Origin of the sequence: Sporomusa acidovorans (assembly GCF_900101845.1) — a bacterium.
GTDB classification, from domain to species: domain Bacteria; phylum Bacillota; class Negativicutes; order Sporomusales; family Sporomusaceae; genus Sporomusa; species Sporomusa acidovorans.
Genome location: NZ_FNAM01000024.1, coordinates 1 through 57,671, shown reverse-complemented (window position 1 = coordinate 57,671; position 57,671 = coordinate 1). Strand labels below are relative to the sequence as shown.

General features: G+C 42.9%; 44 protein-coding genes and 1 pseudogene (1 of these 45 running past the window's edge). 33 read left to right on the top strand and 12 right to left on the bottom strand.

Annotated elements, in window-relative coordinates; translation table 11 throughout:
- Both BLR65_RS16525 and BLR65_RS16520 read right to left on the bottom strand, forming a co-directional pair.
- On the bottom strand, window positions 1-102 hold the 5' portion of the coding sequence (locus BLR65_RS16525) for an STAS domain-containing protein (RefSeq protein ID WP_093795290.1). 225 nt of this gene lie to the left of the window's left edge; only the first 102 of its 327 coding nucleotides appear in the window; the start codon lies at window positions 100-102; the stop codon falls past the left edge of the window.
- Between the two features lie 23 nt (window positions 103-125).
- Entirely contained in the window at window positions 126-1,928 is a 1,803-nt protein-coding gene (locus BLR65_RS16520) for a methyl-accepting chemotaxis protein (RefSeq protein WP_093795289.1), read from the bottom strand.
- Between the two features lie 216 nt (window positions 1,929-2,144).
- Between BLR65_RS16520 and BLR65_RS16515 the strand changes: the two genes are divergently transcribed.
- The gene (locus BLR65_RS16515) at window positions 2,145-3,362 is read left to right on the top strand and encodes a divergent polysaccharide deacetylase family protein (protein WP_093795288.1); all 1,218 of its coding nucleotides are present in this window, start codon (window positions 2,145-2,147) and stop codon (window positions 3,360-3,362) included.
- A 56-nt stretch (window positions 3,363-3,418) separates the two neighbouring features.
- Here BLR65_RS16515 and BLR65_RS16510 read toward each other — a convergent pair whose 3' ends face one another.
- From BLR65_RS16510 to BLR65_RS16490, 5 genes are all read right to left on the bottom strand, one after another.
- The gene (locus tag BLR65_RS16510; protein WP_093795287.1) at window positions 3,419-3,847 is read right to left on the bottom strand and encodes a hypothetical protein; all 429 of its coding nucleotides are present in this window, start codon (window positions 3,845-3,847) and stop codon (window positions 3,419-3,421) included.
- Between the two features lie 103 nt (window positions 3,848-3,950).
- Window positions 3,951-4,733 carry a tRNA 2-thiocytidine biosynthesis TtcA family protein gene (locus BLR65_RS16505; RefSeq protein WP_093795286.1) on the bottom strand — a complete coding sequence of 261 codons (783 nt, stop codon included), beginning with the start codon at window positions 4,731-4,733 and terminating at the stop codon, window positions 3,951-3,953.
- Window positions 4,734-4,816: 83 nt separating this feature from the next.
- A complete protein-coding gene (locus BLR65_RS16500; RefSeq protein WP_093795285.1) occupies window positions 4,817-5,611 on the bottom strand; it encodes a TIGR03915 family putative DNA repair protein in 795 nt (264 codons plus the stop codon).
- On the bottom strand, window positions 5,590-6,915 hold the full coding sequence (locus BLR65_RS16495; RefSeq protein ID WP_093795284.1) for a putative DNA modification/repair radical SAM protein: 1,326 nt from the start codon (window positions 6,913-6,915) through the stop codon (window positions 5,590-5,592). The genes BLR65_RS16500 and BLR65_RS16495 overlap by 22 nt, the downstream gene beginning before the upstream one ends.
- A gap of 130 nt (window positions 6,916-7,045) precedes the next feature.
- Window positions 7,046-7,945: a LysR family transcriptional regulator gene (locus BLR65_RS16490; RefSeq protein WP_093795283.1), complete on the bottom strand. Its 900-nt coding sequence runs from the start codon at window positions 7,943-7,945 to the stop codon at window positions 7,046-7,048.
- A 153-nt stretch (window positions 7,946-8,098) separates the two neighbouring features.
- Between BLR65_RS16490 and yedE the strand changes: the two genes are divergently transcribed.
- The 11 genes from yedE to rlmD all read left to right on the top strand — a co-directional run bounded on the left by yedE (window position 8,099) and on the right by rlmD (window position 22,407).
- Window positions 8,099-9,169 carry a YedE family putative selenium transporter gene (gene yedE / locus BLR65_RS16485; protein WP_093795282.1) on the top strand — a complete coding sequence of 357 codons (1,071 nt, stop codon included), beginning with the start codon at window positions 8,099-8,101 and terminating at the stop codon, window positions 9,167-9,169.
- A gap of 6 nt (window positions 9,170-9,175) precedes the next feature.
- Window positions 9,176-9,382 (top strand): sulfurtransferase TusA family protein, encoded by a 207-nt coding sequence (locus BLR65_RS16480; RefSeq protein ID WP_093795281.1) that lies wholly within the window; start codon window positions 9,176-9,178, stop codon window positions 9,380-9,382.
- An 83-nt stretch (window positions 9,383-9,465) separates the two neighbouring features.
- Window positions 9,466-9,699, top strand: a complete 234-nt coding sequence (locus BLR65_RS16475) for a putative Se/S carrier protein (protein ID WP_093795280.1) — start codon at window positions 9,466-9,468, stop codon at window positions 9,697-9,699.
- Window positions 9,700-9,820: 121 nt separating this feature from the next.
- On the top strand, window positions 9,821-12,043 hold the full coding sequence (gene pcrA, locus BLR65_RS16470) for a DNA helicase PcrA (RefSeq protein ID WP_093795279.1): 2,223 nt from the start codon (window positions 9,821-9,823) through the stop codon (window positions 12,041-12,043).
- A 56-nt stretch (window positions 12,044-12,099) separates the two neighbouring features.
- On the top strand, window positions 12,100-14,316 hold the full coding sequence (ligA, locus tag BLR65_RS16465) for an NAD-dependent DNA ligase LigA (protein WP_093795278.1): 2,217 nt from the start codon (window positions 12,100-12,102) through the stop codon (window positions 14,314-14,316).
- A 55-nt stretch (window positions 14,317-14,371) separates the two neighbouring features.
- Window positions 14,372-14,662 carry an Asp-tRNA(Asn)/Glu-tRNA(Gln) amidotransferase subunit GatC gene (gene gatC, locus BLR65_RS16460; protein WP_093795277.1) on the top strand — a complete coding sequence of 97 codons (291 nt, stop codon included), beginning with the start codon at window positions 14,372-14,374 and terminating at the stop codon, window positions 14,660-14,662.
- Window positions 14,663-14,682: 20 nt separating this feature from the next.
- A complete protein-coding gene (gene gatA, locus BLR65_RS16455) occupies window positions 14,683-16,143 on the top strand; it encodes an Asp-tRNA(Asn)/Glu-tRNA(Gln) amidotransferase subunit GatA (protein WP_093795276.1) in 1,461 nt (486 codons plus the stop codon).
- Between the two features lie 4 nt (window positions 16,144-16,147).
- A complete protein-coding gene (gene gatB, locus BLR65_RS16450) occupies window positions 16,148-17,584 on the top strand; it encodes an Asp-tRNA(Asn)/Glu-tRNA(Gln) amidotransferase subunit GatB (protein WP_093795275.1) in 1,437 nt (478 codons plus the stop codon).
- Window positions 17,585-17,702: 118 nt separating this feature from the next.
- Window positions 17,703-18,377: a CPBP family intramembrane glutamic endopeptidase gene (locus BLR65_RS16445; RefSeq protein WP_093795274.1), complete on the top strand. Its 675-nt coding sequence runs from the start codon at window positions 17,703-17,705 to the stop codon at window positions 18,375-18,377.
- Between the two features lie 92 nt (window positions 18,378-18,469).
- On the top strand, window positions 18,470-20,890 hold the full coding sequence (locus BLR65_RS16440; protein ID WP_093795273.1) for a Lon protease family protein: 2,421 nt from the start codon (window positions 18,470-18,472) through the stop codon (window positions 20,888-20,890).
- A 128-nt stretch (window positions 20,891-21,018) separates the two neighbouring features.
- On the top strand, window positions 21,019-22,407 hold the full coding sequence (gene rlmD, locus BLR65_RS16435) for a 23S rRNA (uracil(1939)-C(5))-methyltransferase RlmD (protein ID WP_093795272.1): 1,389 nt from the start codon (window positions 21,019-21,021) through the stop codon (window positions 22,405-22,407).
- 409 nt (window positions 22,408-22,816) lie between these two features.
- On the opposite strand, the gene BLR65_RS16430 is transcribed toward rlmD, so the two are convergent.
- Together BLR65_RS16430 and BLR65_RS16425 are read right to left on the bottom strand one after the other, a co-directional pair.
- A complete protein-coding gene (locus BLR65_RS16430; protein WP_093795271.1) occupies window positions 22,817-26,455 on the bottom strand; it encodes an AAA family ATPase in 3,639 nt (1,212 codons plus the stop codon).
- Entirely contained in the window at window positions 26,455-28,251 is a 1,797-nt protein-coding gene (locus BLR65_RS16425) for a hypothetical protein (RefSeq protein ID WP_093795270.1), read from the bottom strand. The genes BLR65_RS16430 and BLR65_RS16425 overlap by 1 nt, the downstream gene beginning before the upstream one ends.
- A 372-nt stretch (window positions 28,252-28,623) precedes the next feature.
- Between BLR65_RS16425 and BLR65_RS29880 the strand changes: the two genes are divergently transcribed.
- From BLR65_RS29880 to BLR65_RS16385, 8 genes are all read left to right on the top strand, one after another.
- Window positions 28,624-28,833 (top strand): hypothetical protein, encoded by a 210-nt coding sequence (locus BLR65_RS29880; RefSeq protein ID WP_176772756.1) that lies wholly within the window; start codon window positions 28,624-28,626, stop codon window positions 28,831-28,833.
- Window positions 28,834-29,850: 1,017 nt separating this feature from the next.
- Window positions 29,851-30,861, top strand: a complete 1,011-nt coding sequence (locus tag BLR65_RS16420; RefSeq protein WP_211285280.1) for a PDDEXK nuclease domain-containing protein — start codon at window positions 29,851-29,853, stop codon at window positions 30,859-30,861.
- Window positions 30,862-31,616: 755 nt separating this feature from the next.
- Entirely contained in the window at window positions 31,617-31,829 is a 213-nt protein-coding gene (locus BLR65_RS16410) for a DUF1737 domain-containing protein (RefSeq protein ID WP_093795268.1), read from the top strand.
- Window positions 31,813-32,073 (top strand): hypothetical protein, encoded by a 261-nt coding sequence (locus BLR65_RS16405; RefSeq protein ID WP_176772757.1) that lies wholly within the window; start codon window positions 31,813-31,815, stop codon window positions 32,071-32,073. The genes BLR65_RS16410 and BLR65_RS16405 overlap by 17 nt, the downstream gene beginning before the upstream one ends.
- Before the next feature lie 35 nt (window positions 32,074-32,108).
- Window positions 32,109-32,600, top strand: coding sequence for a hypothetical protein (locus BLR65_RS16400; RefSeq protein WP_245692846.1), 492 nt, complete (start codon window positions 32,109-32,111; stop codon window positions 32,598-32,600).
- A gap of 15 nt (window positions 32,601-32,615) precedes the next feature.
- A complete protein-coding gene (locus BLR65_RS16395) occupies window positions 32,616-33,293 on the top strand; it encodes a DUF4241 domain-containing protein (protein WP_093795266.1) in 678 nt (225 codons plus the stop codon).
- A gap of 41 nt (window positions 33,294-33,334) precedes the next feature.
- A complete protein-coding gene (locus tag BLR65_RS16390) occupies window positions 33,335-33,733 on the top strand; it encodes a hypothetical protein (protein WP_093795265.1) in 399 nt (132 codons plus the stop codon).
- 219 nt (window positions 33,734-33,952) lie between these two features.
- Window positions 33,953-34,210: an anion permease gene (locus BLR65_RS16385; RefSeq protein WP_245692845.1), complete on the top strand. Its 258-nt coding sequence runs from the start codon at window positions 33,953-33,955 to the stop codon at window positions 34,208-34,210.
- 494 nt (window positions 34,211-34,704) lie between these two features.
- Here the strand turns inward: BLR65_RS16385 and BLR65_RS16380 are convergent, their stop codons facing one another.
- The 3 genes and pseudogenes from BLR65_RS16380 to BLR65_RS16370 all read right to left on the bottom strand — a co-directional run bounded on the left by BLR65_RS16380 (window position 34,705) and on the right by BLR65_RS16370 (window position 37,045).
- The gene (locus BLR65_RS16380) at window positions 34,705-36,090 is read right to left on the bottom strand and encodes a C69 family dipeptidase (RefSeq protein WP_169717061.1); all 1,386 of its coding nucleotides are present in this window, start codon (window positions 36,088-36,090) and stop codon (window positions 34,705-34,707) included.
- Between the two features lie 367 nt (window positions 36,091-36,457).
- Window positions 36,458-36,724, bottom strand: a pseudogene (locus BLR65_RS16375) (IS630 family transposase); the annotation flags it as partial.
- 147 nt (window positions 36,725-36,871) lie between these two features.
- Entirely contained in the window at window positions 36,872-37,045 is a 174-nt protein-coding gene (locus tag BLR65_RS16370; RefSeq protein ID WP_093795262.1) for a helix-turn-helix domain-containing protein, read from the bottom strand.
- A 342-nt stretch (window positions 37,046-37,387) separates the two neighbouring features.
- On the opposite strand from BLR65_RS16370, the gene BLR65_RS16365 reads away from it, so the two are divergent.
- The 13 genes from BLR65_RS16365 to BLR65_RS31630 all read left to right on the top strand — a co-directional run bounded on the left by BLR65_RS16365 (window position 37,388) and on the right by BLR65_RS31630 (window position 57,499).
- Window positions 37,388-37,822: a hypothetical protein gene (locus BLR65_RS16365; protein WP_093795261.1), complete on the top strand. Its 435-nt coding sequence runs from the start codon at window positions 37,388-37,390 to the stop codon at window positions 37,820-37,822.
- A gap of 6 nt (window positions 37,823-37,828) precedes the next feature.
- On the top strand, window positions 37,829-38,221 hold the full coding sequence (locus BLR65_RS16360; protein ID WP_093795260.1) for a hypothetical protein: 393 nt from the start codon (window positions 37,829-37,831) through the stop codon (window positions 38,219-38,221).
- A gap of 720 nt (window positions 38,222-38,941) precedes the next feature.
- Window positions 38,942-39,289: a helix-turn-helix transcriptional regulator gene (locus BLR65_RS16355; protein ID WP_093795259.1), complete on the top strand. Its 348-nt coding sequence runs from the start codon at window positions 38,942-38,944 to the stop codon at window positions 39,287-39,289.
- Entirely contained in the window at window positions 39,282-40,154 is an 873-nt protein-coding gene (locus BLR65_RS16350; protein ID WP_093795258.1) for an ImmA/IrrE family metallo-endopeptidase, read from the top strand. Before BLR65_RS16355 ends, BLR65_RS16350 begins: the two co-directional genes overlap by 8 nt.
- 5 nt (window positions 40,155-40,159) lie before the next feature.
- Window positions 40,160-40,879 (top strand): hypothetical protein, encoded by a 720-nt coding sequence (locus BLR65_RS16345; RefSeq protein WP_093795257.1) that lies wholly within the window; start codon window positions 40,160-40,162, stop codon window positions 40,877-40,879.
- Window positions 40,880-40,985: 106 nt separating this feature from the next.
- Complete coding sequence (locus BLR65_RS16340; protein ID WP_093795256.1) at window positions 40,986-41,735, top strand: hypothetical protein; 750 nt, start codon at window positions 40,986-40,988, stop codon at window positions 41,733-41,735.
- Window positions 41,736-42,579: 844 nt separating this feature from the next.
- Complete coding sequence (locus BLR65_RS16335; protein WP_093795255.1) at window positions 42,580-45,765, top strand: DNA-directed RNA polymerase subunit alpha C-terminal domain-containing protein; 3,186 nt, start codon at window positions 42,580-42,582, stop codon at window positions 45,763-45,765.
- A 270-nt stretch (window positions 45,766-46,035) separates the two neighbouring features.
- The gene (locus BLR65_RS16330; RefSeq protein WP_093795254.1) at window positions 46,036-48,357 is read left to right on the top strand and encodes a phosphoadenosine phosphosulfate reductase domain-containing protein; all 2,322 of its coding nucleotides are present in this window, start codon (window positions 46,036-46,038) and stop codon (window positions 48,355-48,357) included.
- A 12-nt stretch (window positions 48,358-48,369) separates the two neighbouring features.
- Complete coding sequence (locus BLR65_RS16325; RefSeq protein ID WP_093795253.1) at window positions 48,370-52,551, top strand: hypothetical protein; 4,182 nt, start codon at window positions 48,370-48,372, stop codon at window positions 52,549-52,551.
- A gap of 13 nt (window positions 52,552-52,564) precedes the next feature.
- A complete protein-coding gene (gene pglZ / locus BLR65_RS16320; protein WP_093795252.1) occupies window positions 52,565-54,841 on the top strand; it encodes a BREX-4 system phosphatase PglZ in 2,277 nt (758 codons plus the stop codon).
- Between the two features lie 11 nt (window positions 54,842-54,852).
- Window positions 54,853-56,316: a BREX system Lon protease-like protein BrxL gene (brxL, locus tag BLR65_RS16315; protein ID WP_211285281.1), complete on the top strand. Its 1,464-nt coding sequence runs from the start codon at window positions 54,853-54,855 to the stop codon at window positions 56,314-56,316.
- Window positions 56,303-56,500: a hypothetical protein gene (locus tag BLR65_RS16310; RefSeq protein ID WP_093795250.1), complete on the top strand. Its 198-nt coding sequence runs from the start codon at window positions 56,303-56,305 to the stop codon at window positions 56,498-56,500. Before brxL ends, BLR65_RS16310 begins: the two co-directional genes overlap by 14 nt.
- 924 nt (window positions 56,501-57,424) lie before the next feature.
- Window positions 57,425-57,499 carry a putative holin-like toxin gene (locus BLR65_RS31630; protein WP_342741396.1) on the top strand — a complete coding sequence of 25 codons (75 nt, stop codon included), beginning with the start codon at window positions 57,425-57,427 and terminating at the stop codon, window positions 57,497-57,499.
- The last annotated feature ends 172 nt before the right edge of the window (window positions 57,500-57,671 follow it).

Genomic DNA, 57,671 nt, shown 5'->3' with positions numbered 1-57,671 from the left:
TAGCAAAGTTTCGCGCAGGTGGGCAGCGGCTTCACCCTGCAAGCTGCCTGTTAAATTAGCGGTAACCTGATCATCCTCAATAATAAATTCGTGATTTTCCATTTTTTCGACCTCCATCCAATTGATCATGTTTTAAAGAATTCAATGGCAGCTTTTAAGTTGGTTGCCATTTGATTGGTTTGAGCGGAATTAGCAGCCAGCGAATCCATGACGGCGGCAGTTTGTTTTGTAGCTGTTGAGACGGTTTCAGCTTCCGCGGCCGTATTTTCGATTACTGTCGCCAGAGAATCAATTAAGTCAATAATCCGGTCTGAATGGGTGACCTCCTCATCGGTGACGGACAGTACTCCTTCGATATCTGTTACCGTGCTGGTTATCGCTGAATAAACGTCATGTAACGCCTGGCGAGCCTGGCTGGCGCTGGCCACGCCATCTTCCACTTCGGTTCGGCTGCCTTGCATCGCCTGCACGGCGGCAGCAGTACTTGCTTTTACTTTTTGAATTAATGAAGTAACTTCAGCGGCGCCCTGCGTAGATTGCTCGGCTAATTTTTTTACTTCTTGCGCCACTACGGCAAAACCCCGGCCAGATTCACCGGCGCGGGCGGCCTCGATAGCGGTATTCAGGGACAGCAGGCTGGTTTGCGAGGCAATGCTGGTTATTGTGTCCGTAATAACACCAATTTTAGTAATATACTCATGTAAAGCACGAATTGATTCTTCGGTTTCCAGTGTCGTGTTGCGAATCGTATCCATGCAGGCGACTGTGGCATTTACGGTAGTGCGGCCCTCCTGGGCGGTTTTTAGCGTATTTTTTGAATTAGCAACTGCTGATAAAGCTTCCCGCTTGGCAACTTCAATCAGCGAGGATAGTTCCAATAGTGATTTCGATACTTCAATAACGGCAACCGTACCGGTAGCGGCATCAGCAGCCAAGCAGGTGCTATGACCGGCAACTCCGGTAGCTGTGGACGAGACCTGGCCGACAGAGGCTGCCGTCTCTTCTGAGGCGGTAACTACCTGCTCGGCTGATGACGCTACTGTTTTTACCAGTGAATGTAATTTGCTGACCATGGAATTGATGGCTCTGTTTAAGCGGCCAAGCTCATCATTCGCCGTAGTAGGAATTTCAGATATCGCCAAATTGCCGGCAGCGACATGTTCGACACAAGTGACCATGTCATGAATGTCACGGAGCATTCGTCGCAGGATAAATGCAACCAGAACAATGGCTGTGCCTAAACCGGCGATAAGCATGGTTGAAAACAGTAAGGTGAGCCAATGATAACGGTCGTCAGCGTCTTGGTATTCTTTTTTAGCCAACTCAAGCTGCAGGTCGATCAGCTCGGACAGCTTACCGGAAACAGGCTCTATGCTTGCATATAGCTCTTCAATTAAAAAAGCATGTAACGCGTTTTTGTCCTCTCTTGCCATGATATCGGCAGCCTTGGCCAGTGAACCATCAGCCATGCCCAGAAAGCCGTCAATCTGAGCCACAAGCCGTTCTTCCTCAGTGGTTATGGCATGGCTTTTATACGTACTCCATTGTTTTTTTATAACATCAGTGCCTTCCAGAAGTCTGTTGCGCCCCAATGCCCAGACCATGTGGCCATCACTAACTTTGTGACAGGTATCGATGACATTTCCCGTAAGCGCATCGGACATAAGCTTAAGCTCTTGCAATGAAAGGATGCGGCTGGTGTACATGTCGCGCAGGCTATTGTTGGCTGTTTTTATGCCCTGGAGTCCGACAATACCAATAATAATCGATAATAAGGAAAAAATAGCTACGACAACGAGTAGTTTAGTGCGCAAACTTAGCTGGCAATGGGCGCTTAGTTTGTCAAACAGGGGGGGCGTAGAGACAATGTACTTTAAAGCAGCTAACGGTTTTTTCAAACTAAAAGTTACTTTTTTAAATGAGCTCACGTTATACTCCTTATTACTATGTTTTTTATAAAAACGACTTACCTGCTGTAATACATGTTAGTCTTACGTATCCGGTTATCCTTCCCTGGTATTTTAAGGTATTGTTAAGTCTGTGTTAAGTTTGAGCACGACGCGAAGCGCAAAAATAATTGGACAATGGCAGATAGCCAAAGATATAATTGTTATGGAAAGTAAGCCGGATAAGGAGAATTCATTATGGCGAAAAAAAACGGGAAGTGGAAATGGATAGGGGCTATAATCCTTGTTTTGGCTGCCATAATCTATTACCAGACAGGTCAGGCACCGGAAAAGTCACCATCTCCCGGCCCACACTATAATCTGGAAAAGACAGGGGCTGGTGTTGTGCTTAATTTTTCCGTTGCGGCTTCCCAAATTCATGCCGCGGTGGATAACGGACTAAAGAGTGTTAATTTGATGGCGAAGGAGATTAAGGAGGCCAACCGGGAGGTGCCGCGCAAAGATGTGGAGGGCGTGATTCGGTGGCATTCCCGGAATATTCTGCTGGTACTTCCTGACAGTGGGTCGCTGGACATGGTAGAACGATCTGTAAGCCCGCTGCTTACAAAAGCAGGCGGTAAGATTATCGGGACAGAAACGGACAGTTATAACGGCAAGCCGGCTATGCGTATGGATATTGGCATTGTGGATGTGTTAAACAATGAGCCTTTGACGATGGTAACCGACCGGCTGTTTCTTGTTAAAGAAAGCGGTAACTTACCGGCCAATACGCCGAAACCCCAAAATCAGGCAGGTTCCGGGGAGATGGCGATCATTATTGATGATTTTGGCTATAACCGGGAACCAATTGCCGGTTTTGCTGATATGGGGCGCCCGATAACGTTTTCTATTTTGCCCTCCCGGCCCTACAGCAATGAAGCCGCCGCCAGAGCGTTAAGTGCAGGTCACCTGGTGATGCTGCATTTGCCGCTCGAACCGCTGAATTCCGCCGAGGCCTCAGAGCCGATAACGATAACGGTTGGCATGAGCGATGATGAAATCAAAGAGACAACCACAAAACTTTTAAGTTCTGTGCCGGGAATCAAAGGGGTAAATAACCATCAGGGCTCCAGGGCGACAGCTGACCGACGGGTCATGAAGGCAGTACTTGACGTTCTCAAAGCACAAAATTTATTTTTTATTGACAGTCGCACAACGGGGAAATCAGTTGCCGCCGAGGTTGCCGGGCAACAGGGTGTGCGAACAAGCGAAAATGAGTTATTCATCGATAATAGTTCCGATGTAGAACAAATAAAAAAACAACTGCGAAAAGCAGTTGATATGGCTCATAAAAATGGCAGGATGATTGTCATCGGTCACTCCCGGCCCAATACTGTCGTCGCCGTCCGGGAAATGATCCCGGAAATCGAAGCCGGCGGCATCAGGCTGGTCTATGCAAATCAATTATTGAATTAAAAGAAAAATACCCTGTTTGCGGCACCAGGGACTGGATAGCCGCAAACAGGGTATTTTTAATTCCGGACAACTTCAAAATCTGGTGAGGATACGGATACAGGCTGAGGTTCCGGTGCTTTCAGCAGAAGGGAAAAATGTTTGCCGGGTTGATGAATAGCTTCTTTCGAAAGATAAGAAATGCTTTGCAAGGTAGAGGCATTATTCTGGAAGCTAATATTCATTCGCAAATGGTAGTCTTTAGGAACGTCGATTTCGAGTGTTTCTGACTCTGAGAGCGGTGACAGGGTATAGGTCTTGCCATAGCTTGAAAAGGTAATGTGATCCAGTTGTTTGCCAAGAAACGGATATTGCCAGAAGTATTCAGGCTTTTCAACCTTTACCGTTACAGTGACTTTAATGAGTTCATTGGCAGCTGCCGTTACGGTAAAACCGATAACAGCTAATAACGTACATACCAGTAAAAATATTTTTGCTAGCCGACTCACTGATTATCCCTCACAATCACTAGAATTTCATAATAAAGAATTCTACATCATGCAGGGTTTTCCTCTGTAAAAATTGGTAAAATAACAAAACTTTACAAAAATGTTAGTTTTTTTGCCAAAAGGCGTCATGTTTCGCCTTAAGTTCATAGCGGTCAAGTTCGCCTGGCCAAAGTTCGGCCGGTTTGCCACCGCGCATAGCCGCAGCCAGATGCGCATAAAAAGCGGGGTTGGTTTGCTCAAGTGCCGCAATGTGTTCTTTAATCTCCTGACGCTTGGTTTTACCGTTCAGCGGACAGGGACTGGCAATGGGGGTCATCCCGTGGAGACTGATCGTATTGCGAATCTCCTGTTCACGGAAGTAGACTAGCGGTCGAATAACGGTAAGACCGGTCCGGCTTAAGTAGGTTACAGGCGTAAAGGTTTTTAAATGTCCCGCGTATAGTAAGCCCATATAAAAGGTTTCCACAGCGTCATCGTGATGGTGGGCCAGCGCGACTTTGTTGTACCCATGCTGTTTGGCATAGTTGTTTACTGCTCCCCGCCGAAAGAAAGCGCAGGTAAAACAGGGGTCTTTGTCTTGATTGTTGTGAATGATGCCGGCAATATCGGCTTGCCCGGTTCCATAAGGGATGTCGAGTCCGGCACAGAAATCGACGAGGGGTGCGGGATCGAAATTGTCGGTAAACAGCGGGTCAAGCGTAAAGGCGCCCACCGCAAAATTAATTGGTGCAATTTCTTTAAGAACAGACAGGGCATAAGTTAAGAACAGACTGTCTTTGCCGCCGGACAAGCCGACAAGTATTCTGTCGCCGTTTTGGATCATATCAAACTCAATAATGGCTCTGATGAATCGGCCGAGGATAGGTTGCGGTAAATGGTGTTTCATAGTTTATTTGACAGCCTCGCTTTCAGAAATTTTCCGAACCAATTCCTTGTCAGATGGTATGTAGTGCAAGGAGCATAAGTATGTTATTTATCACTAAGACCCGGCAGCTCTGGCGTAATCTTTGTGAGTGAGCGGTTAAACTCTGTCATGCACTGCCAGTATCGTTTCGGCATGAGATTCATCCGGCAGTGCGGATTGTGCCGCCCTTGTATTTCAATGGTATCATAGAACAGTTGCCATAGCTTGCGAAAAGTTTGCTCTTCCGCCGACGCTGCCGGCAGTTCTAATTTATCAATGGAAATCACGGCCGACTGATAGGGCTGATAAACCAGGCCCATGCCATGGGTTTTATCATAGATTAAAAAACGTTCTTCCGGATAGCGTTCACAAAAATGCTGTGTTAGTAGTGGAAGTACGAAGTTTTTTGGCTCTATTTCCCCGACGAGAACATTGTTGATGACCGAAAAGCGCAGGAACCCCTTAAATAAATGGCTTTCCCGGTCTAAGTGCCTTACTGCTTTGAAGAGGGTATTTACTACATCATCGGTGAGCCTATTCATTACCGGTGGGCCATGCCGGAACCCCAGTCGCAAAAATAGCAAAATATATAACTCCTTTTGCTTAAGGCAAGTTAAAAAAGCATGCCGGACAAAATCAAGTGCTGCGGTCCCCATTTTTTTAGGAATAGCCGCCAGTACCCGTTTGGCTTTTTGCTTATCGGTAGGGATTGTTTTGGCGGCAAACAATAGGGACTGGGTGGTTTCGGGCAACAGGATATCGAGGGGGACTTCCTGTTTTTCGTAGCTTTCAAATACGCAGCACAATAAGCCGTCAAAGCTGCCGTCATAGCAGTAGATTAGTTCTGAATGGCCAGACATTTTTGCAGTTCCTCCTGATGCCAGGATAGCAGCGGCGGCTGGTCAAAAAGCGAGAGCTGCTCAGTAGGGGAAGCGAAACTAGTGTGGTATTGCCCAAGAATTCTGTCAGATAGTAAGGCGCGGAGCATGGTATTGGGGGCAATTTTTAGGTCAGTGGCCGTTTTCCCGCTGCATGTTATGAAATACTGGGCACGCTTGAGGACAACTCCCAGAGCTTTAAGACCGGCAAGCTGCAGCGTGGTTGTGCGTCTGGCCGCCAGAATTCGTTTGGCACTGGTTACACCGATGCCAGGCACGCGCAGCAAGTCGCGATAGAAAGCGCGGTTTACGTCTACCGGGAAAAAATCCATATGCTGGAGAGCCCAGTTGCATTTGGGATCTAAATAGGGATTAAAGTTCTGGTGCTGTTGATCCAAAAGTTCATTAGCGGCGAAACCGTAAAACCGCAGCAGCCAGTCTGCCTGATAGAGCCGGTGTTCCCGCCACAGGGGAGGATTGGTATCCGGTGCCGGCAGCAAACTATTTTCGGTTACTGGCATATAGGCGGAAAAAAAGACGCGCTTTAATTTATATTTTCGATAGAGGCCTTCGGTTAAATTTAAGATCTGATAATCCGTATCGGGGGTGGCGCCAATGATCATCTGCGTGCTTTGACCGGCAGGAACAAACCGGGGAGCGTGACGGTACTTGACTAAATCGTGCGAGTTTTCCTGGATGCGGTTTTGAATATAGGCCATTGGCGTAAAAATGGAATGTTTGGACTTATCCGGCGCGAGTAATTGCAAACTCTGCTGAGAAGGCAGCTCAATATTTACGCTCATCCGGTCGGCCAGCATGCCGAGACGGGAAATTAGCGCTCTGTCAGCGCCGGGGATAGCCTTGGCATGGATATAGCCGGAAAACTTATATTCCTCGCGTAGGATACGGAGTGTCTCAATCATTTGTTCTGAGGTATAATCCGGACTTTTCAGTACGCCGGAGCTTAAAAAAAGACCTTCAATGTAATTGCGACGGTAAAAATTGATAGTAAGGTCTGCTAACTCCCGTGGCGAAAAGCAGGCCCGCGGCGTGTCATTGGATGAACGGTTGACACAGTATTGGCAATCATAAGCACAAATATTAGTCAATAACACTTTTAAGAGCGAAATGCAGCGGCCATCGGCTGAAAAACTGTGACAGATTCCACAAGCTGCGGCACTGCCAATTCCTCCCCGTGCTGCTTTTTTATCCACTCCGCTGGATGTACAGGCTACGTCATATTTTGCCGCATCGGTCAGAATTTTCAGTTTATCAAAAATGTCCACGTACATCCGCTCCTTTACATCTACAGTAAGCGATGAATTTCATAAATAGAATACCACAAGAACAAATGTTTTGCAAACATTTGTTCTTGTGGTAAATCAGTGAATATTAAAATGAAATCTACAGTTGGATTTACGTAGTCGGTGTGTTATCCGGGTGGGTGAGGTATTGCCAGAACAATTCCAGGCAGGCGGGCTGCAGGGGGGGCCTGCTGATCGCATAAAACTGGCGGATAATGGCCGGACCAGGCAGCGGCAGAGCGACAAGCCGGCCTGATTTAAGCTCATTTTCAACGGCCCAGGCAGAGATAAAACCGACGCCGATTTTGTTAAGCATGGCGGCTTTTACCGTTTGGTTACTGTCTACCTCCATAATAATATTGAGCTTCTCCGGGAAAATATCTAGCTGCGCCAGTACATCAAGAGCGGAACGAGCTGTGCCTGAAGATTTTTTACGTAAAATAAACGGCAGTTTAAGCAGCCAGTCTTTGGCATTGCCTTGGGCAATCACCCGAAAGTCGGGGTGAGCCGCAAGCACGAGATTATCGTGGCAAAGCGGCTGGCACATAATGGCGTCTTCCGGTTTGGCGCCAACTACGGCAATGGGGATTTCACCCTGAGTAAATTTATCCAAAATGGTTTGACTGTCTCCCGTCACCAGGGAAATCGTGAGACCTGGGTGCTTTTGTAAAAATTTTGCCAGCAGCGGCGGCAGGATATAGTCGGCTGGAATGGTGCTGGCACCAAGCAGTATCCGCCCGGCAGAACCCTGCGACATGGCTTGGATTTCTTTGTGAGTTTCAGAAATCAAGCCGTTAATCGTGCGGGTCGTGGCAAAAAGTTTTTCACCATATATGGTTAAAGAAACTCCTTTGGATGTCCGGGTAAACAGCGGGCAGCCAAAATTTTTTTCGAGATTGTCAATATGAAAGGACACCGTTGGTTGTGTGAGTTCCAGCTTTTTGGCTGCAGCGGAAAAGCTGCCCTCTTCGGCAACGTTCAAAAATACGGTTAAGGATTGAATATAAGACATGGGCTCACCTCACTTATTAATGCAAACATATTAGGTAATGTAATTCGGAGAGAGAGAGAAATATTCCTGTTGGCGTTTTAATTTAGCAGGAATATTATTACGAATATACAATATTTATATATGTAATAAAAATATTTTCTATGAGGTGATAAAGTGAATTGGCTAATTGCAATCACAGGGGTGGTTTTTGGCTTGGGAGCAGTGCTGCTGGTTAAGTTTGGCAATCCCGGCAATTATGGCTTTTGCGCTGCCTGTCAACTGCGCGATATCGCCGGCGCATTGGGCATTCACAGTGTAGCTACTCTGCAGTATGCCCGTCCGGAAATTATTGGTTTTATCCTGGGAGCATTCGGTTTGTCGCGGCTTAGCGGCGAGTTCAGGCCGCGGGGCGGCTCTAATCCTCTGATCCGGTTTATTTTGGGAATGGCTATGATGATGGGAGCGCTGGTATTCTTAGGCTGTCCGCTGCGGGCGATTTTAAGGGTGGCCGGCGGCGACCTGAATGGTCTCACGGCCCTGGCCGGTTTTATTGCCGGTATAGGCGTTGGCGTTGTCTTTTTGAAACAAGGCTTTAATCTGGGTCGATCGCACGTTTACACCGGCAGCGGCAATATTACCGGTTATCTGGCGGCAGCGGCGGCGTTAGTATTGCTGATTGCTGTTAGCACCGGGGCGGGATTTTTAAAATTCAGTGCTAACGGGCCGGGAGCTATGCATGCGCCCATTATCATCAGCCTGATTGCCGGCCTGGCAGCGGGTGCATTGGCCGGACGCACCCGGATGTGTTTGAGCGGCGGTTTCCGCGATTTTATGTTGGTTCGTGATACATCGCTGCTAAAAATCTACGGCGTGATGTTTCTTGCCGCTTTGGCAGGCAATCTCTATTTCGGTTTCTTTAAATTGGGTTTTGAAAATCAGCCGCTGTCCCATACCATGCATGTTTGGAATTTTTTTGGCCTGTTTTTGACAGGTTTGGCCGCGACGCTGGCAGGCGGCTGCCCGCTTCGCCAAATGATTATGGCAGGCGAAGGCAATATCGATGCGATGATTTGTGTACTCGGCATGCTGGCCGGCGCCGGCGTGGCTCATAATCTTAATGCTGCCGGTTCGGCCGCGGGCGTTGGTATTAACGGCCAGATTGCCGTGGTAGCTGGTATTGTTATTGTTGCTGCGTTAGGCTATGCCTATCGAGAAAAACTTGTACCGGTAAGTAAAGGAGTTTGATCAATTATGGCGAATGTTCTAGATTTACGAGGCTTAAGTTGTCCAATACCGCTTATTAAAACTAAAGAAGCGATATCCGGCAAAGATGCTGTCACTGTTTTAGTTGACGAACCGCCGGCAAAGGAAAATATCATTAAATTTGCCAAGTCACAGAACTTCCGGGTAGAATATTCAGAGACAAACGGCGAGTATACGATTACTATATCCAAATAAAACAGATAATGTACTATATACTATACAACCGGCAGCATTGACAACATCTTATAGAGCTTGCCTATGGGGAAAGGGTCGGGTTTATGAATTGTGTAATTACGTTTCCTTCGGTTTATCATGCATTTAGAGCCAAAAAATTGTTAAAGGAACAGGGTATTAACGTTGAGCTCGTGCCTATACCACGCGAGTTAAGCGCTTCCTGTGAGGGTTTAGCCGCGCAAGTCCGTGAAGAAGATGTTGACAGGGCTGTCGAATTTTTGGGTGCCAAAGGTATTGTCATGTTGCAAAAAGGCGTAAAACTTGTACAAACATTTTGATATCAGCGTGAATGTTACGTTAGAGTCTGCTGCGGCAGGCTTTTTTCTTATCCATGACAGGAAAAGACAAAAGTATGGAGAAAATATTCATGTTTACCCTATTTAACACCGGGAGGAAGTTATGCAAAATATTTTTGACCGTCTGAACCCGGCTCAGCAAGACGCTGTTGCCCATATGAACGGGCCGCTCTTGATCATGGCAGGGGCGGGGTCAGGCAAAACCAAGGTATTAACCAGCCGGATTGCCAATCTGCTGGCGCAGGGAGTGGCGCCCTATCATATTCTGGCGATTACTTTCACCAATAAGGCGGCCGCTGAAATGAAAGAACGGGTGGCCGGCATAGTCGGCGCTGTGGCCAAAGACATATGGTTGAGCACTTTTCACGCCTTTTGCGCCAAGTTTTTGCGGATGGAGATTGAAAATCTGGGCAGTTATAACCGGAATTTTGTTATCTATGATGCCAGTGATTCGCAGTCAATCATCAAAAACTGCCTGAAAGAGCTTAATTTGGACGAAAAGCAGTTTACGCCCAATGGGGTGCAATCCACTATCTCTAATGCCAAAAACGCGCTGCAGGATGTGCGGGAATTTACTACGCAGGCCGACAATTTTTACAATCTGCGCGTAGCCGAAGTATACAAGCTGTACCAGAGCAAACTTAAGGCCAATAATGCCCTTGATTTTGACGATCTTTTGATGCTGGCAGTGGAACTTCTGGAATATAATCCCACAGTCCGGGAAAAATATCAGGATAAGTTTCACTATATTCTTATTGACGAATACCAGGATACCAATCGGGCCCAATATCTGTTAGCCCGGACCCTGGCGGCCAAATATCGCAATATCTGTGTTGTCGGCGATGTTGACCAAAGCATTTATGCCTGGCGGGGCGCGGATATTCAGAACATCCTGGATTTTGAAAGCGATTATCCGGATGCCAAGGTCATTAAACTAGAGCAAAACTACCGATCAACCCAAACGATTTTGGATGCCGCGAATGCGGTCATTGAGCATAACTGCAACCGTAAACCGAAATCATTGTGGACAGATAACCAGGCAGGGGAAACAATCACCCACTATTTGGCGATGGATGAACGTGACGAAGCCCGGTATGTCGCCGATAATATTATTAAACTCAATACCGTTTACCGCACCGCTTATAAAGATATGGCCATCCTATACCGTACCAATGCCCAGTCGCGGGTCATTGAAGAAGGGCTGCGGAATGCCGCTATTCCCTACACCATGGTTGGGGGACTCAGGTTCTACGACCGCAAGGAAATAAAAGACGTCATGGCTTATATCAAGGTTATTTTTAATCCGGCTGACGCCATTAGTCTGCTGCGGATTATTAATGTGCCGCGCCGCGGCATTGGCGGTACCACCATCGGGCGGCTAACCGAATATGCCGCGAAAAATAATGTACCGCTGTTTGATGCCGTATCCAATCCTGATGTGGTTCCGGGGCTGACTGCCCGGGCCAAACATCAACTGGAAGCGCTGGCTGAACTTATTTTTAATTTGATGTCCTGTCAAAATACCTTGCCGGTTGCCGAATTTGTTGACAAAGTGATGCGGGATTCCGGTTATTTGGAGGAACTGGAAAACGACAGCGATCCCCTGGCTGCCAACCGTATTGAAAATCTCAAAGAACTAGTCAGTGATGCCAAAAAATTTGCGGAAAGCGAAGAGGAAAGCACGCTGGAAAACTTCTTGAGCCATGTCTCGCTGTTAACGGATAGCGACAAGGAAGAGGGCGGCGATGATCAGGTTACGGTCATGACGCTGCATTCGGCCAAAGGACTGGAATTTCCGGTAGTATTTCTGGCCGGCCTCGAAGAAGGAATTTTTCCTCATGTCCGCACGCTGATGGACGAACGTGAGATTGAAGAGGAACGACGGCTGTGCTATGTCGGCATTACCCGGGCCAAACGTAAACTTTATCTATCCAATGCCCGTCAGCGCATGATTTACGGCAATACGGTATGCTATTCGCCGTCCCGTTTTCTTGACGAGATTCCGCCGGAGCTTATCGAAAGTTATGCGCCCAAGCGCCCCAGTTTTCTATCGCCGGTGCAGGGCGTCAAACCGGCAAGAACAGTCGTGCCGCCCAAGCCTATAGGCAAACCGGAACTGACCGTCCTCAAAGATGTGATCACAAGTCCCGCCAAATCCAAGAATATCGAATGGAAAGCGGGCGAAAAAGCCTATCATGCCAAATGGGGTACAGGTACGGTTGTCGCCGTTACCGGCAGTGGCGACAATATGCAGCTTACCATTGCCTTTCCTAACGAAGGCATAAAAAAACTGATGGCCCAACTGGCGCCAATCAGCAGAGTGTAGCTAGATTCTTTAGCAGTGATGTAACTGCAGAAAGTGAAGATCGGAGGAATTATCGTATGGATATTCATGACCGCATTAACGAGCTAAGAGAAAAGATTGAATATCATAATAAAAAGTACTACGAAGAAGACGCACCGGCAATCACCGATTATGAATATGATACTATGCTCCGAGAACTTAAGAACCTCGAAAACCAATATCCCGAGCTAGCGACACCGGACTCTCCTACCAGGCGGGTAGGCGGCAAAGCGAAGCGGGAAGTAAAACAGGTGGCCCATGATGTGCCGATGCTTTCCCTTGACGATAAATTTTCCAGAACCGAAGTAGCAGAGTTTATTCAGAAGCTACAGGCGCAGTTTGCACAGCCCGTATTCATTGTAGAACACAAAATTGATGGTCTCTCTGTCGCCCTGCGCTATCGAGACGGAAAGTTTGTACAAGGTATGACGCGTGGCGATGGTATAAGCTATGGCGAAGATATAACCGATAATCTGAGGATGATAGAGACAGTGCCGCAAAGGATCTTGGAAAAACTTCCGTATCTGGAAGTGCGCGGCGAAGTTTATATGGACAATGCTGCCTTTGAGGCAGTCAACGAGCGACAAGAAGAGATAGAAGGTAAACTCTTCGCTAATCCCAGAAATTGTGCGGCAGGCACGATGCGGCAATTAGATCCCGGTATAGTTGCCGAAAGAAATTTATCTATTTTCGTCTTTAATCTGCAGGCGGTCCAGGGAAAAGAATTTACATCCCACGCCCAGACACTGGACTGGCTGTCAACACAAGGGTTTGCAGTACCCCAATACTTTACCTGCACTACCGAAGAAGAAGTTTGGAACGCGATTACCAGCATTGGGGAAACCCGCGGCGAACTGTCATTCGGTATCGATGGGGCAGTTGTAAAGCTAGATAACCTGGCTGACCGGGAAATACTGGGCGCCAGTTCAAAAGTACCGCGCTGGGCGGTTGCCTACAAATATCCGCCGGAAGAGAAGGCAACTAAGGTGTTACATATTGAAGTAAATGTTGGTCGAACCGGCAGACTGACCCCTTTGGCAATTTTAGAACCTGTCAGGTTAGCCGGTACGACAGTTTCACGCGCGTCGCTGCATAACCAGGATCAGATTGACCGCCTGGATATACGGATTGGCGATACGGTCATCGTGCGCAAAGCGGCGGAAATCATTCCGGAAATTGTCAGTGTAGTAAAAGAACAGCGTCCCGCTGGGACAACTCCTTTTAAAATTCCTGACAGATGCCCGGTCTGCGGCGCACCCGCCTTGCGGGAGGAAGATGAAGCGGATATCCGCTGCAGCGGGATTAACTGTCCGGCGCAACTGTCACGACTGATCATCCATTTTGCTTCCCGGGGGGCGATGGATATCGAGGGCCTGGGTCCGGCCGCCGTTCATTCACTGATGGACAAGGGTTATATCAAGGATATTGCCGATATCTATGATCTAAAAAACCACCGGGAAGAATTTGTTGCCAATGGAATTACTCCCCGGCCCCGTAAATCAATGTTGCAGGGCCAAGACGGGAGAGCGCGCAAACAGAAGGAACCGGATTACACAGCGAGTACCGATAATCTGCTTACGGCTATCGAACGATCAAAAGGCCAAAGTCTTGAGCGCCTTATAAACGGTTTTGGCATACCCAATATCGGTAAGCACACCGGCAGTATCCTGGAGGAAAACTTTCCCGACATCTATGCGATTGCCAGAATTAATTATGACAAGTATAAACAACTGCAAGCAACAGAAAAGCAACTCAAGAAAGAATATAAGCTAATCGAAAAAAGGCTGAAAGCAGCGGCAGAGCCGGCGGACGCCAAGCTGCTTGCTGACCTCAAAGAGCAGCTAAAGAATGTGGAAAGAGAACTCCGAGAAAATGGAGCTATCAAAGGCCTGGGAGAAGTAAGTATTAAAGCAATTTCCGATTTCTTTGCTCAGCCGCAGACCCGTACGATATTGGAACGGCTTGCAAAAGCCGGCGTGAATATGAAAGCAAGCGCTGCCAGTAAAACAATCGATAATAAGTTAGAGGGGGCAACTTTTGTGCTTACGGGGACTTTGCCAACCATGAGCCGGGAGGAAGCGTCAGAGCTCATTCAGGCCCACGGGGGGCGTATCGCCGGCAGTGTATCAAAGAAAACGACCTATTTGCTCGCAGGCGCTGAAGCCGGCAGCAAACTGGAAAAAGCCAATGCCCTGGGCATCCCGGTTTTGGATGAAGAACAGTTTCTGGCGCTGGTACAAAAGCCGGAGGCGTGATATAATATCTTTTATTAAAAATATTGGCACATTTTGCTTTTAGGAAGGTGATACTGTGAAAATAACCCGTCAAAATGTTGAAGATGTGGCCCTATTGTCGCGGCTCGAGATGACGGCAGAGGAACTGGACGCTTACTCCGGCCAGCTTAATGCTATATTGGAATATGCCGACATCCTCAATAAACTGGATACAAAAGGCATTGAGCCAACGGCTCATGTTTTACCGCTAAAAAATGTTATGCGGCCTGATGAAGTGAAGCCTTCACTGCCGCGAGAATTGGCGTTAGCCAATGCGCCAGAGGCGGAAGACGGCTACTTCAAAGTGCCGAAGGTAATTGAAGGCTAAGGGATGGGAGGCTAAACTACGTGGAATTATTTAAACAAACTATTCATGCGCTGCATGAACGGTTGAGCAAAAAAGAGATATCAGCCGTCGAACTGGCCAAAGCTGTATTTGCCCGGACAGACGCTGTCGAACCTAAAATACGTTCGTACATAACCGAGACCAGAGAACAGGCAATGGCGCAGGCTGCCGCCGTTGACGCCAAAATAGCGCGGGGGGAAGCCGTGGCACCGCTTGCCGGTATTCCCGGGGCACTGAAAGATAATATTTGCACCAAAGGCATTAAGACGACCTGTGCATCCAAGATTCTGGCTAACTTTGTTCCCCCGTATGATGCCACCGTAGTAGACAAACTGGCCGCGCAGGCTGCCGTGCTGACCGGCAAAGCCAATTGTGACGAATTTGCCATGGGCGGCTCCACCGAGAATTCCGGTTTTTTTGTAACTCATAACCCCTGGGACACCGACAGAGTTCCCGGTGGTTCAAGCGGCGGTTCCGCTTCGGCGGTGGCAGCAGGCCAGGCGATTTGGGCACTTGGTTCTGATACCGGCGGCTCGATCCGTCAACCGGCCGCCTATTGCGGCAATGTCGGCCTCAAGCCTACCTATGGCCGCGTATCCCGTTACGGGTTGGTTGCTTACGCGTCTTCCCTGGATCAAATTGGGCCCATTACCCGCGATGTTACCGACAGTGCCCTTGTGCTGAATGCGATTGCCGGGCATGACGGCAAAGATTCCACCTCGATTAATGCCGCGGTTCCCGATTATACCAAGGCGTTGGTAAAGGACGTTAAAGGGCTTAAAATCGGCCTGCCCCAAGAATATTTCGGCACCGGCATTCAGCCGGAAGTTGCCGCTGCGATCAAAAAGGCGGTTGCGCAACTGACGGCGATGGGGGCCGAAGTCAGGGAAGTATCATTGCCGCACACCGAGTATGCATTGCCGGCTTACTACCTGATTGCCCCGGCGGAAGCCAGCTCCAACCTGGCCCGCTATGACGGGGTTGGTTTTGGCCACCGCGCGCCGGGCAGCGATATTGTGGAGATGTACAAAAAATCCCGCAGCGAGGGGTTCGGTCCGGAGGTAAAACGCCGCGTTATGCTCGGCACCTATGCCCTAAGCTCAGGTTATTATGACGCCTATTACCTCAAGGCGCTGCAAGTACGCACGCTAGTCAAACAAGATTTTGACAAGGCCTTTGCCGCAGTCGATGTGCTGATTACGCCAACAGCGCCGACAACGGCTTTCAAAATCGGTGAACTCAGCGATCCGTTGGCCATGTATTTGCAGGATGTCTGCACCATCCCCATTAATTTGGCCGGACTTCCCGGCATCTCGCTTCCCTGCGGCTTTGCCGACGGCATGCCTATCGGTATGCAGATTATCGGCAAACCATTGGCCGAAGCCACCATTATCCAAGCGGCTTACGCCTTTGAGCAGGCTAATGATTATCATACGCGTTTCGCGCCGCTGGGGGAGGGTTAATGCCATGAATTATGAAACAGTCATTGGACTTGAAGTCCATTCGGAACTCAAGACGAAATCCAAAATATTCTGCGGGTGCAGCACACAATTCGGTGCTGACCAAAACACCAATGTATGTCCGGTTTGTTTAGGACTTCCCGGAGTATTGCCGGTTGTGAACGAAAAAGTTGTGGAATTTGCCATTCGTGCCGGACTGGCCCTCAACTGCAAAATCCTGCCGTTCAGTAAATTTGACCGCAAAAATTATTATTACCCGGACCTGCCCAAAAATTACCAAACCTCGCAATATGACCTGCCTATCGCGGTTGACGGCTATCTGGATATTGAAGTCAACGGTGAGACCAAGCGTATTGGCATCACGCGTGTGCACATGGAGGAAGACGCCGGCAAACTGGTGCACTCCGGCACCATCAATAACAGCGATTACGCCCTGGTCGATTATAACCGCACCGGCGTGCCGCTGATCGAAATCGTGTCTGAGCCGGATCTCAGATCTCCCGAAGAAGCCAAAGCCTATTTGGAAAAAATGAAGAGTATTCTTCAATATATTGATGTGTCTGACTGCAAGATGGAGGAAGGCAGCCTGCGCTGTGATGCCAATATTTCGCTCCGTCCTGTAGGTACTGAGACTTTCGGCACCAAAGCCGAATTGAAAAATATCAACTCCTTCCGGTCTGTATTGCGCGGCCTTGAATATGAAGTCGAACGCCAGACGGAAATCCTGGATGAGGGGGGACGGGTGATTCAGGAAACCCGCACCTGGGATGAAAATAAGGGCGTAACCCTGTCCATGCGCAGTAAAGAACAAGCCCATGACTACCGCTATTTCCCAGAACCTGAACTTGTTCCCATTGTCGTTGACCCAGCCAAGGTAGAGGGCATCCGGGCGAGTTTACCCGAAATGCCTGACGCCCGTAAAACCAGGCTGATGGCCGATCATGGCCTGTCGGCCTATGATGCCGAAACGATTACTGCCAGCCGGGAGATGGCCGATTACTATGACGCTACCGTCAAAGCCGGGGCGGATGCCAAAACGGCTGCTAACTGGCTGATGGGCGAGGTATCCAAACATCTGAATGCGGCTAACATACCAGTGGCAGAGTGCCCGGTTACGGCAGAAAAACTCGCCGGCCTGATCGGCCTGATTGCCAAAGGGACGATTTCCGGTAAGATCGCCAAAACCGTATTTGAAGGCATGTGGAACAGCGGTAAGGATGCGGATACCATTGTCAAGGAGCAAGGCCTTGTTCAGATTAGCGACGAGGGGGCCATTATCGCTATTGTTGAAGGTGTCATTGCCGCCAACCCGCAGTCGGTTGCCGATTTTAAAGCAGGCAAACAAAAAGCGATCGGCTTTTTGGTTGGCCAGGTCATGAAACAAAGCAAAGGCCGCGCTAATCCGGAACTTGTCAATAAACTATTAAGAGAGCGGTTAGCCTGATCATTATAATTGCATAAATTGCCAGACAGGACGCGGCTTGCCGTGTCCTTTTTTTTTGTATGAAAGCCGCTAGCAGCGCACATAATGGTATTGAACACCTAAAAAAGAGGTTGACAATATGTTAAAAGCCACCTGGAACTTGCGCGCCGTACTGTCTGTTCACGTTTTACGCTTGGCTGCAGGTGTCCTGCTTGTGCGGCTGGTCTATCCGTCGTTTTTTAATGCCAGCCCGTTCGTAATTGAAATGACTGACCGTCTGCTGGTACTGGCACTGGTATTATGGACAGTCCGTCATACCAAGGGTGATTTGGCGGCGCTGGGACTTTCACTCAACAATTGGGGGACCAATGTGCTGAAGGGAGTGGCTGGCGGGGCCGTTCTGCTTTTGATCAGCCTATACAGCGAACGGATCTATACCACCATGCTGTTGGTTTCGCCAGCGCAGCACCCGATAGTCGCGCAGGTACAGGCGGCTTTATCCTGGCAGCAGCTGATTCTGCCGTTGTTCCTGGCCAGTGTTGCGGCGCCGGTAACAGAGGAAATCCTGTATCGCCTGTTTACCTTTTTGCCGCTTAAGGACAAGTGGGGACTATGGGGCGGGGCACTACTCAGCGCCGCTATTTTTGCCCTTTTTCATTTCAACGCCTATTGGCTGGTCGAGATGATGATTGTGGGTATTGGCTTTGCCCTCTTGTATGTTTGGACCGGTTCTCTGCTCACGGCGATTACAGCCCACTCTTTTATTAATACCAGTAAGATTGTCATGATGTATTTTGGTGTTCCCTTAGTGTAGCAGGATTTTTTCAGCAGACAGTAGAAACATGTATATGGAAAAGTCTGCATATTTCTTTAGGTAAATGAATTGTAAAGGGAGGACTCTTTTTCATGACCATTAGTCAGGAATTGCCGGTCGAAAAACTCCGCTTTAACTGTGATGAATCGGCTTTTACATTTGCCACAACCGAAACCGTACCACCACTGGAAGTCATGATTGGCCAGGAACGGGCCGTAAAGGCGGTGGAATTTGGGCTTTTTACCAAAAATCCCGGCTATAATATCTTCATGTCCGGCCTGGTCGGCACGGGGAAAATTACCTATGCAGAGGCAGCCGTAAAGAAAGTGGCCAGTCAACAGGAATTACCTTATGACTGGTGCTATGTAAATAATTTGGAAACCCCCGGGCAACCTATTGCTTTAGCCTTGCCTGCCGGTATGGGATATACTTTCAAACAAGACGTGCAAGAACTTGTTGAGGGCTTGAAAACCGACATTCCCAAAGTATTTAGCAGCGAAGGCTATGAGCAGGCTAAATCCGGGCTGGTAAAACAATATCAGGAACAGCGCTCGGTTATGGTGGAAGAATTTACGCAATATGCCGAATCCCAGGGGATTTCTCCCCAGTGGAGTTCCACCGGCTTTGTCGGCGTGCCGATGCTGGAAGGTAAGGCCTTGGCGCCCGAGGATTTTCAGCATCTTGAGAAGGAAAAGCGGGAAGCGATTGAAAAGAACTTAATGGCGGTCCACGAAAAAGGAATGGATGTTGTACGGCGCATTCAGCTTTTGGAACGGGCAACCCGCGAAGAATTAAAACAGCTTGATATCAAAATCGGCTTATTTGCCGCCGGCCACTTGATTGATGAGCTTAAAGAAAAATATGCTGGCCATAAGACTGTCGTTGATTACCTGGAAGCAATCAAACAGGATGTTTCCAAAAACATTAACGAGTTTAAGCCGCAACCGGAAGAAGATAACAACCCGCTGGCTTTCTTTAAACGTCCTGCCCAGGATGCCAAAGATAAGTATAATGTCAATCTCCTGGTCGATCACCGTGAGACCCAGGGGGCACCTGTTGTAGTGGAAATCAACCCCACTTATTACAATTTAATCGGCCGGGCCGAATATGAAACCCGCATGGGAGTGGTCAGCACCGACTACACTATGATTAAACCGGGTGCGCTGCATAAGGCGAACGGCGGCTACTTAATCTTAAATGCCCGTGATGTGCTGACAAATGTAGGCGCCTGGGAAGCCCTCAAACGGGTACTTAAGACCAAAAAACTTCAAATAGAAAATTTAGGCGAGCAGTATGGCGTACTCGCGATGGCCTCACTGAAACCTGAGCCCATTCCCATTCATGTGAAAGTCGTGCTCATCGGCAACCCATACATTTATCAGCTCCTGTACAACTATGATGAGGACTTCCGGAAATTATTCAAGGCCCATGCCGATTTTGATGTGATTATGGAGAATAATCCCGGCAACATTCAGAAATTGGCCGGCTTCATCAGCTCTACCGTCAGCCGGGAAAAACTTAAGCATTTTGACAGGTCGGCAGTTGCCCGGGTTGTTGAATACAGCTCGCGCCTGACCGGTACGCAAACCAAGCTGACAACGCGCTTTAATGATATTGTGGAAATACTTTGTGAGGCCGATGTTTGGGCCACTATGGATAACAGCCAGATTGTTACGGACGCTCATATCAAGAAAGCGATTGAAGAAAAACGCTACCGCGCCAACAAGTATGAAGAACGTCTCCAGGAAATGTTTGCCGAAGGGCATCTCCTGATCGATACCGAAGGGGAAAAGGTTGGTCAAGTCAATGGGTTGGCCGTACTTTCGGTGGGCGAGTACATGTTTGGCAAGCCTTCCCGCATAACGGCCAATACCTATCTGGGCAAAAGCGGTGTTGTTAACATCGAACGCGAAACCAAGACCAGCGGTACCAGTCATACCAAAGGCGTGCTGACCTTAAGCGGCTATCTTGGTCAGAAATATGCCCAGAAACAGCCGCTGACACTGACCGCTAGTCTTACCTTTGAACAACTCTATGACGGGGTAGACGGCGACAGCGCGTCAAGCACCGAACTCTATGCCATCCTGTCCAGCCTTTCTGAATTGCCGATAAAACAGTACATTGCCATAACCGGCTCAGTCAATCAAAAGGGCGAGATTCAGCCAATCGGCGGTGCGACCGAAAAAATCGAAGGCTTCTTTTCCGTATGCAAGCTAAAAGGGCTGACCGGCAAGCAGGGAGTCATGATCCCTTATCAAAATGTCAGCAATTTAGCCTTAAATGATGAGGTCATTGCGGCCGTACGCCAGGGACAATTCCACATTTACCCGGTAGAGACCATCGACCAGGGAATAGAAATCCTGACAGGCACACCTGCCGGCAAACCGGATGCCAGCGGAACCTATCCACCCGGCACGGTTAATGCCTTAGTCGGTCAAAAACTTAAAGAGTATACCGAAACCCTGATTAAACTGAGCAAGGCTGCCGAAGATAAGGAAGACAAAAAAGATTAAGCAAGAGGGCGGAATCTCCGCCCTCTGTTTAGTGTTGTACGTAGATGATTTTTCGGTCATACAGGAACTCGTCCAGCCCTTCACATATAAGGAAAATCTCTTGATTCTAAAAAGAAAAGGTGACATTTGTGGCAAATCAAGCAACAACTATTCCGGTAACAAAAGGAAAAACCTATACCATCGATATAACAGGCCTTGGTCATAGTGGGGAAGGTGTAGGCCGTTATCAGGACTTTACCGTTTTTATTCCCGGGGCTTTGCCGGAAGAAAAAGTCTCAGCCGTTATCACTACCGTCAAAAAAACGTATGCCATTGGCCGGCTTGCAGCCGTCCAAATTCCGTCACCTCACCGGATCACCCCGGAATGCGGAATATATGAGCGCTGCGGCGGCTGCCAACTGCAGCATTTACGCTATGAGGAACAGCTAAACAGCAAGCGGCAGCAGGTCGTCAATGCCATCACCCGGATTGGCAAGTTGCCTGACGTCATTGTCCATCCTACTCTGAGTGCCGCCAATCCCTGGCATTACCGCAACAAAATGCAGTTTCCCGTAGGCAGAAAAAACGGCAGGGTGGTAGTCGGCTGCTTTGCCCAAGGCAGCCATGATATTGTGGATACCGATCATTGTCTGATTCAGCATCAAGTAAATAATGACATTGTGAGCGCAGTCCGGAAGATTGTGGAAGAACTCGGTATAGAACCCTATGACGAGCATACCGGTCAGGGTGTCATTCGTCACATCCTGGGACGGGTCGGCACAGCCACCGGGCAAGTCATGGTCGTCTTGGTGACCGCAATAGAAAAACTGCCGCAGCGGGAGAGCCTGCTTGAACGTTTGCAAGCCCAAATACCGGGACTTGTCAGCATCATTCAAAACGTGAATTCCCAGCGCACGAATATTATTATGGGCCACAAAACGATTACCCTCTGGGGCCGCGATACGATAACCGATAAACTGGGTGAATTCTCCTTTGCCATATCGGCCCGCTCATTTTTCCAGGTCAATACAGCCCAGGCCGAGGTGCTCTATAACCAAGCTGTCCACTACGCCGGCCTGACCGGTACGGAAACCGTCATTGACGCCTACTGCGGCACCGGCACGATTACCTTGTTCCTTGCCCGCCACGCCGCCAAAGTCTACGGGATCGAAATCGTCGAGCCCACTATCCTCGACGCCCGCCAAAATGCCCGCAATAATCATGTTGGCAACGTGGAATTTATTGTCGGTGATGCCGTTGACATCATGCCGCGCATGTTCAGACAAGGCATCAAACCAGATGTCATTGTCGTCGATCCGCCCCGGGCAGGCTGCGATCAAAAGGTGCTGGAGACCTTTGTCAGCATGGAGCCTAAACGCATTGTCTATGTTTCCTGCAATCCTGCTTCACTGGCGCGGGATTTGGCGGTGTTGAGTGATTTGGGCTATCAGACCCGGGAGATTCAGCCTGTGGATATGTTTGCGATGACTTTTCACGTGGAGTGTTGTGTTCTACTGCAAAGAAAACACAGCTCGTGAAACCAGGACGGGGCCTGGTTTCACGAGTGTGGAAAAATATAGTATATGTTTCCTTAGACGTAAGAAGAAAACATTAGGTTCTTGAGGTTGCCGTTTTACTTATTAAACACTATGAAAACCGAATTAAAAGGATGGAAGAGGAAAGAGTCTATAAATCTAGATTTATAAGGGTTTGTTTACATTAGCCCCTGAATTTGCATCTTCGTTAGGGAGAGGCCAGGTCAGGCTTTTTTCTTTTTGTCAATGGTTCCGGATTACCAGTCGTAGTTGGTGCCTCTGAGCGTGCACATTGAATTGAATAGTAAGAGATGTCCCAACGGGAGGTAATTATCAGGCGGGGGTGTAGTTCCACCAAGACAGAAGGATAAAAGAACGCTCATTACAAAGCGTTCTTTTACTTACTACGTACTCAACGTGTTTGGGTTTTACAGGGAGGGTATTCCTCAATAATCGGTCCGTCTTTCGATATACTCTTAAACAAATAGAATTTAGCCCTTCCTGCTTCAGCCAAAACGTCAAATTTGTTACGCAAAATACGTAGCAGTCGGTCATCACAAGTGGATATTATTATTTGGGGGCGGGTACTATCATCTGAAGAAATGAGCCAAGTACGTAGCAAATCGGCAAAAGCATAAAGGTTCAAATCATCAAAATGCAAAACCGGGTCATCAAGAAGTATAGATTGAAGGCCAGACCACGTTTGGGTACTTGCAACACACAGGAAGATACTTAAGGCGATAATACTGATTTGAGAGTCTGATAAGTAGTCTGATGGCAATAGATACGCATTGTCAAAGCCAATGCGAATTGGTATTGAATCAGTACTAGTTCGTATATCCATATTTCCGAAACCATAAACAGGTCTTAACCGTCGTTGAATCGTAGTTGCTATTGGCCCAAGTGCTTTACAATATTTATCTAGATTTCCCTGCTGAACATCTTTCAATGAGTGGTGAATGCTATTCAGAAGTGATAAACGGCGTTTGTTCTCCTTGAGTTCTCTCTCTAGGTCCTGCTTCTTCTGATAATTATTTCGACTTTTGTCACGGAGTCTTGTAACCGTTGCAGTTCTTTGTTTTGCATCAGCTATGACCTCTGCTGTTAATATCTTTTGCCGTACATCTTCTAGTTGAACACTAAGCTGTTTTATCTCATTGATTTTTGCCTGTATAGCTGACAACGAAACATCGATAGGAAACTTATACATTTGAATACTATGATGTATACTATTAAGCTTAGATTCTGCTTCAGTTTTGATGTTCTGAAGGTTAGCACTTTTTTTGGCAGCCGAACTTAATTCTCGTTCATTGTTTTGCAACTGGTTAGTAATATTTTCAATGTCCTTCTCAATGCTTATTTTACCTTGGCGCTCAGCCTCAATTTTTTGGCTTGAAATCAAAAGCAATTGTTCGGCATCCTGAACCAAAAGTTCTTGTCTTAGTCCTTTTTCTGTTATCTGTTGACTAATAAGCCTAGCCGTTTGACTACTATCTTCTATTTCATTCTGCAGCAATCGTAAGTCTCTTTCATAGGCGGTACGTGTTTCAGCAAGTTTTTGAATATCACTTTCTATGGCTCTTTTCTCTTGTTGGACAACAAGTAATTGGTTTTCTAATGCAGCTTTGTTTTCTTCTAGGTCCGCAATTTGGAAACTAACAGTATTATTCGCCACATCATCAATAGAGATTTCCGCATTGGTAAACTGAGCTTCAAAATTGACAACACTTAATTGAAGTTCAGTAGCCCTATATTCCGCTGAATTTAAGTCTTCAACCATTTCTTGATAATTGGAATTCAGTTGTCGAATGGCATTATCTTGACTATTTAATTCATGTTTAACTTCTTCCGCCTCACTAGTTAACCTTATGAGCTCTGCTGATTCTTTGGAATAACGTTGATCGACGATAGCTATCAATGCTGCCTGCGAATCGTGGACGTGCCCACATAAGGGGCACTCTGAATCGCGGATAAATGACCTTAACTGATGAATAAGTGACCGCATCGAATCCAAGTTGCTTCTTTCAGACTCTAACCTGAACTCAAGTTCTCGGTATTTTTTCTCCAGTTCATTGTAATTAGCTTGCTTTTCATCAAGTATCTTTTTCTCTTGTATTAGCTTTTGCTTGATAGACCCTATTAACTCTAGTTGTTTATTTCGTTCTCTTTTGGTCGCTTCGTAATCAGGAACTTTTAGCAATATATCCTGTAATAGATTTAACCGCTCCCCAATGCTTTCTTTTTTGGATGCAAGCTTCTCATACTTTAACTCTACTTGTTCGGTTTCGCTCTCCTTGCGAGCTAGAGAGATTTTTATCGAGTCATCTTTTGTTTGAAGCTTTCTAATCTGGTTCCCTAATTCCTCAACTTTCCTGGTAGCCTCATTAAGTATGGGTCTATTAGATATATACCACTTGTAATCCTCGATTTCAGAATAAATTTTTCTTAAATTGTTTTGACGCTGATTATTAGCTGCATGGTAGCCATCAAGTGTTTTATTATATTGTTCTCCGCATAATTTTAACCGGTCGAGCTCCTTTTGATGACCTTGTAATTCGGCTTCAGCCGATTGTTTCTGTCCAAGTAAGAGCTGCCTTTGACTAATATAGCTAATTAGTTTCTCATAACCATTAAGCTGCTCGACTATCTCGGCCTTTTTGGCCTCGGTAGCCAATCGTAGAGACTCAAGTTTTTGGGGCATGTTCTTATTTTGTATTTGTAGTGAATCAGCATCTATCCTAAGTCGTACAGCTTGGCTCCGAATATTTTGAAGTTCGTATTCCTGGTCTGGCGTTATTTTCCCTAAATCTGTATGTTGCAAAAGCGGCTTTAACTCGACTTGGACTGCTTCCTCGTCCAAGTCTATTTTTACACTTTCATTTTGGACATTCTCTATTTCTCGTTGAATGGTTTCAACTGCTCGTGTTACGCGGCTAATCCCTTGAACATAATCTTCAAGAGATAGCATACGTCCAACCAAATCAATCGGCAAGGTTGACGAATCCCGTATTGCTCCAGTTAATACAGCTTGATGTGAACAAGCTAAATGGCTGGCCCGGAACAAATGAATTAGTCGGTCTACGTTATCTTTTAAGTTTGTTTGTGTTAACTTATAAATAACGTCTTTTCTATCAGATCGTTGATTGTTTAGGACTACTTGATTATAGTCCCTAATAACTTCGAACTCTTCGTGGGATTCTTCTCCAAATGTCTTTGCCTGCAATTTTACTTTTAAATTATCAGGGTAATTAAGATTTTTTAGGGGTTGCTGCTTCCTGCCTAATCGAGAAACATATCCTGTACATGTGAAATCTATCGCGTCAAAAAAGGATGTTTTGCCGAGTCCGTTTGGTCCACCAATGACAATTAAATCTGCATCTAAGTCAAAGAATTGTGCTTTTCCATACGCTCTGAATCCTTCTATACTCAAACTTTTGAACCTTGTAATATTACTAGGCAATACACCTTTAACACTTACAGGTGTTGAAACTATCGAAGACTGATCTACCTTATCTGGCAAATTAGTAATAATTTTTTCTATACTCGTCTGGGTTAAGATTGCGTTGGTACATTCATAACCCACGCCAGCTTGTAAGAGCATCTTTCTTGCAGACTGCGGTAATAATCCTTGTAGTTTCGCATCTCGTAAAGATGCAATAGGCAATCTCATTATATGTTCATGAATTTCTTCTACCGCCGGCAATACAAACTTTCTGCAATGGAGCTCATTCCTTTCGATTCGTACTAAATATTGCATTAGTTCTTCAAGAAAATTAGGGTTATAAAGGAACGCCAATGACGGTTCAACATTATCCTTAGAGTGATACAAATCGCTGGAGATAGATTTAAGAAACCTTGTCTCTGTATTTTTCCATTTCTGTGCATCTTCTACCGATGACAAGGGCGAAAAACCTACTATATCAATAAAAGGCAGTTCGCTCCATTTTTTCTTAAATACTATTAGCTCATCATCAGAATAGATGCAGTCTATCCCAGGAGCTATTACATTTATCTCTTGGAAAAGAATCGGCTTTATTTCGCTAAACAACATTACGCTCCCTCCAGTAATTCCATAAGTTTGGACTTGAAGGAATTTTTGTTCTCGGAGACTGAAAATGCTCGGACTAAATCACCTAGCGGAATATACTTTATTCTGGCAGGTTCCGTGATATCGCCGGCTTCCGGCAACCCAGAGAGTGGTCCTCGGTAGGGTACATCAGCGTTATGAGTATGACCAATTATTAAAACCTGTCCAGTCCTACCAGTCTTGATTTTTCCTGCATGGATGGCCTCTATTATGTCATCAGCTAATTCCTTATGCGATTTATACTGGTGCCCCTCTGCGACAATGAAAACATTATGTAACTCATCTGTAAAAAAGCTACCATGTAGTGGTTCCTGAAGATTAACGTCATCCCAAGCCAAAGAGACTAAACTCTGTCCTGTAATAAGGCTATGAATTGCAGGCCCCTCATAGTCCTCGCGCCATTCATCACAGTCTTCTGAATGGCCGTCCCAGAGACATAGCAACTTCATCTTGGAGCGAATAGCTTCATCTGGATAAGCTCGATTCGATTCAATTGCTCTTGTAAGATATACATCGTAATCTGCCTTTAATGCTTCTCCACTGCCGAAAGACTTTAGTCGCCGCTCTTGTCGGTCAAGTAAATCTCCGTACACTTTAACATAAGGACCCACGGCCTCGAACGCGCCTGGCCATCTTCTACAGCATTTGGCAGTCATTGCCGGGTCGAGAGACATTAACTTAGCCTCTTTAAATGGAACCCTAGCATCCCCTGGCGTTCCTGTTGTCCCGTTGGGTGGAACAAAAAGGACTCCGTGGATAACGGGACCGTCCTCCCGAAATCTCTGCTCGCCGCATCCTATTAAGCCTTGTCTTGGTTTTGAGGAGACAACAGGCCGAGGAGTACATCTTCCGTACTGTCCATTGCAATAAATTACGGCGCTGTGTCCATGCGTATTAGAACCGGCGGGCGAAGCTGTATTAACCATGATAATGCAAGCTTTATCGCCGTAAACCCGTTGCCATTCGCCACTAGTCAGTCTATTACTAGCTTTGCCTAAAAAGTCCAAATGATTGGGTTTCGGATTGTGCTGGATTACTGGTATAAGCCACTGTGGATAGACTATTCCTTCTCGCTTTTGAATATCCAGAAATTCTTCCCACAACCCATCTACTTGTGTACTGCAGCCTTCTTTACCAATCCAATCAAAACATATGGGCACGATGATACATATAGGATTAGACGTCTTCGGAGGTGAAGTCACGAAAAATAGCACTTGCTTCGTCTGGCACATAGAAGTGGACTCTTCTTCAAACGCTAGTAAATGTTTTGGTTGTAGGTAATAGTTTATTTGGGGTCCTGCTTTTTCGAGAATAATAGCCGTATTGACCCAGTCGCAACCGGATACGTCGGCAGTTATTTGGGAGACGGCATTAGGAGGCAAAGAAGACTTACTGAGTAATGTCGAAAAATCTGCCCGTGATAAACCATCCATGCCCCCAATAAGAAGTTGGTTGTTTATTGGCGATGATGAGATGCTTCTATGTAATAACTCAAAGCCTTCTAAGCCTGGAATACTATACTCAGGAATCAAAATTATATCCGTCGTCCGGCTTAAGATTCTGGATTCTTTTGGTCCCTGGCTTATTTCCATAAGCCGACTGAGGTGCTGCAACTGGACGGCCTTGGCTTCTGGCTTCCACTGGTAACCAGCTGCGCTTCGAAAAAGCATTCCATCGACTAATGGCTGCATCACAAGCATAGTCAACCATGTTTGTGAGCTAAATGGAACAGCTAATTTAACATGACTTACTTTCATCACGATGGCTATTCTCCTAACTGAATAGAATTTTCTATCAGTTAGGATTTTCTACCAATCCCAATCGTTTCCTGCTAATATCACCGCAGAAATCGCAATATTCTCTAATCAAATTACAAAAAGCGGGTTTTCGGTTATACTAGAGACTCGCTTTTTAAGAGAATTGGTTCATACTTGTTCGACCAAGTTATGCAAAGGAGCACAACAAGTTTGGTGCTCCTTTGATAATTGGGGACGTTCCGTGCGCCAGGCAGGGGAGCGCATCGGCCACGGCGGCCAAACCCGCGCCGTCACGTCCCGTGCAAACGGGCCTGCCAGCAGCAAGGAAGCGGCGAACTACGCGGTTGGGAAAAATAAAAAGACCGCCCTCATCCGGTGAAGGCGGCACGTTGCCTGCTGAAAACTAACGACAAAACTTTTCCTGTGACTCTGGCAAAATATGCTATAATTAGCGTAACAGATTGTCGAGGAGCGGTTAGCCACACCCTTTTTAGAAAGGGGGGTGGTATGATGACAATGTTTGAGGCAATGTATCTCATGATTGCATTTGCAACACTCGTTGTTTTGATCATAAAAAAGGAATAACCGCCCTCTTGCTAAGGTTTGCGGTTATTCCTTAATAACTAAGAATCTGGGCTAACCGTTTCCGGTTAGGCAGTCTGTGGGGGCTGGCGTGCTTGCAACACGTCAGTCCTTTTCTTATATTATACCTATTGTAAAAGCAAGTGGGGACGGTTCTTAAAGCAAGTGGGGACGGTTCTTGATTTGCCGAGGGACACCGGGACAGGTAAGGCCATATGACAATAAAAAACCAAAGAACCACGGATGGCTTGTAAGAAAATAAGACGGCTTGCCATGAGCAACCACAAAACCCCTGTGGCCGCACATCGTAAGGCTGGCCAGTTGCGATAGTAAGCTAGGCAGGGGAGCGCACTGGCCAGGGCGGCAAAACCCGCGCCGTCACGTCCCGTGAAAACGGGCTTGCCAGCAGCAAGGAAGCGGCGAACTGCGCGGCGGAGAAAATAAAAAATGCCGCTTCATTTATGAAGACGGCGCTTGTGTAAAGAATTGTCAAACAGAAATATTTTTTTCGATTTGGCAAAATATGCTATAATATTCGTATAGACTGAGACTTGTCAGGGGGACGGAGTTATTGACAAGAAGAGCCACGGGGACGGTGAAATGTCTTAAATGAAGACGCAACCACCGTCCCCGTGGCTTTCCATGTCATCGTCATAATGATCCCGTCTTCCTTATTTCCTTTGCATTTTGGATGATTTTTTGATCGCCTCTAGCAGCTCTTGGGGAGGCGCTTACCCACTGACAGATGGAATAGGGAGTCATTCATAACCAGCTAGGGCCCAAACGTCGAGTATGAACTGCGGTCAGGGAGATTTTTATGAACTGCCCATTTTGTGTTTTTTTAGGAGGAGGTTCATTATGGACATTTGCCATATACGGAAATGAATAATTCTTATAAAATGTCGCAAATAATATACAAATTTTGAGACTTATAGAAAAATATTGTGTGATGTGTTAATCTATATTCGATGGAGTTTTAAAAAATATATATTGTGAGAGTAATAAGTTTGGAGGAAGAATATGTCATTATTGATAGATGATAATGAATATTTAAAAACTATTGAGGGTATAAAACAAGATATTAAAGCCGCGCAATATAAAGCAGTCTTAAGTGTTAATAGTACGCTTATCTTGTTGTATTATCATATTGGGCAGGTTATCAATGAGTATAAGGCATGGGGAAATAAATTTATCGACAATTTATCACGGGACATAAAACTGGAATTTCCGGCGGCGAAAGGCTATTCTGTTCGCAATTTAAAATATATGGCAAAGCTTGCCACTGTATTTCCAGATGTTGTAATTGTGCAAGAGGTACTTGCACAATTACCGTGGTATCAAAATATTGCTCTTTTGGACAAAATAAAAGATCGAGACATTCATATATGGTATGCGAGAAAAGCCATTGAAAATGGCTGGTCGCGTAATGTTTTGGTGCATCAAATCGAGAGTAAGCTTTATGAGCGGCAGGTGCTTGTTGATAAGGTTTCGAATTTCGATCATCGTCTACCGGCTCTGCAGAGCGAGCTGGCACAGCAGACAATGAAAGATCCATATATATTTGACTTCATAACTTTTAAGGAAGATATGATTGAAAGGGATATTGAGGAAGCTCTGGTGAAAAATGTTGCCAGGCTGCTTTTGGAACTTGGAAAAGGCTTTGCATTTTTAGGAAACCAATATCATCTTAATGTTGGTGGAGATGATTTTTACATAGACCTGCTTTTTTACAATCTGAATCTTCGTTGTTATGTTGTAATTGAATTGAAGACAGGAGCATTTAAGCCAGAATATGCTGGACAATTAAATTTTTATCTGTCAGCAGTTGATGGCATGCTTAAAAAAGACGTGGATAACCCTTCCATTGGGCTCTTACTTTGTAAGAGCAAAAATGATTTGGTTGCCGAATATTCGCTAAAGGATATGAGCAAACCCATTGGCGTGAGTGAGTATAGAGTTACGAGTGATCTTCCGGATGAACTAAAAGAACAATTGCCGTCTGTAGAAGATATCCAGAGCCGAATGAAATAATGTTCTGTTTGGCTGTAGCTGAAAGGCAAGAGGAATTAAGGGAGGATTTTATTCCTTGTACGGATTATCTTCAAGAAGCCTTGTATTCAAGAAAAATGAACTGGGTGTCCATTATGGACACCCAGTTCATTGTCTGCTCCCTGTGTCAGGGGGACGGGGTTGCTGACACAAAAAATTAAAAAAAGTAGGACAGGGGACGGTGGATATGTTTTGTAAGACGGCTTACTATAAGCAATCCTTGTGCCCGTACATCGTAAGCTTGTTTTGGTTACTATAGTCTGTCAGGCAGGGGAGCGTACTGGCCACGGCGGGGGAAACTAAAAAGCCGCCTCATTCAATAAAAGGCGGCGCGGTGACCTTGATTAAAGCTAAGATTTTCCTATTCACTCTGGAAGAATATGCTATAACCCGACTTTTACAGTTTAAAAATGGATACATACAGGAGTCGCTGAACGAGGTACGTGAAAAAATTGTATTAAATTCACCAGCGGCAGCCACACGGACCGACAAGTAAGTTTGTGTATTACAAGTTATCGGTATTAATAAAATTATTGAGGTTTCAATGTAAATGACTCCCGCTGAGTGTTAAGGCTAAAACGAAGGATTATATTTTGTTCTAATATGCAGGATAAAGTCAAATAGACAAAGAAAATAACCATAACTTGCTTTAAAAGTAGTCTTCTTTGTTCCCCAATGGACCAATCTAAACGGATTGTGAAGTGCGACAACATAGTTTTCTAAAGGGAGGAATTTAGATGGATGATCAACTTAGATATAGGTTAATTACGGGAAAAGATGATGCAAGTTTCTGCCAAAGAATTTCTAAACTACTTGATGAGGATTCAGCCGCCTGCATGAACACACCGGGTACGGTGGGGGATAACTGGAGCTGGCGGTTAGAGCGAGAGTTGTCACCTGAGGCAGCGAAACGGCTTAGAGAGTGGTCAAGGTTTGGCGACAGGGATTAGACCATATATTGGAATACTAAAAATTGATAAAGTCAACTATTATGAGGATTTTTCCAGCAAAGAAGCAGCTGAACAATGTGTTTCACCCAAATATCGGGATATCAAACACTATACATTTATCATTGCCTATCAGGAGGATAAATGGGTAGTCACTAAAGCAGAGTTGCAATATAGCGGCGATCTGAAAACAAACAGTATTTATGATGTATTGAAGATTGAGCCTAAAGTGGGCTATCTGCAGTAGGTATTCTTAGCGAGGAAATGGAAGGGAAGATGTCTATGAAAAAAGTCTTACTGTTAACCTTAGTTCTAGTATTGGTATTCTCCAACCTAGCCTTTGCTGCGCCAAGTGAGGCTGAAGTCGTAGATTCATTTAAGGAGTATGTTAGGACGGAGGTTAATAAGGCTCTTGCTACCTATGAAGCAAAGAATCAGCAGATTTTTGAACTTAATAAAAGAAAGCCGCCTGTCTGGAAGAGAATCCACTATACACTCAGTCCTGATTACACCATTGATATTCGCAAAAATGATTCCTTGGTTAACCCGTATATTGGGAAACTGGAAATTGCCAAAATCAGCTATTATGAAGAATTTGCCACTCAGGAAGAAGCCGAAAAATGCACCTCCCCCAAGCATGAGGACACCGACCGCTATATATTTATCCTGGCTTATCAGGATGAGAAATGGGTAGTTACCAATGTGGTGTTAAAATATAGTGGCGAAGTGAAGTTGATGGGAATATATGATAAATTGAAGAATAAATACTGGTAGTGCGGGGGAAATATCATGGATACTGAATTCGAATTAATGAAAGCGTTACGCACAGGTCATACTGTAGAGTTTTTCAAAAACAGTAAATGGGATGAATATATCAAAGAACAGCCTTTAGGTGAAATCTATCTTCCTACAGGTAAGATTGTGGCAAATGACCCGCTTATGCTTTTTGAAACTCAGCCTTTTGCCAGAGCAGTAGCGGCAGGCCGCTATCCGGTGATATTGTACATTCACCATATTGATACCGACAAAAGAGTGGCTTTTGCAGAAATCCGTTTCACCAAGGAACTGCCAGCGCATTTTGAGCTTGCGCTTATTGCGGGGCAAGCGGCAGAAGCGTTGGGTGATGATGAATTTTTTGGCTATGGTGTTGACAGTGGGACAGGCGGCTTTATGGACGAGTGTGCTTGTAAGGCTCTTCAAAAGCTAGCGGATGGATTTGAGGATGGAATGTGGCCTGATTTGGAAAAGGCTTTGGATGACAGTTATGTATATACCTATTCTACTGCGAATGTAGTGCTTCCTGATTCTGCTTGCAATATAGCAGCCTTTTCCAGCGGTTTCGGCGATGGGTCTTATCCAACCTTTTGGGGAATGGATGCTAAGGGGGATGTGTGCTGTCTGATTACTGATTTTTTAACTGTTGATACTGGTGGGGAGGATGACGAAGGGGAAGATACACATGAGTAATCGGAACCTTTTCCCTGTAGTAAAAAAGGTAACAACTGCATGTGAAAAAAGCAACTAGAAAGATATCTATTGTCATAGTGACGGTTCTTGAAGGGTTCAATCGGAAAGCGCGCAAAAAGGCTAACCTCACAGCAGAATCTGCAAGGTTAGCCTCTAAGTTATCTACGCGCAAAATTTTTGATTGCCTAGAAGAAGGAAATCGCGGGCTGCCCAGCTATGGAATTTCAATAGGTCATTTTCTACTTATAACTCCAAATGTTAGTAGCTTTTTAATTAAACTATACCACAAAAAGAGCATACTGCCAATTTTTTTATACGAATATTTTCTAGAAAAGGAACAAGCCAAAGCCATCGCGAGAGCGATTTACGTTCTTCTTGACTTGCCTATTGATGGCGTAAAAAAACGCGCGAGCAGGTTCCTTGTTTCATGGCAGATTTAATACTTTTGAAATGTGCCTGTCCTTAAGTTTACCCTTGCTGGTCTACATTTTCAGAACCGTATCATTAGCATGGTGAAAAATAGAGCTTCTGCCAAATTTTTAGGAATTTGGCAGAAACTTTGTGCATTTAAGAATAAATATAGTAATGGATAATTCAAATTCTAAGGAATGTGGTGAGTCAGAGAACCGTCACCTGACTCATATGGCAGGATGTTTTAAATGAAAAAGGAGGCATGGGATACGTTTGTATGGATGGGGAGTCTCATTGCGATGGCTAATTTTTTGTCAAAGTTGGGCTTTATCCCATGGCTGGCAGACTTTAAATTACAGGAGTTTCATGGTTGCCACCCTACTTGCTTTATTAGTAGTATTATCTTTAGCATTTTTATCGAGCTTATGTGGTTCGTTGACACATTATGCCGTGGGTCCAGCCCCAATTTTCTTTGGTGCCGTAAGCAAGTACAGGACGGTTCTTGATTTGCCTATTGATGGTATAAAAAAACGCGCGAGCAGATTCCCTGTTTCATGGCAGATTTAATACTTTTGAAATGTGCCTGTCCTTAAGTTTTCCCTTGCTAGTCTGGAACTGTATCATTAGTATGGTGAAACATAGAGCTTCTGCCAAATCTTTAGGAATTTGGCAGAAGCTTTGTGCATCTTTAAGAATCAATGTAGTAATGGATGATTTAAATTTTAAGGAATGTGGTGAGTCGGAGAACCGTTACCTGACTTAGTAATTGACAGAACTTAACGAGGACAAAGTCCATGTCCCCTGAACCTGTTCAATGTTGTCGGAGTCGTTAATAAGGATGTAGTATTCTTTCATGCTCTTTTTGAAAATTAACAAAAGACTTATAGCCCTTGAAAGGATACATCAGGCTGAACCTTCTTAGTCATACTGGTAATGAGGATATTTTCTAGCTCGTGCGATTTTGCCATAGCCGTCGTTGCCGTTTTATTCACATAGCCAGTCAGGAATTTAGCGCTTTGGCGGGATCGTTGTTATATATTTTTAAAGCCGCCGCATCAATATTTTTTTGCTCCTGCAATTCCTGTTGTTCAAATTTTTGCCATTCGGGAATAACGATTTTTGCATATTCGGTGAAATTGGTATTGGCTAAAGTTTGCATGGTGCGGAATGTCCAGTATGCCGACTTGTCATCCTTAACGTCAATCCCCAGCCGGTAACTTTCCGGCGTATCGGAAATTCCTGCATAAAAAGGAACATAAACACTGAGCGCCGTATGCCCCAGAGCAATCCACTGCACGCCGCCGATTTGGTCTGGAAGCCAGTTCCTCAGCTGAATAACATGCGATTCTACTGTACGGGTAACGGAAATAGGCCGGAACCCCTTACCCTGCAGCGGCTTATATCCCGGGACATAGGGATCGTATTCCGTTCCGTCGTAGTGTGACCGCAATACGGACATTACGTCCTGCAAGCCGAGTTTTTTGTCTGTTTTCATAAATACAGGGAATGTATTGCCGCCCGGTTCTTGGTGAACTGACGGAGTCAGCATTTTCTGCCCCCACCATACTCTGGGATAATTGTATACACGATCATGGTCGTTATCTGTTCCATAGGCCCTGGCAAAATTGAACGCACCGTCTGTTTGCGGATTATACAAGCCTTTTGCTATGGCAAAACTGATCAAATCCTTTGACCCCATATAATTTTTCTTATCACTTAAGTCAACGCTGGTGATTCTTAACTGGTTGGCGACAATCATATAGCTATCGTCAGGAACCCTGACAGCGGCCCAATGATGTGCCGAGCCGGCTTCAAAGTACCATATTTCATTCGAGTCCGCGATAGATACACCAAATGCTTCCCCGGCTCCTTTCGCCTCCACTATTTTGGCGAGTGCTTCCACCCCTTCCTGCGCCGTTTTAACTACCGGCAAAATTACAGACGGTATGGAGGCTTCCGTCAAGCCGTGCTCTTCATCGAACGGATCGGCAGCCTTAGCCCTTTGGTTGGAAGAGGCGCTTTGCGTCGCACTCACGCCGACCTGAAACTCATTGATCCCGGCTTCTTCCATCGGCCCCTCCTTGAAGTTCGCATCAGGAGTGGCGGTATATTTGTAGCACAATTTGGGAAGCAAATAGGTAAATTGATTTGCCCCTGCTTTAAATACTGTTTCCGTTTTACGCTCCGTACGCGGATGGACGATAAAATGTTTTGCACAATAAGTTTTATAATCTTCGTTGCGGGAAATCAGGACTGACCCGTCTGCAGTAGCATTTTTACCGACAAGTATGGATGTACAGGCAAACGAAATACCGGGAAACGCGCCAAAAATCATTGCTAACGCTACTACCCCAGACAAAAAAATCTTAAAACCATGCTTATTCATCTCTGTCATTTCTCCCCAGTGAATTAAAATTTACGTAAAGCCAACTGTTAGATCATTACTTGCGATACAAATAAATAGAAAAATCAGAAAGTAGATATGAAACTCATCCTAATTATTATGTAGGTTTACGTTTTTTGGCAGATACTTTATAATAAAATTGTTTATATATGCGCGCCGGAAGGTTAAACCTTCTTCAGGGCGCATGAAATAGGGCAGCATATTTTGCTTGGCCGCGGAAATGCTGCTTGCCATTTTTACAACACATTAAAAGTCTGTGTGTGTTTTCCATACTTATTGAATTATGTTGCTAATAGCTTCACCTCACTTTTGTCTCCCATAAACTGGGGCTTTTGTTAGCATTGTCGAATTATCTATCACCTTCAATAAGATTGAGATTCGGGCTATATGGTGGTAAAAATACTAATTCCAACTCATATTCATGTTCGTTAAGGAATGGTACAAGTAGTTTAGAATGATGAATTTTAGCATTATCCAGTACCATTACAATTCGTTGGCCCGGATATTTTAAAAGTACCTTTTTTAGAAATTCCAGAAATACTTGTACATCATAACGCTCTTCTTCCACGCAAAATATCTCGCCGGATTCGTAGTCCAATGTTCCAACTAATTTAACCCCCTGATGTTTACCCTACGTAGGAATAACCTTCTGTTGTCCTTTTAAAAACCAGGTACGGCCTATAGCTGGTAATCACGAATCATTGCCTCATCTTCAAAAAGAATCCGGTCAACGTCATCATTTAACAAGCGAGTTTTGAGGTTGCTAAATTTTTTTAAACTCCTCTTGTTTTTCAAGATTTGCTTTGGCTAATGTATAGGTAGGGCGAGTACAGCTAAACCCGAGATCCCGCAGCAAATCCAATACTCCACGATCAGTGTACTTGATTCCAAACTGACGCTGAATCCATTCAGCGACTAATGGACAGGTCCAATTCATCTCGGCAGGAAAGCCTACATCCTCGGGTCTTTGTTTATAATTTTAGCAATATGAATAATTTTGTGACCTTCCAAGTAAAGCTTAACTGCTTGATACCTTTCAAACATACGACGATTCTTAGTTGATTTCATCGCATTAGTTACATCTTGTATTTGACTTTCAAGTTTATTCATTCAAGCACCTTTTCTTTTAGTAGTATGGATACATAAAATATACCATATCTATCCAAAAGAAAATAGGGGTTACGATGAATTGTTTAACACGTTATATATAGTGAGAAGGTCCTTAAGAAAATAGGGCAATATTGGTAGTTAGACGGAAAAGTAGTAGTGGGGGAGATAGATGAAGAATGGAAGGCAACGCCTCATTCACTTTGAACGCTATGATGGCGATGGCCCATGTGGCTTTTACTGCGGATATCATGACCTGACAGACTTTTCTCAAGAGGAAGAACGTGAATTTGACGAGTGTCAAGCAGTACTGTTTGGGCCTCATATGCCATTTTATAGGGAATTTGAATTCTTTTTTACTCGTTACGGATTTAAGAGACACAAACGGCTTATTCGTCTGCTGATAAAGGCGACCGGTGATGGGTACCGTGTACGCTGTTACCGTGAATGGAGCAACAACCGGGACATTGCGTATCAAGACAAGGAACAGGTCGCACTTTATACTGGCAATAAACGATGCATTGGTCATGTGCGGCGCAAGATGATAGCTCGGGCAGGAAAGATAAGAGGTAAGCAAATGTTGAGTAATAAAGGGGTGAAAGGGTAGATATGTATGAGAATTACATTTGAAAAGCAGAAAAACGGGGCGCTGATTTATATTTATTTTCGAGATTTTGATGGCATTATTGTAAGTACACTTACTAATGTTACAGGAAACTTACTTTTGGATGCTAATAATCGTTGGATTGGTGTGGAAGTTGGTAATACTGTGCACGGGGGGACGATAAGACTGCCCCGAATGAAGCAGCCTTATTTTGTACAAGAAAAGGAAAGCTTTTCTCAGGATGAAGGAATAATAACAGCTATCTTCGATACAAATATCCAGGTGGCTAAGAGAGAAGCAATTGAATGCAATGTTGATTTCAATGATGTCAATGGATTACAGGGTATAGAAATCATAGCGGACACTTTTGACGCTGCGATGGACGTTGCTAACCGATTATAAAATGAAAGCTTTGATTTACTGGATCAGTAATGGGCGGCAGGTGTTATATTACAGCACTATATCCTGCGGTTTTGTTTAAAATACTTTGTTATTCCCGAAATCCAAAATTCCGTAAAACCTTTGGAGCGGGCCTTTTCAAAGAAGAAGGATGGAAAATTGCCACTGTAAGAAAGAGTTGGATACATATAACTGATTTTGCAGGTTTATGCATAAGTTCCCATGTATAAATTGCATAAACGCGCGGAACAAAAGCCAGGAGCCCCGCAAACTAGCGCGACTACTGAGTTTTGTGGTTTATGGAAGCGCATTTATCGGACTGCCTCATTATTCTTAATTTGTCAAGTACTTTTATCTGACTTTTATCCCAATGATAGGTGTTTGACATTGCTTGAGATAAAGGGGCGAACCTTTACGTAAAATTCCATTTTGTGTATTTCCCTTCACGAAGGACACCCTTGCTGTTTAGTTAATGGTTCCGACTACTAAGCCCATAACGGATTTTTACCGCCTAGCTACTGCTCACGTCGAACTAAATATAACTTTTACGTTTATGTAAATACTTATATTTAATTATGTGTTAAATAATGGAAATTATTGACTTTTTTGATGTTTGTAGTATCATGTTAGATATAAATGAGTATAATATGATATAAAAAGTATCAAATATATTATTCGTTTACTACTAAACAATACTAAAGAGAAAAGAAGGAGGGGCCAGCGATGAAAAAAATATCAACGGAGCTTCTTGCATCTACTGTAGCATCTAAAAGACAAGAACTAAAACTTACGAAAGAAAAACTTGGTGATTTAACAGGGATAAATCGTCTACAGATTGCAAAAATAGAGGACCAAAAATTTATGCCCTCGTTACCACAGCTAGAAAGGTTAGCTGAAGTATTAAATTTTTCAATTTCTAACTTATTTACAGAAGAAACAAAAGAAGATGTTTTTCTTGCCCTTAGAGGTAATGCAAAGACTGAAGAAGAAAAACAGGGCGTAGAAAAAATGATTTCTATGATGCTATGTTTACGTAAGCATGAATTATTAAGGAAGCATAGACATGGATAATCCAGAAAAAAACCTTAGTAAACAAGATCTCTTTAAAATAGCTGAACTTGCTACAGCAAAAAGACGCTTCTTTGATATCGGTATGTCTCCTATAGGTGATAATATATTCAAGATTATCAACAAAGAAGGAATCTATTTAATTAACTTGCCGATAGAAATAGATGAAACTACCGATTCATATTTTTCGGCGATGTATGTATCTATTAGGGAAGGTTCAGAGTATATTTCATTCATTGGCTTAAATACAGCAGATTATTATGATAAACAGATATTTGCTCTTGCTCATGAATTGTATCATCATTATGAAAAAAATGAGATGCACATATGTCGTATATCCGATGATATTTCCCAACTTTATGAAATGAAAGCAAATAGATTTGCCGCTGAATTTTTACTTCCTACTGAAAAGCTAGAAATTGAGATTAAAGAAGTAAATTACGGGGAGGGCAACTTAAAGGATTGGAATCATAGTGCTTTGCTTAGATTTGTTGCGAGATTGCATTGTGAGTACCGCCTTCCTTACCGTGCTATTGTACGAAGATTAGATGAGATTCAGGCCATTTATAAAGAACAATATGAGCAATTAATACAGGTAGATGCACGAAATGAAGATAGTGTATATTATCAAATTGGCTGCGCTATAAAACCGGAAATTTTTAGACATTTAAATACAAAAACCAGACTCTTTGGGACGGATGGAATTAATTTAGAAAAAATGGTTCGGAATTACGATGATGGCATTATATCAATATCAGAACTTGCAGACGCACTTAATTTGTTCCGCAAAAAACTTTCGGATTTTGGTATAGAAGATCAAATCGACGATGAAGACCTAGAGGAATTCCGAGAGTTTTTGGAGGAATAGTTGTTATGAAACTAAACCAAGTTCTTAAAACTCAAAATCCGTCTATAGCTATGCTTCTTAGTAATCCGAATATGCCCATTATTGCTGATGCTAATATCTTTATTCCACCAGACCGCAGCAAAGTCAATAGTAAAGTTCCCGCTTGGAAGTTTGAACCTTTCAGGGATATATGGCTCTTGCCTATTATAAAGACTTTTCCTAATATTTGTATGCATGAGGCTGTATATAATGAAGTTCTAGGTTCATCCAGGGTTTTTGTTGATGCTGAAATGGCAAAAATACCACCTACTATCAAAATGTTAAGAGATACTGATCTAACTGAAATTGAAATGGCATATAGAAATACAATTGAACCCAAGATAGCAAAATATACAGAATATAATCCTACATTGGATAATGCAAGTGACCGGGGCGAAGTAAAAAGCCTCGCATATATGGCTACTAAAAGCCTAATTTATTTTTGCTCACGTGATGCCAGAGCATTACGATTGATAGAAGAAGCTGAGCAATTGGAAACTAGCTTAGATGATATTTCATCAGTTAGGGCCTTTGAAATAATACATTTATTAATACGGTATGGCAATGGAGTTCAAGAGAATCTCCGTAGTTTATATAAATATTTGTATTATATAACAAAAACTGACAAAGAATGTAATCCTTCATGGGATGAATTTAACAATATAATGAATCAACTTTACCCAGAAATAAATAGGGCTGAAAAATGAATCTTCAGCCCTATTTTTATCATCCAGCTATGTGATAGCCGGTGCTTTCTTTGCTTTGTCAACTATAAGTAGTAAAGCACAACTGGTGTAAGAAGGAGGCGCTATTATGGCAATGTATGTTTATAAAGATGTCTTCAGAAAAGAAAAAGTATTGGCAAGAAATGCTCAAAAACAGGACAAAGGTACTCGCTTCTATTGTCCTAATCTTCGATGTGATGCTCATATGTATATACGACATAAAGAAGGAGTCTCTGTGGTGCACTTTTCTGCAATTCCTTCTCATCCACATATCAAAGGCTGCCCACATGGAGCTTCAAATGGATTCAACCCTAATAATTATAATGAAGATAAATTTGAATTTGGCAGTGCGCTATCGGCTTTAACAATGCAAAGCCAACCGCAGCGTAAAAAAGAAACATCTGGAGAGCATGGTAGTGGCATGGTAACACCAAAACCACCACGTACATTACATCAGATATATTCTATGTGTAGAGCCTATGACTGCGCTGATACATATAATGGGATAACAATTGGTCAAATGCTACTGGATAACAGGAGCATTTATATGTACCCTAAAGGCGTATTCGGTTGGAGAATAATAGAAGGGAAATGCAAAAGACCACATTTTTACGACGCAACTAAACAGGAAATTTTCTTGACTGCTTCTACTGACGGAGAAGAATATACTTTTATTTTAAAGTTTAGTGAAGAAGCCCTATTTAAGGCAATCAAGGATAATATTTTCCAAAATAAAAAATATACCATAGTTGTAGCTGGCAAGTGGAGTAGTTCGGGAACTTTTAATGTATTCTGTTGTACACTTTCAAGTAAAAAACAATTAGCAATAATAAAATAGTTCGTTTATATATTATTGCAATATGGTGAAATTTACCTAAAAGATAAAGTAGTAATAAATCTAACCTGTGTTTTCTTTTAACTTGTTATGTTAACACGATGCATGTTGAGAGCGTTGCGTTGATAGAACGAAAACTCCAGTAATAGTAAGGGTTCGCAGGTTTTGATAAATTTAAAAGTGTGTTTTTATGTTCGCATAGACGTTGAAAATGGAACGAACGTTTGTTGGGGGTCGACACCTCTGACACGAGAATATACAAATACACGAATATAAGAGGTATTTTGCGAGAATGTAACCGGATAATCTGGAAATAAAATGCCGTTACCAATTGACATGTGAAACTGTCAAGGTAATGGCATTTTTGAGGATTATATTTAATGGCCTTCTAGTAAGCCAAGGTTAGTGGCGTCGACAATTGTAGAAATTTACAATGTAGGAGATTAAGTCTGCTGGCCGAAGTTCGCCGGCTTTTGATGTCTATTTTGGCAATTTTACTGCACACAATAGTCGGTAGGTAACATCGGGAAGTACAATAATGCTTTGGTCCGCGAGAATATGGATTGAAGCATTTTTGAAGTTAAAGAACTCTTACGAAGGAGTTTGGTACAATAAATAATTACATGAATTTTAAAGGAGTTTTGTGTAAAAGTATGGAAGATTATAGGGAAACAACCTCCCTAGAATTACATGTTACCGTGGTTATTTTACGTCGAGTATGTATCAAGTATTGTTGCTGGAGTGCATACTTTTGGAGCTAATATAAGAATAAAACGGGATTCATTAAGCACGATGAACACATACATTGCTGACGAATAAACATATCAAGTGGCTAAAGGAGAATGGCATGGATGCAAAAATTAAAATAGCAGAAGCTTTTTCACAGGGTGAGTATGCCTCTTTCCTCGAATACTGTAATGTCTGTAATTACATATTTCTTGATGAGTTAACGTCTGTTGATTTTGTTGCATTCAAAGCGAAATACAATGCAGATGTTTCTTTTGTAAAGCAATTAAAGAGGAATGTTTACGATTTTGAAAGCGGTGTCATACCGTTGCATCAAGATGGTATACCAAAGCCGGTTGCTCTGGAAGCAGCGGCTACTTTTTCGACTGATGAAAAAGTAGATTTGCTTAGCGATGATAACGGAACATTCAACTCTATCATTGAAGGAAAACCTCACTATGAAGAGGAGAATTCAGATTTTACAATAACAAATGATAAAGTTAAGTTTACTGCGACTGTAGAGAAAGTAATGGTTGGAACCTTGGAGCCACTTTTAGATAGCGTACATCCTGTATCTAAAGCATATGACCGAGTGCCTTGGGTTGACAGCATTCATGGGCTGAATCTTTCTGCCAGGGCTACTAATGCGCTCATTAAAGGCGGTATTAAAACTGTCTTACAATTACTGGAATTAGATCGGGAAAAATTATCGCAAATTCGCAATCTTGGAGCAAAGAGTATAGATGAAATTTTAGCCAAGATTGTTGAACTGGAGAGACAGCATTTTTCCGTCAGTCTTGTCGATGATTTCGATAGTGCAAAGGGGAAAATATTTTTGTCTCCGGAATGTAGAAGTATTATCGAAACAATCTTGCTAGGTGAAAATGATGATGGTGCGCGTAAAAACTTATCCTCAGAGGAGCAGAAAATCGTAAAAAATGTAGTGAATGCTATTGATTGCATTGGATGCGAATTTTCATTGGAAATATATACAAATTCAAGCAGGGTTATTCCGCTTATAGCATCGTTAGAAGAATTTAGTACAGCATATGAGAGAGAAAAAAAGCTTTTTGAAGTTTATGATTTGATTCCTTATTATAGGCGCAGTTATATGCTGAGCAATTATATTAAAGCATTCACATCGACGGGGGCAAAAACTGCGCATGCGGTATTGAAACCATTTTTGCAGCCACAGATAAAAGTTTCAGACTTGAAAAAATTGTTTAGCGAAGTATGTAAAGAGAAAAATAGTGAAGCGGCAATGAGTGTTTTACTGCAATTGCTACAAACAGATTTTAGACAGGTGCTTACTACCGCTTTGGGGAATATGATCCCGAAATATGAAAAACCGTTTTCTATCCTTTGTAGACGTTGCGCTGGATTATCGCTGGAGTCTATTGCGATTGAATTTGGATTAACCAGAGAACGTATTCGCCAAATCGAAAAAAAGGCAATGACTGTATTGCATGCGAATATCGCACAAACGGGTATTGATCCACTTATGTTCATATGCGCGGATAGAAATGGGGATACCGTTTTAACAATTCAAGAAATAACCGATTATATTGGCGATTCTTCCAAAACGGAATTATTTAAATATTTTTTACAGAAATACAATAGTAGTAATTCATTTGTATATGACTCAGATAGAAAGTTGTTTCATTTAAAAAATATGGTATATAATGCAGATCGGGTAGAACAATTTGTTTCTGATCTTCCGCAGATAATTTTTTGTAATAAATTAGCAACTCTACTTTCTTCCGTTAGCTCACAGGTTGGAGTTCCGCTGGAAATTCTGCAAACAGAATTTAAAAGAAAGTATAGTTTTAGTGGGCAAGTATGGTATAGGGGAAGATTAACGGTATCACTAATGTGCGAGGTAATCTTAAAAACATATTACCCTGCAGGAATAAAACTTTACGATGAGGATGAAGAAAACCGTTTTAGAGAAAAAGTTAAAGAAGTGTTTGGAAATGTAAAATTTTCAAACAATATACGGGCGTTTTGCGCACGTCTTGCAGATGTCGCGGTGCTTTGTGACCGGGGAATGTATATCCACCCTTCATATATTCAGATTCCGGACGGGCTTGTTCAAAAGATAGACGATTATATTTCGGGCAGTGAGCGTATTGCAATTTCATTTCATGAGTTGTTTGAGAGATTTAAGGAAGAACTTTTGCTTTCTTCTAATGTTAGCAATCACTATTTTTTGCAGGGCATCTTGCATTATCGTTTGAAGGATAAATATTACTTTACCCGAGATTTAATCTCAAAAGAAAAAGACGCAAAATTTGGGGCTGAACTAGAAGTATTCATTCGTGAACGAGGCGAAGTTCATAAAAATGAAATTCTTTCCGAGTTCCCGGGGATTAGCGACATTATGCTTTCCATGAAAGTAAATGGGAGCAAATCCATCATCGGGTTAGACAATGGCCAGTATATGCATTCAGACTTACTGAATTTGCAGGAAGAGGACTACACTATCAGAGAGATTATTGAAACTGAGGCTAAAAATCTACCGGTATCTTCCCGCAAGCTGTTGGATCTCTTATGGATAACACATGCAGATTTTTTGACGAGAAACGAGGTCTCCACTCACAGCAAATTGTTCGGAATTTTGCAGTATATGTTTGAAGACGAATTTTCTTTTTCACGACCATATATTGCAAAATTGGGTACAACAGATGAAATAACGAATTTGACGGTCATAAAACAGCATTTGCAGGATTATGATAGGCTATCAGTTTCTGAGTTGATGGGTATATGTACGGAAAACCATTTGCAATTTTTATCTATTCGCGGATTGATTAGGCAATTGAATAATGATTTTTTGCGTATAAACAGCGAGATGCTTATACGCATAGACGATAGCGTATTAACTGATGAGACATTACATGAAATAGAAAACATGATTTTGGAAGGATTTTCTTGTAAGGGATATATTGTTGCGAGCAGAATCGATAATTATATTTTTTATCCGGACATTGGAGTTTCGTGGAATGCGTTCTTGCTGCGGAGCATCGTTGAGAAGTATTTTTCTGAAGAAATTCGAATTGTTGATATGCCAACGACTGATACTTTTGCAATGAATACAGTTTTTGTGGATCCAACGATGGATGTAGACAACTATGAAGATCTTTTGCGTAGTGTGTTGAAGTCAGAACATAATAGGGATCCATTTTTATCCATAGATGACGTTTTAAACTGGCTTCAGGGCGAGAAATTGATTTTAGGTGAGCCACCCAAATGCCTAACTGACGGAAGAGTGGTTTGCAGGGATGAGTATAGAGAAATCATAATAAAGTAATCCGGTAGGTGAAGCTTGCACATGCCGTTATTGGTGCTGGAAGAGGTTTTACTTGATACCTACTTCAGAATCAGGGGTATTGAGAATTAAGTATTAAGAAAATTGTATATTGAAGAGCTTAGCACCAATATGAAAAGCCTTCGTTTTTTCCAGGGTTGAGGGGGAATCTGGAATTTCGCAACATGGCAGGCATGATGTTAAATGTAGTTACATAGTAGAAGAAGCAGCACTCCAGGCAGCAGTAATATGATAATTTAAGGACGGTATGGAATGTATAATTATATTTGGGATCAGGAGACAGGTGGATATTTACTGGATACAAAGATAACCGGTGTTATCAAAGAAGTGCGTCCTGTGTTTAAAGAAGAACTACAATTATTAGGATTCGACAAGCAGTTTGGCTGGAAGCTTCCGGCTGTTGATGTACCTTTAATGTGGGCAGAAGGAAGGAAATATATTTATTTTGGGGATTGCATTGGCGAAGCAGTTGGTGGTAGTTTGTATGATCTACCTATGCTAAAGGCTAGTGTAACTGATATGGAAATTCAGCCGGTAGACATTGGCACAATGGTTGAAAAGAACAAGGTGCTAATGATTGGGCTAATTCAGAAGACGCTACGGTTTATTTATGATACTTATAAGGCATATCAGAAAAAGGCGGATATTATTTACGTTGCTTTTAGTGGGGGAAAAGACTCTATAGTGATGCTCGACTTGGTGCAGAGGGCTTTGCCGCATGACGGTTTTGAAGTAGTGTTTGCAGATACGACAATGGAACTTAGTGATACATATAATTCTGTACATCGAGCGCAAAATGAATGGCCTGATCTCCGTTGGCACACAGCTAAATCACATTTTAATGCTCCTAATAGCTGGATGAAAATAGGACCACCAGCGGAAAAATTACGTTGGTGCTGCAGCGTTCATAAAACAGTACCGCAAGTCTTGCTCATAAAAAAACTTGTTGGTAAAAATAGGTTTAAAACTTTAGTTTTTGTAGGAGTGAGAGCAGAAGAAAGTGAAAGTCGATCGAATTATGAACATATATCTGATTCAAAAAAACATATAATGCAAACTAGTTGCTGTCCGATTCTTGAATGGAACACGAGTGAATTGTTTTTATATATGTTTCAAAATGATTTGTTTTTAAATGATGCATATAAAAAAGGGTTAACAAGGGCAGGATGTGTTTTTTGTCCAATGTCATCGAAATGGTCATTTTTTATAAACAGTAAAATTCAATCTAGACAAGTAGAAAAGTATGTAGATGTTTTAAGTAAACTACTTACGATAGACTTTAAATCATCGACTGCTTTTGAAAAATACTTCAATGAACGTAATTGGAAATTGCGATTAAATGGACGCGATATTTCTATTGGAAGTAACAAATTGATTCAAGTAAATGATAATGGATATACAGAGCTTTTGTTAATAAATCCAAATTCGGATTACTATCAGTGGCTTTCAACAATTGGACCGATTTTTCAAATGGCTGATAACCATTTGCAACTTGAATATAAAAACACAATATTGAATATTGAACTCATTAAGGATAATGGTAATATCAAATTACGATTTAAGACGCCTCTTCAAAATGTTGAAACAATCAGATTGATGTATTTATTGAAAAATGCTTTAAATAAAGCGGCATACTGTGTCGGATGTAAGGTATGCATTGCGGAATGTCCTATTGGGGCAATTAATATGGATAGTGGTTGCAATATAACAGTAAAGGGATGTCAACATTGCGAATACTGCTTAGATAGAAATAAAGGGTGTATTGTTGCACAATCACTAACTTTGCCGGTTGGAGGAAGTAGGATGAACAATTTAGCTGCGTATCAGACGCGAGGATTTAGACAAGATTGGCTTGAGCTTTTTTTTGATATGGGCATGGGGACGGACTTTTGGGATAATAAAAGAATGGGGAAGAACATGTTCCTAGCTTTTAAAGCATGGATGAAGGATGCAGAGCTGATTGATGGATTATCACCTACTGCTATTTGTAAAAATTTATATAACATAGGAAGCGATGATTTTGCTACTTGGGGCATTATCTACAATAATTTGGCATACAATTCGGCACTAATTAATTGGTTTGTGAACAAAATAGAGCCATTCCAGCGCTATGATAATGATTCTTTGCGGATTATGTTAGGTGATAGTTATACAGACTCTGTTAAAAATAGTGCCATTAAGTCACTAAAGGAAACAATGAAGGCTTCGCCGATTGGATGGGGTCTTAAAATGGCAGAATGTCAGATGAAGGGAAAGTCTGTAGTTTCTATTACAAAGGGGGCATGGTCCAATCCGGAACCATTAACTATTCTTTACAGTCTTTATAAATTCGCGGAAAAATCCGACCAGCTTTACAGTTTTACATTATCCGACTTATTTAATGACGGTGTCAATCACGGTGGAATCAGTCCCGCTAAGCTGTATAATTTAGATCGGGAAACCTGCAAGCAGATTGTTGAAGGACTCGCTAGGGATTACAGCAACTTTATCAAGGTCAACTTCAACAAGGACATGATGGAAGACATTTATTTAGTAAGCGAAAAGACATCGCTTGATGTTATGGCTTTATTTTAAGGGGGATCAGTGATGACCAGGAAATATGAAGAATTTATTAGCGTTGATGCTGACTTCATACCTGTTTTCAGTGAACACAGTGACAAGAAGTTTCCGAATAAGTGGAAGTCTTTTTATCCTCATGACAGTTTTAAATCTATTATCTCGCAGTTGGCAGATACATTGGAAAAAGGAAGTGTTAGCAAGGATTTGCCCATTTGGATGCACGGGGCTTATGGTACGGGTAAAACTTTTGCTTCTTTTGTAATCAAGCATATTTTAGAAGACGATCTAAGGGATGTCGAGGCATACTTTGCGGCTAATAATATGCAATCTTTGTATGCAAGAATTGCCGGTGTGCGCAATTGTGGCAAAATCTTGGTGGTGCATCGCAGCTCTTCTGCTAGCGTGGTAGGAGACAACAGGTTGTTTAATTGCATCATTGAGTCCATTAAGAGTGCTTTAACAAAAGGTGGATATACATATCGGGGCGGCAAAAGCCAGTATGATAATATTTTAAGCACGTTAAAGGATCCGTCAGCCTCATTTAACTTTGCTAATGCCTTTGAAAAACATAAGAAAAAATTTGAAGGTTATGCAGATGCTGATAGTGTTATTCATGATTTAGAAGAACTTGGAATTGATGATTCGATGGATCTTTTGGAAACCATTGTAGAAGTATCTGAACTTGAGCATTATAATTGGTCCTCTTCGTACGACGATGTCATCAACTGGATTGATGATGTGGTAAAAGGGAACAATCTATACGCTATTGTATTTATATGGGATGAATTTACCGAGTTTTTTAAGAACAACCAGAACAATATTACTGGCTTGCAGGAAATCGCACAGGCTTCATCGAGAATTAACTTTTATTTTTTTCTGATCACCCACAGCGGTACTCAAATTATCAATGACCAGAAGGCAAAGAAAATTATTGAGGCCAGGTTTAAAATCAGATCAATTGATATGGCGGAAGCAACTGCTTTTAAACTGATGGGACAGGCCATCAAACATGACCCCGATCTGAGTAGCGAATGGGGTAAGTTGTCCGATGATTTATGGGGACGCGTTGAGAGAGTGACAAAAAGCACCATTGTTTATTATGCTAAAGACACGAATGAAGCTGAACTGCAGAACCTTTTGCCCCTGCATCCATACGCTGCCTATTTGCTGAAAGTTATTTCCAAAGAAATCAGTTCCAATCAGCGTACGATGTTTCAATTTCTTAGCGGTGATTATCAGGATGGCGATTCGGAGAAAAGTAATTTCAGATGGTTTATCAAAAATCATGACAATGCAATGGGCGGATGGAATTATTTGACTGCTGATTATATTTGGGACTACTTTTTTACATCGGATAATGTTGACTTGAATGATGTATTCAAGTCGGCCATTGCTCAGTATGACAATTATGTTTCCGTTTGTGGCGGTGACGAAGATAAGCAAAGAGTTTTGAAGGTTGCCCTACTGCTCTCTGCAATTCAACAAAAAAACGGAACCGGACGTGTACAAGGCCAATCCGCTTTACTGCGAGCAACCCTGAACAATATTTCTACTGCTTTTGTTGGCACTCTGATTCAAACTTTGATTGCAAGTATAATGACAGAATTTGTTTCCAAGGGCATATTTTCTACCATACAGGAAAACAATGATACCCTCTACATTCCACCGGTAGGAAATGTTGACCAAGAACGTTTGGATAAACTAAAGGACGACGTCAAAAGACAGATATCATTTGAAAAAATATTGGCAGATTCTGCGAATAACGTGGCTGAGCAGTTTATGCCGGATGGCTATTTGAAGTATCGCTACCAGAAGTATCTTGTAACACCAAGCAGCTATAAAAACGATTTGGATCATGCAAAAAGCATTGGATCCCATCTAATTCCTGTGTTTTACATTTTTGCACAAAACGATGCTGAACAGGCGCAATGTAAAAATATCATTGATAAGATTCAAAATGATGTCGGCAGAAATGTCGTATTAGTGGATTTTTCCTCCACTCCATTTACTGATGCGGCATATGAAAAATTTTTGCTTTCCAAGACCGACGAACGTTACTATGGTGAGGACAGCAATCAAGGAAAGCTTGCAAGGCAAAATGCTGCTAATGTAATTGCTGATTGGAAAAGAAAGCTGTCAGTGACACGTATTGATATTTATCCGCAGAACGATGGTCAGCCTAACCAGGTGCAAGGGGGAGGCAATTTGCGCAAGAAACTAAAAGAATTTAACGCGCATTGGTTTGGCTGCGGGTTGGAGGAAATTTCAATAAACGATAAGCTATTCGCGCCTTCCGGGTTTAAGGATACGGTAGCACAGATGGCGATGAATCGATTGGCGATTTCAAACAATTACAGCTATTTAAAGCAGATTTCTACTAAACTTACGAATGAAAACATTTGGGCAAATCCAGATTATGTATCGTCTTTGCCAAACCATTCGGTTTCAAAGATGAAAAAGTGTATTATGGATACGATTGAGACATCTTTCCGGAAAAATAGTATGGTGGCCATTACCGATATCTGGAGTGCACTGCAACAGCCGCCATTTGGTTTGCTTAGTTGTACGGGCGCAGTATTTCTGCTTGGTTTTTTACTAAAGGAATATGCTGATGGAACCTATTATAAGTTCGACGGTGCCAACACAGTTGCTTTGAATCATACGGATCTAAGCGATTTGATTTTTTCTGTAGTTAAGGGACAGCCAAAGGCAAACGGACAGTTTATTGTTAAGCAGACACCGGAACATGTTGAGTTTTGTCATATCACAGGTAATGTTTTCAAGATAGCAAAAGACAAGCAAAATTCAATTCAGGATGTAGCAAAAAATATCAATCTCTTCCTGCGCAATAATGAATATCCCCTTTGGTCACTGAAACGTTATATTGCCAACGAATTGGATGATGAGGATATGTGCGATGAATTCGTGCATGCCATTCGTTTGTACTGTGAACTGATTTCTCCCAACAAGATGGCCGGGCGCGATACTAATAAAATTGCCGAAGATCTTTATGCGCTGTACAAGCGAAACGCAGGTATTGATAGCAGATTGGAAGAAATAGTTCGTGTGGAAAATATGAAAACCGGTATGGAGTATTATATCGCTGCCTATAAACCGGAATTAATTCAGGTTATTAAACGCCTTGGAGTACAAAGTCAAGAACTCTTAATTGCGCTGAATAAAAAGATGTCGGCTGATTCTTCATATCTGTGGGATATTGGTGATACCAATCATCAGATTGATAATCTATTTTTAGATTATACGCTGATTGATACATTAAACCGTATTTTAGCAGAAAAACAAGTGTCATTTGAAGCGGCATTTCAGGCAGTAGAGAAAAAATTGAATATCGTTAAGTTGCCGGATGCTTTGCTTACAGAAATGCGTCCTGATTTAAAAGAGATATTTCGAAGCCTTTATGCAATTCGTAACAGATCTATCAACAACAAGGCAGAAATCATCAAACAAATTTCCCGGCAGGCAGATGCCTTTAACACATTTTTTGCAAACCAAATGGATGTTTTTTCTGCTTCACTACGGAAGCATATCGGAGATATCTCCGCCGATGAGATGAGTTACCTATTTGCTCAAGCAGAATCAAAGTCCCTGTTCAAGATGCCGGACGAGTTTATTTTGAATATGACCAATAGGCTTAAATCCTTCCGGAAAGATAAAAAAATTAATCGGCTGTATCAACTGTGGCAGGATACGACCGGTTGTACATCACCAGCGGAATGGTCTAAGCAGGAAAAGATTCCGATCCTTTGTTTGTTTGAAGGTTCTTATGAAATTGCCCGGAAAACATTTGAGTTGCTAAACCGTACAAGAAATGCTCAGTCAGAAGCCGAAATTGACGATGGAATTGCATTTATTAGCAGAGATGTGCCGAAAATTATAAATAATTCGAACCGATACAATCAAATATTTAGGACGTTTTTCTGTGGAGAGTATGCTTATATCATTGATGATATCGAGGAACTAAAGGATGCGTTTGTTTCGACCGTTGGCGGGGATGCCTATAGCTGGGTAAGCAATAGAACTGCTACCAATGAATGCGTCAGGAAGTTGGCGGAAAGCAAGTATCAGAATACTTACAGGCAAAAGGTTGTAGATAAAATTTGTAGCCTGTCTCCGGACGAGGCGCAGAAATTGTTAGTGGAACTTATTGAGGATAAGCCACTGGTTGGTATTAACATTCTCAAAGGTTAAGGTGGTGAATGATATGCAAAAGTTCAGCGATTTTTCTTCATTTGTTGATTTCATAAATGTGGATGCAAAAACGGCAGATTTTAATCCTGTACGCTTTATTAATGTTGAAACAATGAGCATGTGGGCGCAGGTAAAATCACTTTTGACAACAAATTCGCAAAAAATTATTAAACTGTCTGAGTTTTGTCAAAACGATGATATAGCTCCAAATATAAATCAATTAAAGAAAGCAATTCGGTTGACGAACGATTCTTCACTAGTGATGCCTCTTTCTGAATATTTTCGCATCAACCGTCCTATTGCCAGCAAGGTGATCAATGATATTTTGCATGCCAACTTTGAGTATAACAGCGACGGCAAATTGAGAGTTTACATTCTGCTTTATAGGATGAAAGATGTTTTGACCAATGTTCAGCTTAACCCCAAGGAGACAAAGACGGTCTTATATATTAATGAAGGTTTGGAAAGCGATTACTCGTTGACGATTGTACAGAAAAGCCTTGATATATCAATTTATGGAAACGAAATTGATGGGTTCAAGAAATATTTGGTTTATTGGGAGCAAAATCCGGATAAGCCGATTATTCTTCGCACACAGAATGCAATTAATTATACAGACATTGTTTTTTCTGATAATGTTGTGGTTATTGTCAGTGCTTATGATTTGCTCCATCAATATTATAGAATGACTAATGAGTTGACAAAGGACTTAGGCTCTGAGAGACAATGGCAGAAATTTGCTTCTGAATATAGCAAAACGAAGAATTTGGATTTAACGATTTGCACGTTGTTGCCGGCATCCCAGTACAGCGACAATCTGTTTGAATATTGGGACACTTATGATGATTTTAGGAAATGGTTACTATGGCTATGGACTAGGCTACAAACAAAAAACGAGTATTTAAAAATGGTTTCTACCGCCGCAAAATCTGTCGCCGAATTTGAAAAAAATATTTTTGATAGTATCATAACCCTATTGGGTAATCCACGTTATGAGGAGTTTTACAACGAGCGCAAAGTCTTGCTGCAGGCCATGAAACTGCCTGTTACCTCTTCGAGAATCAATATTTTTTTACAATTAGATCCTGTGAGCCGGATGAGATGTCTGACAAACCGGACGAAAGAAGAAAAACAGGCTATTTTACAATGCCTTTCTGAAGCAGTTGATTTTGGAACAGCTGAGCGAGTATTGCACTTTGTTTATCCTCTGGCTTTTGAATATCTGCAATATATCGGTTTTAGGGACGCTGTACTGGAAGAATACTTTAAAGCATACCGTAGATGTAAAATTAGGAATAAAGGTGATGATGCCTTTATTGATATGGTCAGTAGCATTGCACAGGAGCAAGGAGAAAAATTTTGGATTTTACCATCAAGAAATGTACTAGTTGATCAGTTGTATGATGATAATACAATCATTTTGTTTGTAGATTCTTTGGGTGCTGAATATGTAAGCGCATTGCGAAGCTGTTTTGATGAGGATATATACGATATTGATGTCCATTTCGGTCATAGTAATTTGCCGTCCACGACCAGACGGAATAGCGACTTTTGGCGCGGTAAAAATCATGCAATACCGTATTATGATTTGGATAGATGGAAGCATTCGAACTGTACATATCCGCAAAGCATTGTGCAAGAACTGGAATATATTCAAGAAATAAAATACAATGTTGAGATGTTGCTGGCTGAAAATGATAACGTGCTGATTGCTGCGGATCATGGTTCGAGCAGGCTGGCTGTTTTATGTCGAGGAAGATCTGTTGATGTTGATGAAACTGCTGATAAATACAAATACGGCAGATACTGCGCTGAAGCTAAAGGCAACTATTCTGCGTTGCAAGGATGCATCCGATATGATGAGGATGAGGAAAGCTATTGGATTTTTGCTAATTATGATCATTTTAAGCAAAAAGGCGCACCTGTATGTGAAATCCATGGCGGCGCTTCCCTTGAGGAAATGATTGTACCGGTCATTTGCGTTAGTAAGAAGAGGGGCAAAAAGCAGGCTATCGTACTGACGGTATTGACTCCTACTATAAGACTCCCAGTTGATAGGAAAATTTTGGTTCGTTTTAAGTCTAATCAGAAACTCAAGAACGCTATGATAGTAGTAGATAATGAGCACATTAGCTGTAGCTTTGCCGATGGTAATTATACATTCGAACAGATTATTGTAGATAGCAAAACAGAATATGTTGCTAAAGTTGTTTCTAACAATCGGATTATTGGAAAGGTGCACTATCAAGTAACACGTGGCATGCAAAAAAGTGCTAAGTTTGATATATGACGGAGGCTTTTATGGAAAGTAAGACTGTAGAACAAAAATTGAAACAGTGTTTTGGAGACATGCTAGTCTTTAAAAGTCCCGATAATGGAAAATTTTTTTCGGCGTTGAGCCTTCCTTCTTTTATGCGCGACTGGCTTGTTATGCGTTTTGCCGATGAAAGCGGCCAAGTTGATAAGGAAGAAGTATCAGCTTATGTAAGAAAAACAATTCCTCAAAAAGAACAATGGAAACAGCTTCAATTTGAAATGCTGCACAATTATCAATCCGTGAGATTCCTGGCGAAAATTAAAATTGATTTTGATACTGCTACAAGAGCAGCATTTTTTAGCCTGTCAGATTTTGGTGTTCCTGGGTCAAAGGGTGAAGCTGTTGCAGATTGGGATGTTATAGAGCAGAACAAGGAATATTTACTTGCTCCAAATGAAGTTTGGGGTATTGTTGAGCTTGTCTGCGAAGAAACAGAAGAAAAGCGCAATCAAAGTATCCTTAAGCTGGTTGATTTTATACCATTTTGTCCGTATCAAATCGACATTGATTATTATTGTGAGGCTCGTAAACAGTTCACAATCGAAGAATGGATTGACATTTTGTTAAGCGCAATTGATTATAATCCTGCAGGATATGTGAGTATAACACAAAAGCTGACCATGTTGAGCCGCTTGCTTCCGTTTGTAGAAAAGAGAGTGAATTTGATTGAATTGGCTCCCAAGGGAACCGGAAAATCTTATTTGTTTTCTCAGATTAGCAAATATGGCTGGCTAGTTAGTGGTGGCAGCATTTCACGTGCAAAAATGTTTTACGATATTAGCAAACGTAATCCGGGGCTTGCTTCACACTATGACTATGTGGCCTTTGACGAAATTCAGAGTATTAAATTTACCGACAAAAGCGAAATGCAGGGTGCGCTGAAAGGCTATCTTGAAAGCGGTGAATATCGCGTTGGTGACTATAAGGGCGTTGGAGATTCGGGCTTAGTTCTTCTTGGGAATATTGATATTTGTTTAATGAACACAAACACAAATATGTTTGTTAATTTACCCGATATATTCCATGAATCTGCGTTGATAGATCGTTTTCATGGTTTTATCAAAGGTTGGGATATCCCACGGATGAAAGAAAGCCTCAAGGTTAACGGATGGGCACTGAATGTGGAATATTTCAGCGAAATTATGCATATTCTGCGTGGCGAACTCCTTTATCGAGGGGTTGTTGATGAGCTGTTGGTGTTGCCTAAAAACGCGGATACCCGTGACACAGAAGCTATCAAACGAATTTGTACTGCGTTTATGAAGCTGCTTTTTCCTCATGTTCGTAAAACAGAAGACATTAATAAAGAGAAATTTATTAAATATTGCTTAGATCCAGCAATGGAAATGCGCAGAGTTATAAAAGCTCAATTAGGAATTATTGATTCCGAATTTCTTGGTAAGAACATTCCTGAAATTACAGTGGTGGATAATAATGAAGAAAAATAATTGCATGTATTGTGAGGCTGAATTATCGAAGGATATCAAAGCATTAAATAAAAAGTTTTTGGGGCGTAATATTCAACAATTCATGTGCGTGACATGCTTGGCTGATTTTATGGGCTGTTCAGAAGAAGATCTTCTTATAAAAATTGAAGAGTTTAAAGAGCAAGGCTGTACGCTGTTTTTGTAGCTTTTGTTGAATTTTATGTATAGGTGCACCGCATGGCGCAGAACTTACATGTTTCGGCGGCATACCAGATACCCCCATTTCGGCACAGTGTCGAGTTAATAAACTGGCCCCCTTGAATCCACTTGAATAAAGGGGGTTAAAAGATGACATGCTGAAAGTGCGAGAATTTTTAAGAATGAAACGGGAAGCAGGATATCCGAGATGTGGCAAGTTCAGCATTTGCAAATCAACCATTATTGCATGTAAGGAAGGCAATGTATCAATAACTGGTAGGGACAAAATCCAGACAGGCTAAAGAAAGCAAGTAGACGGTTCTTAACTTGCCGATGGACATCGGGACAGGTTCCTTGTCCCGATAAGATGAGTAAAGGCACGGATATTTGACCCCATTTTGGCTCAGATTTCCAATCGCATCCGTTAGACACGTCGCTTATATCATTTTTTTAGAGATAAGCCAAAACTCAAAACTCGAAAGTCACCTAAAAAGCAATGGAGGACACAAAGGAACGATTCATTCTGTTTCCTTGCATTGTGGTGGGTTAACCATATTGATTATGATTCTTGCCAAGCGTGTGTCCCTCATCCATCCCGCAACAGACATTGAAAAAAATAAATAATCCCCTGTGGCTACACATTGTAAGCCTGGCCAGTTGCGCTAGTAAGCCAGGCAGGGGGGGCGGACCGGCCACGGCGGTCAAACGCCGTCACGTCCCGTGCAAACGGGCCTGCCGGCAGCAAGGGAACCGCGAACTGCGTTGCGGAGAAAATAAAAAATGCCGCTTCATTTATGAAGGCGGCGCTTGTGATCAAAAATCGTCAAACAGAAATATTTTCTTTTTTCGATTTGGCAAAATATGCCATAATATTCGTACAGACTGTCGGGGGAACGGTTGGTCACACCCTTTTTAGAAGGGGGGTGGTAATGTGTCAGCATTTGAGGCAATGTACTTAATGATCGCATTCGCAACACTTGTTGTGCTCATGATAAAACCGAAATAACCGCTCCCAAGCCAAGGTTTGCGGTTATTTCCTAATAATCTTCAAATCGGGCTAACCGTTTCCGGTTAGGCAGTCTGTGGGGGCTGGCGTGCTTGCAACACGTCAGTCCTTTTCTTATATTATACCCATTGGAATAAAAATATGCAACCGGTCAGGAAAAATCCTGTCTGTT

Coding starts and splice junctions, on each gene's coding strand:
- BLR65_RS16515 (WP_093795288.1), top strand. CDS start 2,145: ATGGCGAAAAAAAACGGGAAGTGGAAATGGATAGGGGCTATAATCCTT.
- BLR65_RS16505 (WP_093795286.1), bottom strand. CDS start 4,733: ATGAAACACCATTTACCGCAACCTATCCTCGGCCGATTCATCAGAGCC.
- BLR65_RS16500 (WP_093795285.1), bottom strand. CDS start 5,611: ATGTCTGGCCATTCAGAACTAATCTACTGCTATGACGGCAGCTTTGAC.
- BLR65_RS16490 (WP_093795283.1), bottom strand. CDS start 7,945: ATGTCTTATATTCAATCCTTAACCGTATTTTTGAACGTTGCCGAAGAG.
- BLR65_RS16480 (WP_093795281.1), top strand. CDS start 9,176: ATGGCGAATGTTCTAGATTTACGAGGCTTAAGTTGTCCAATACCGCTT.
- BLR65_RS16475 (WP_093795280.1), top strand. CDS start 9,466: ATGAATTGTGTAATTACGTTTCCTTCGGTTTATCATGCATTTAGAGCC.
- pcrA (WP_093795279.1), top strand. CDS start 9,821: ATGCAAAATATTTTTGACCGTCTGAACCCGGCTCAGCAAGACGCTGTT.
- ligA (WP_093795278.1), top strand. CDS start 12,100: ATGGATATTCATGACCGCATTAACGAGCTAAGAGAAAAGATTGAATAT.
- gatB (WP_093795275.1), top strand. CDS start 16,148: ATGAATTATGAAACAGTCATTGGACTTGAAGTCCATTCGGAACTCAAG.
- BLR65_RS16445 (WP_093795274.1), top strand. CDS start 17,703: ATGTTAAAAGCCACCTGGAACTTGCGCGCCGTACTGTCTGTTCACGTT.
- BLR65_RS16440 (WP_093795273.1), top strand. CDS start 18,470: ATGACCATTAGTCAGGAATTGCCGGTCGAAAAACTCCGCTTTAACTGT.
- BLR65_RS16430 (WP_093795271.1), bottom strand. CDS start 26,455: ATGTTGTTTAGCGAAATAAAGCCGATTCTTTTCCAAGAGATAAATGTA.
- BLR65_RS16420 (WP_211285280.1), top strand. CDS start 29,851: ATGTCATTATTGATAGATGATAATGAATATTTAAAAACTATTGAGGGT.
- BLR65_RS16410 (WP_093795268.1), top strand. CDS start 31,617: ATGGATGATCAACTTAGATATAGGTTAATTACGGGAAAAGATGATGCA.
- BLR65_RS16400 (WP_245692846.1), top strand. CDS start 32,109: ATGAAAAAAGTCTTACTGTTAACCTTAGTTCTAGTATTGGTATTCTCC.
- BLR65_RS16395 (WP_093795266.1), top strand. CDS start 32,616: ATGGATACTGAATTCGAATTAATGAAAGCGTTACGCACAGGTCATACT.
- BLR65_RS16385 (WP_245692845.1), top strand. CDS start 33,953: ATGAAAAAGGAGGCATGGGATACGTTTGTATGGATGGGGAGTCTCATT.
- BLR65_RS16380 (WP_169717061.1), bottom strand. CDS start 36,090: ATGAATAAGCATGGTTTTAAGATTTTTTTGTCTGGGGTAGTAGCGTTA.
- BLR65_RS16370 (WP_093795262.1), bottom strand. CDS start 37,045: ATGAATTGGACCTGTCCATTAGTCGCTGAATGGATTCAGCGTCAGTTT.
- BLR65_RS16365 (WP_093795261.1), top strand. CDS start 37,388: ATGAAGAATGGAAGGCAACGCCTCATTCACTTTGAACGCTATGATGGC.
- BLR65_RS16360 (WP_093795260.1), top strand. CDS start 37,829: ATGAGAATTACATTTGAAAAGCAGAAAAACGGGGCGCTGATTTATATT.
- BLR65_RS16355 (WP_093795259.1), top strand. CDS start 38,942: ATGAAAAAAATATCAACGGAGCTTCTTGCATCTACTGTAGCATCTAAA.
- BLR65_RS16350 (WP_093795258.1), top strand. CDS start 39,282: ATGGATAATCCAGAAAAAAACCTTAGTAAACAAGATCTCTTTAAAATA.
- BLR65_RS16345 (WP_093795257.1), top strand. CDS start 40,160: ATGAAACTAAACCAAGTTCTTAAAACTCAAAATCCGTCTATAGCTATG.
- BLR65_RS16340 (WP_093795256.1), top strand. CDS start 40,986: ATGGCAATGTATGTTTATAAAGATGTCTTCAGAAAAGAAAAAGTATTG.
- BLR65_RS16335 (WP_093795255.1), top strand. CDS start 42,580: ATGGATGCAAAAATTAAAATAGCAGAAGCTTTTTCACAGGGTGAGTAT.
- BLR65_RS16330 (WP_093795254.1), top strand. CDS start 46,036: ATGTATAATTATATTTGGGATCAGGAGACAGGTGGATATTTACTGGAT.
- BLR65_RS16325 (WP_093795253.1), top strand. CDS start 48,370: ATGACCAGGAAATATGAAGAATTTATTAGCGTTGATGCTGACTTCATA.
- pglZ (WP_093795252.1), top strand. CDS start 52,565: ATGCAAAAGTTCAGCGATTTTTCTTCATTTGTTGATTTCATAAATGTG.
- brxL (WP_211285281.1), top strand. CDS start 54,853: ATGGAAAGTAAGACTGTAGAACAAAAATTGAAACAGTGTTTTGGAGAC.
- BLR65_RS16310 (WP_093795250.1), top strand. CDS start 56,303: ATGAAGAAAAATAATTGCATGTATTGTGAGGCTGAATTATCGAAGGAT.